Here is a 57,671-nt window from a genome sequence, read left to right as displayed (position 1 = left end):
CACCAGGGTCTGGAAATAGGGCCATTCGCGCAGCATTTCTTCCAGCAGTGCCTGCTGGTCCTGGGCAATCACCTGGTTAATGGCCGCACCGGTGCCCAGCCAGGCTGGTAGCATCAGGCGAATCTGGGTCCAGGCAAACACCCAGGGAATGGCGCGTAGCGATTCAATGCCGCCGCTGACTTTACGCTTGGCCGGACGTGAACCAAGCGGCAGCATTTGCAGCTCCAGTTCCGGGGTCACGGTACGTAGATATTTCACAAAATGCGGATTTTCCCGCACAGTCTGGCGATAGACCTGCACCGACAGGTCAGTCATGCTGTGCATTAACTGGCGCCATTCCTGTTTAGGAACCGGCGGTGGCAGCAAGGTCGCCTCCAGTGTCGCAGCGGTATAGATTTCCAGATTCTGTAAGGCAATTTCTTCCAGACCAAACTTGAAGCGGATCATTTCGCCCTGTTCGGTGACGCGAATCGCCCCGGAAATAGAACCCGGTGGTTGTGAGAACAGGGCCTGCTGGGTCGGTGCGCCGCCACGGCTGATAGAACCACCACGACCATGGAACAGGGTCAGCTGAACCCCGTGCTGCTGTGCCACAGCGGTCAGTTCTTCCTGGGCACGATACTGGGCCCAGTTAGCCGACATAAAGCCGGCATCTTTGGCCGAGTCGGAGTAGCCAATCATCACCTCATGTTTGCCCTGAATATGCTGCTTGTACCAGTGCATGCCAAACAGGGTGTGCATGGTATTGGCTGCGCCGTCCAGATCTTTCAGGGTTTCAAACAGCGGCACCACGCGTAGCGGCGTTTGAATACCGGCTTCTTTTTGCAGCAATAACACCGCCAGCACATCACTTGGATATTCGGCCATGGAAATAATATAGGCACCTAGCGATTCCGATGGCTGTTCGGCCAGAGTCCGCATGGTGGCAAACACTTCCTGCACATCCGAATGTTCAATCAGGCTCTGTTTCGGTTCCTGCAGGTATTTAGGCAACAGCGGACGTTTGCTTTGCAGTTCCTGTAGCAGGAAATTCTGCCGCGCCTGTTCGGTCCAGGTTTCAAAATTGCCCAGCCCAAGATACTCGGTAATTGCCGAAATGGCCTGACGATGACGACCAGATTCCTGACGGATATCCAGTTTGAGCAGTTCAATTCCGAAACAGTTGACCCGGCGAATGAAATCCAGCAGCTTGCCATTGGCAATTTCCGGCATGTTGCAGGCCATTAACGAGCGGTGACACAGCAATAACGGGGTCAGCAGTTCCTGTTTACTTTTAATCACCTGGCTGTCATCGGCGTCCAGTCCTTGCAGCTTTTGCGCCAGCCAGTCACGGGTGGCCGTTAAACGCTGGCGGGTTTCGCGTAAATATTCACGATATGGTTCAGGATGCGGGGTGCCAATTGCAGCCAGCAGCTCCGGACTGCATTGCTGGATCGACAGTTCCCAGCGCAAATCTTCAATATCGCGCAGGTACAAATCGGCAGCTTTCCAGCGCGAGAGCCACAGCACTTCCTGAGTCACCTGATGGGTCACATTCGGGTTGCCATCGCGGTCACCGCCCATCCAGGAGGCAAAGCGCAGCGGTGCAATTTCCAGCGGCAGCTGCTGGCCACACTGGGCCTGCACCATGCTGTCCAGTTCCCGGATAAATTTAGGCACTGCATTCCACAGTGTCTGTTCAATGGTGGTAAAGCCCCATTTGGCTTCATCAATCGGGGTCGGGCGATGCTGACGAATTTCATCAGTCTGCCAGGCCGAGCTGATCAGCTGTTTCAGCTCTTCCAGTACCGCCTGACGCTCACGCGGCGTCAGTTTCTGCTGGTCAAAAGCCGACAGGCAGGCATTGATGCCATCATATTTCTGAATGAGGGTGCGGCGGCTGACTTCGGTCGGATGCGCGGTTAAGACCAGTTCAATATTCAGCTCGCAGATCTGCTGGAACAAGGTCTCGGCAGAAATATCGTGCTGCTGGAATTTCTGAAACAGATGGTCGAGTGGATTCGGGGAGGGTGCGCTGTCATCAAATTCGCTCTGGCGGCGGCTACGAACCACATGATACTGCTCGGCAATATTGGCAAAATTTAAAAAGTGGGTAAAGGCACGGGTCAGCGGCAGAATTTCTTCATCTTCCAGACTGGACAGCAGTTGTTCGAGTTGTTTTTCTGCTTCAATCTGGCCATCACGGGCGCCTTTGGCCAGCGCACGAATCTGTTCGACCTGATTAAACAAATCTTGTCCGGCGTGCTGTTTCAGGGTATCGCCCAGTAAATTTCCCAGCAGACGCACATCTTCGCGTAATGGAGCAGCAATTTGTTGAATCATTTTTTTCCCTCTCCAGAGTTCCTGTTTTGACTATACCCGGAATTCGTGAAAATCCAAGCCAGCACAAGGCGAAAGTCGGATAATTTTTATCCGGAAGTGCTGCAAAAAAGCCGGTTTTGTTCAAGGCTTAGGCAGCCAGTCACTCGGAGATGGCTTGCAGGAACAGCTGGATACTGGACTGGATCAGCTGCTGCTGTTCCTCGGTGGCCGGAATTGGGCGGATGCCGAGCAGAATTTCATGATGGCGCTGACCGAGTAATAACGACAACATCAACTGGATTAACTGTTCTAGCGGCATCTGATGGATAAAACCTAAATCAATGGCCTGCTGGAAAAAGTGCTGCCAGACCTGGTTCAGCTTTTGATGCGAGGCCTGATAAAACTGCTGTAACAGCGGACTTTGCTGTGAGGCCAAATCGAGCAGCAGATATTCCAGCTTGATGGCTTCGGGTAAATAGACAATTTCCAGGGACAGCGCACACAGCTGCGCCAGCGCCTGCTGGAAATTGCTGTCGGCACTGAGCTGCGGCGGACGCGCCATAATCAGGGCTTCACAGGTATCTTCAATGGCACAGGTAAACAAGGTGGCCTTGTCCTGAAAATGATTATAGACCGTCAGTTTGGTCACGCCGGCATCGCGGGCAATTTCATTCATGCTCGAACCATGATAGCCCTGCTTTAAAAACAAGGATTTAGCCGATTCCAGAATGCGCTGGCGTTTTTCGAGATCTTTGGGACGTCCGACGTTCATTTGCTGAAAATATCCTAAATAAAATAAAAACAGTCATTGTGTTTTGCTGTTTCTTGCAATTAATGTACTCATCGGTATATTAATTAAAAATTGATCATTTTTAATATATTGCTATTTTGCCTGAAAAACATCTGACAAATAAGAGTCAACCGCATGAGCACGATTAACACGGTAGTTCTCAGCCTGATCCTGGTGTGTAGCACCCTGGTCGGTTGCAGCAAGGACAGCGCCAGCACTGAACAGAATATTCCCTATGTGATGGTGGCCCAGCCCACCTCCAGTCATCAGGCACAAAAAAGCTATGCTGGTGAGGTGCAGGCGCGTCAGCAGACCGCGTTGGCCTTTCGGGTCGGTGGTCAGGTGGTGGAACGCTATGTCGATGTTGGCGATCAGGTCAAGGTCGGGCAGGTGCTGGCACGTTTAGATGTTAAAGATGCCCAGTTACAGCTGAATGCAGCGCGCGCCCAGCTCGACAGTGCCCAGTCGGCCGCCAAAATTGCCCAAGATGAATTGCAACGTTTTCAGCAGCTGTTGCCAATGAATGCGGTTAGCCGCTCGCAATACGATGCCATCGACAATCAGTACAAATCTGCCGTGGCGGCGCTGAAACAGGCGCAGTCCAATTATGCGGTGGCGCAGAACCAGACCGTATATAACCGGCTGGTGGCCAATAAAAACGGGGTGATTACCGCACGCAATATTGAAGTGGGGCAGGTGGTGGCAGCCGGTCAGGCGGCGTATCAGCTGGCAATTTCCGGTGAACGTGAAGTGGTGATTGGCGTGCCCGAGCAGGCCATGAGCCAGATTAAAGTCGGTCAGCCGGCTACGGTCACCTTATGGTCACAGCCGGATCAGCGCTTTGAAGCCTATGTGCGGGAGATTTCACCGGCAGCTGACCAGTCACGTACTTTTAGTGTCAAGGTGGCGCTGCGTGCTGCCAATCCGGCCATTCAGCTGGGACAAAGTGCGCGGGTGTTTTTAAATGGCAATGCACAGCAGCAGCTGACCGTACCGCTGTCCAGCATCTCGGCCAATGGCCAGCAGGCCTATGTCCTGGTGGTGGGTGCCAATCATCAACTACGTAAAGTAGATGTGCAGCTGGGCGCTTATGGCCGTGACAGCGTACCGGTACTTAGCGGGCTGAAGCCAACGGACTATGTGGTGGTGGGTGGGGTGCATCTGCTGCGCGATCAGCAAAAAATCCATCCGATTGACCGGGAAAACCGTGCCGTCAAGCTTCAGGCAGGGGGTTAAGCATGAGCGCACCGCTAAACTTTAACCTGTCGGAATGGGCCTTAAAAAACAAGGGCCTGATTCTGTATTTCATGCTGCTGCTCGGCATTATTGGCATGTATTCCTATTCCAAATTGTCGCAGAGTGAAGACCCGCCGTTTACCTTTAAGGTGATGGTGGTGCAGACCTACTGGCCGGGCGCAACCGCCAAGGAAGTGTCCTTGCAGGTCACCGACCGGATTGAAAAAGAGCTGATGACCACCGGGCAGTACGAGCGGATTCTGGCCTATTCGCGTCCGGGGGAATCAATGGTGACCTTTATTGCCAAAGATTCGCTGCGTTCCGGGCAAATTCCGGATATCTGGTATACGGTGCGTAAGAAAATCAATGATATCCGGCATGAACTGCCCCAAGGTGTGCAGGGGCCGTTTTTTAACGATGAATTTGGCGATACCTTCGGCAATATTTATGTGCTGACCGGCGAAGATTTTGACTATGCCACCTTAAAAGAATATGCCGACCGCCTGCAGCTACAATTGCAGCGGGTCAAGGATGTCAGCAAGGTCGAACTGATTGGCCTGCAAGACCAGAAAATCTGGATTGAACTGTCCAATACCAAAGCGGCCCAGCTCGGTATTCCAGTTACCGCCATTCAGCAGGCATTGCAGCAGCAGAACAGCATGGCCAGTGCCGGCTTTTTTGAAACCGAAACCGACCGGATTCAGGTCCGGGTCAGTGGCCAGCTGAACAGTGTTGAAGCCTTGCAGCAGATGCCGCTACTGGTCAATGGCACCACCATTCAGCTGGGTGATGTTGCTGAGATTTACCGCGGTTTTAGCGATCCGGCCCAGCCACGAATGCGTTTTATGGGCGAAAACGGGATTGGCATTGCCGTATCCATGCGTAAAGGCGGCGATATTCTGGCGCTGGGGGAGAATCTGGCCAGCGAATTCCAGCGGCTACAACAGACCTTGCCACTGGGCATGCAGCTGCAAAAAGTCTCGGATCAGCCGGTGGCGGTCAAGCACAGTGTTAATGAATTTATGAAGGTACTGGCCGAGGCGGTGATTATCGTGCTGCTGGTCAGCTTTTTCTCGCTCGGGTTTCGTACCGGTCTGGTGGTGGCTTTTTCCATTCCACTGGTGCTGGCAATGACCTTTGCCGGCATGAACCTGTTTGATGTCGGCCTGCACAAGATTTCCCTCGGCGCCCTGATTCTGGCGCTGGGCCTGCTGGTGGATGATGCCATTATTGCAGTAGAGATGATGGCCATTAAAATGGAGCAGGGCTATAGCCGGCTTCAGGCGGCCGGTTTTACCTGGAAAACCACGGCTTTTCCAATGCTGACCGGTACCCTGATTACTGCGGCCGGCTTTTTACCGATTGCCACGGCCGCGTCTAGTACCGGCGAATATACCCGCTCCATCTTCCAAGTGGTGACCATTGCCTTGGCGGTGTCCTGGTTTGCCGCGGTGCTGTTTGTGCCGTATCTGGGTGATAAACTGCTGCCCGATTTTAATCAGCAGCCACAACAGGCCAGCTGGTATCAGCGCCTTTGGGCACGCTTACGCAAGCAGCCCGCTCCAGCGCCTGTGGTGCATCATGTCGGTGAGCAGCATGATCCATATCAGACCCGTTTTTATCAGGGCTTTCGCCGCTGGGTCGATACCTGTGTGACCTACCGCAAAACCGTGATTGCCGCTACGGTAGGCATTTTTGTGCTGTCGATTTTGATGTTCAAGCTGGTACCGCAGCAGTTTTTCCCACCCTCAAACCGGGCCGAAATTCTGGTTGATCTTAAACTCGAAGAAGGCGCTTCGTTAACAGCCACCGAAGCCGCAGTACAAAAGGTCGAGCAGTTCCTGGCCAAGCAGGAGGGGATTGATAACTATGTGGCCTATGTCGGCACTGGCTCGCCGCGTTTTTATTTACCGCTGGATCAGCAGTTACCGCAAACCAGTTTTGCCCAGTTTGTGGTGCTGGCCTCATCGCTAGAAGACCGGGATGAAATTCGCCGTTCGCTGGATGAGCAGATTCGTAAATTATTACCGGAAGCGCGTACCCGGGTGTCGCTGCTGGAAAATGGTCCGCCGGTTGGCTATCCACTCCAGTTCAGGGTTTCCGGTGAAGATCTGGCTCAGGTACGGCAATGGGCGCAGCAGGTCGCAGCTCAGGTGGATGACAATCCAAACACCACCAATGTCCATCTGGACTGGGGTGAGCCAAGCAAGGTGATTCATCTACAGATTGATCAGGACCGGGCACGGCAAATGGGCGTCAGCAGTGTTGATCTAGCTAATTTCCTCAACAGTTCCATTCTTGGCAGCGCGATTGACCAGTACCGGGAAAAACGTGAACTGATTGAAATCCGCCTGCGCGGTGATGCAGCCGAGCGGGTCGATGTTGGTTCACTCAGCAGTCTGGCAGTACCAACTACGCAGGGTAGCAGTGTGCCATTGGCCCAGATTGCCCAGATTGAATACCGTTTTGAAGAAGGCCTGATCTGGCACCGTAACCGTTTACCGACCATTACCGTACGGGCTGACATCAGCAGCGGTTTACAGCCAGCCACGGTGGTGGGGGAGCTAAGCGAACCCTTACAGCAGATTCGCAGCCAGTTGCCAAACGGCTACCTGCTGGAAGTCGGCGGGACGGTGGAAGAATCGGCGCGTGGACAAAGCTCGGTCAATGCCGGTATGCCGCTGTTTTTGGCGGTGGTGTTTACCCTGTTGATGCTGCAGCTAAAAAGCATGTCACGGGCCTGTATCGTGTTTTTAACTGCGCCGCTTGGCATTATTGGGGTGGTGCTGTTCCTGCTACTGTTCAATAAGCCTTTTGGCTTTGTGGCCATGCTCGGCACTATTGCGCTGTCGGGGATGATCATGCGTAACTCGCTGATTCTGATTGACCAGATCGAGCAGGATATTCAGGCCGGTGAAGCGCCATGGGATGCGATTATCAATGCCACGGTGCGCCGCTGCCGTCCAATTGTGCTGACTGCACTGGCCGCCGTGCTGGCCATGATTCCGCTGTCGCGCAGTATTTTCTTTGGCCCGATGGCGGTGGCCATCATGGGCGGATTGATTATTGCGACGCTGCTCACTTTATTCTTTTTGCCGGCCCTGTATGCGCAGTGGTTTAAAGTGAAAAAAAATCAGAATATGGCCTGATTTTGTGTCAATATAAGGTGCGAAAGCTTGAAAATTTCAATATAGTAGCACCTTCATTTTTACAATTTTCAATAGGTAAATTTACTGCATATTATAAAACCAAACATGCAGTAAATGGGGTTGAAGCACACATGCAGCAAGATAGCTTAGCCAAGTTACGTCGTTCGATTGCTCTTTCTTACGTCTTCATGTTTTTCGCCCTGTTTACCTTGATTAGCGCCATTTTTGCCTACTGGCTGGCCCGTAAAGTGGTGATGGTCGATCAGACCGAAGTCTGGTTACAGGCCCAGGCACTCTGGGTCATGCGCAATGTCATGATCTACTCCATTTTGGCGGTATTTGCTGCCCTGTGGTTTATTCCGCTATTTTTCTATGCCTGGAATGATGCCACCTGGGTCACTGCGACCACCATTGCCGGTGTGGTGTTTAGCGCCATTGCCTTCTTATATTTACTCAATGCCTGGATCAAAGGCTTAAGTAAATTCATGAAAAACAAGGCGGTGTTTTAAGCAGCCTAAATTTTTTTCGCTGCCTGCCCTTGTAAATCTGGGATAAACCCCAATTTCAGACCTCAGTTGAGTCTTAAATAAAATTCCGTGAGGAGCATCGCCAGACATGGCTAAACGTGATTATTATGAGGTTTTGGGTGTTGCTAAAACCGCTAGTGATGATGAAATTAAAAAAGCCTACCGTAAGTTGGCGATGAAATATCATCCGGACCGTAACCCAGATAACCCGGAAGCTGAAGAAAAATTTAAAGAAGCTTCAGAAGCCTATGAAGTACTGTCGGACAGCGAAAAACGCAGCATGTACGACCGTATGGGCCATCAGGCCTTTGAAGGCGGCATGGGCGGTGGTGGCTTCGGCGGTGGCTTTAGTGCCGAAGATATCTTTAGCCAGTTCGGCGATATTTTTGGGGGTGCCTTTGGGGGCGGTGGCCGTCAGCAACGTGCGCGCCGTGGTTCGGACCTGCGCTATGTGATGGAACTGACCCTGGAAGAAGCGGTTAAAGGGGTGAAAAAAACCATCAGTTTTACCGCACCTGCACCGTGTGATGCCTGTGATGGTAAAGGTTCACAAAATCCGAATGATGTCGAAACCTGTAAAACCTGTCATGGTGCCGGTCAGGTACGTATGCAGCAAGGTTTCTTCTCGGTGCAGCAGACCTGTAGCACCTGTCGTGGCCAGGGCAAAATCATCAAGAACCCATGTAACAAATGTCATGGTTCAGGGGTATCTGACCGTCAGCAAACTCTGGAAGTTACCATTCCAGCCGGTGTCGACAATGGCGACCGCGTACGTTTAACCGGTAAAGGTGAAGCGATCCGTGATGGCCAGGCCGGCGACCTGTACGTAGAAGTGGTGGTGCGCGAGCATGAAATCTTCCAGCGTGATGGTGCCGATCTGTATATGGATGTGCCGGTTTCAATTGCCGATGCTGCCCTCGGTAAAGAAATTGAAATTCCGACGCTGGATGGCCGGGTGAGCCTGAAAATTCCGGAAGGTACCCAAACCGGTAAACTGTTCCGCCTGCGCGGTAAAGGCGTGAAACCGGTACGTACCAGCATGGTCGGCGATCTGCTGTGCCGTATTGTGGTGGAAACCCCGGTGAACCTGACTTCGCGTCAGCGTGAACTGCTGAAAGAATTGCAAGCGACGCTGGATGGCGATAACAACAATTCGTCACCAAAGAAAAAATCATTCTTTGACCGTCTGTTTGACTAAGCCAGTTGAAACAGCGCGCTCAAACACAAAGGGAGATGAACATCATCTCCCTTTTTTATGGCGAGTAAAAAATTAAACCCCTTCCACAGGGTCAATTTCTGCCACCAGCGCATCGTCCTGAGATACAGCCATCTCGGTGCTCTGTTCGCTTTGTTCTTCTTCAATTGCATCAATTAACGCCACTTGTGCTGCTTCTTCTGCCGATACTGCTGGCTGTAAAGTGGTGGTAATGCGGACCTGAGACAGGCTTTCTAAGGTATCACCCGGTTGTAATGGCGGTTCTGCCCAAGCCGAGCTCATCAGTAGCCCCATACACACTGCCATCCCCAGTTGTTTCGAATGCATGCTTGATCTCCTTATAATCTCTATTCTATTCATTCGTGACGGCTAGTCTGCTGCAGCAATTTTGCACTTTTGTGAAAAAACGCGAGAAATCAGAACTTTCTTTTCAATTTCTATTTTTAAATTACCGGGTGTGCGGGCTACGGTTGAGCCATCTTAGTTTTTTTCGGCTTTTTTAGACTGCCGGCTTAGTCTGGGCAGGGAGTTTTGATATAGTAAGGACAATTTCGAATCAACATCAGGAATATGTTATGTCAGCAACTCCACGCATTGGTGTATTAGGTGCCGGTGGCCGTATGGGACGCATCCTTATTCAAGCCGTTGAGCAGGCCGGTTATCAACTTGCAGCTGCGGTGGAACGTCCGGAAAGTAGCTTAATCGGTGCAGATGCAGGCGAGCTTGCGGGCATTGGTAGCCTGGGTGTAAAAGTGGTTGGCAGTCTGGAAGAGGTGGTAAAGCAGTGTGACGTGGTCATCGACTTTACTGCACCGGCAGCCACGGTGAACCATCTGAAAATTTGTCGTGAAGCTGGCGTGGCAATTGTGATTGGCACCACCGGCATGAATGATGAACAGAAAGCCTATCTGGATGAATCGGCAACACAAACTCCGGTGGTGTATGCAGCCAACTATTCTGTCGGCGTCAATGTCTCAATCAAACTGCTGGAACTGGCCTCGAAAGTGTTTGGCGATACGGTAGATATTGAAGTGATTGAAGCGCACCATCGTCATAAAGTCGATGCGCCATCAGGTACTGCACTCATGATGGGTGAAGCAATTGCAGAAACCTTGGGCCGTGACCTGAAAAAAGATGCGGTCTATCATCGTGAAGGGCATACCGGTCCGCGTGAGCGTCAAAGTATTGGTTTCCAGACCATTCGTGGCGGCGATATTGTCGGTGAACACACCGCCATGTTTATTGGTGAAGGCGAGCGCGTCGAAATTACCCACAAAGCCACCAACCGGATGAACTTTGCTGCCGGTGCCGTGCGTGCTGCTGCCTGGGTCGTCGGTCGTGATGCGCGTAAATATGACATGAAAGATGTCTTGGGTTTTAACGATATTCAAGTTTAAAACCGCTGTAAAATCCGTTATAACAACACTAAAACTAAAATAAGATGAACAATGGAATGAAAAAATGGATTGTATTAGCCGGTGCGCTCGCCATGGCGGCGAGTGTACCCGCCCAGAATTTGCAGAATGCCAAACTCAATATTCATAAAAATAATATTAAGGTCTGGACCTATCAGCATCCGCAAAACCCGGTATTTTTGTACAAGGCCGAAACCACTTTTCCGGTCTCGATTGAAAAAGCCGCCAGCCTGATTCTAGATGTGGAGCATGCCATTAGCTGGGTGCCGTATATGGGCAGCGTTAAGGTACTGTCGCGTGATGACCAGAAAGGTGAGTTCCTGCTGTATATGGTGCTGGATTTTCCTTTTCCGTTAAAAGACCGTGATCTGGTGGTCAAAGGCAGAATGTTTAAAGATGCTCAAGGCGTGATTCATATTCAGAACAAGGCGGTCAGCCAGGGTTATCCCTTAAACCCGAGCTATGTGCGTTTAACCCATTATGAAGGCGACTGGACCTTTCAAAAACTGGGGGCCAACCGGGTTAAGGTGTCTACCTATGGTTATGCCGATCCGGCCGGTTCGATTCCAACCAGTTTTGTGAATATGTTTGTGCAGCAGCAGCCTTATCAGATGCTGCAAAAAATGAAACTGGAGCTGAGTCTGCCGGGTCGTGAGCGGCCCTTACCAGCGATTTTAAGATAAAAACTACCCGTCTGGTTTTAGACGGGTCAGGCATCAGCAGACTCAGAAAGTGTATTGAAATAGTGCTGATCTGAGTCTTTAAAACGACATTTAACGGCCTTAGTAGCTAAACAGTCCTTTTTCCAGCGGGAATTCAATCCCGATTGAGGCGCCGCCATCTTTACCATGTAGGTCTGAGTCACCCAACCAGCCATTCAGTTTAAGTGGAATATCCGGACGTAGGTAATGTGTCCAGGTGATATCTAAAGCTGTTAGCTCATCTTGCTCAGGAAAAGCATAGTTTGTTTGACGGCTACCTGGTCGATTGGCTGCTTGATCAAATTTAGCAAACAGCACCCGGCCATGCAGACGGTTTAAAGGATCAAAACGGATATCGCCGCCCACTGAGATCATCTGGCCATCGCCGCCCATTGCATGCGCTAATGGGTAGCCATGCTGATAGAAACCGCCCTTATAATTGGTGTGATTATAGGAGATTCCTTGTGCCTTGCCATTGGTACGGGTGTCGGCCCATTCGCTATACAGCTGGTAGGGCATATTCTGGTAGCTAGATGAATAATCTACCCCGGCCAGATACATTTTTTTCGCGGGCAGGCCGCCGGCTTCATCTTCACCGACATACTGGGCATAGACACCCAGCGGCATTTGCACTAAAGGTTGTAAGCTTAAACGCGCATCAAAACCGGCAATCTGATTCGATGGATCGGGTTCACCCGTGCCACCATTGTCTTTGTTGCCAACAAACGCATCCCAGAGTGAGCTCAAGCTTTCCGGACGTCCTTCACCGCCCCACTGAATAGCACGTGAAGCACCCAGTTCCAGATAGGGAAGCGGTTGGGCAGTAACACGCAGGCCAATCAGTTTGGCATCCGGGACTGCATCATAATGGTCCAGCTGACCGGCAAAGGCTTGGTATTGCCATGGTCCAATCCAGGACAGCCATTTGCTGCTAAAAGCAGTCTGTTCTGCCCGCTGTGCAGTAATACCATAGACTGGGCGGCTGGCATCGCCACGAATCAGACTCCCCTCATGACCGGGTCCCCAATAGGTCGGAATCTGGCCGGCAATCAGCCACTGATTCCAGAGTTTCCCGGCAATATAAGAGCCTTCAACATTCACATCCTGATCATGATCAATCTGCGGGTCTTTTTCGGCATTCACCCGCAATCGGGCATCCCATTGGCTGCCGCCAGCATTCAGTTCCAGACCAGCCTGATATTGTGATTTTTCCTGATCGCCAAAGGCTTGAGGCAGATACTTATGATCAGTTTCTGCAAATAGCGCAGCTTTCAAGAGCTGATTATCGGCATTTAAATGGGTGAGGACAGCATCCACCACTTTTTGCTGGACAGAATTACTGATTTTCGCCTGAGACAGGGCGCGCTGAATTTCATCACCACTCATGGGCCAGGTGGAGGTACTGATCTGAATCACCCCTTGCTGGTTCAGCCAATTCAGGTCGGTACGCAGGTTCTGGTCATTCAGCACAATCCCTTGGGCAAAGGTCAGGGATGAGCTGAGGGCAAGGGTCGCAAGCAATATTTTTGATAGACGCATTTTTGATTCTCAGGAGTTTTTGCTCTCCACACCATAGGCGGACGAGTTTATTTTTTCAATGCAAACTGTTGAGTAGAGTTGTAATCTGGGAAGATTAAAAATCCCGCCGTAGCGAGATTTTTAAAGCAATCGGTCACTGCAAAATTAGTCATTATCCTTATTGGCTTTATAGGCATAGGAATAGTTATAGCCATAACCATAGCCTGCACTGGAGCGCTGAATATCATTCAGGATAATACCATTGACTTTCACACCCACCTGTTCAAAACGGTTGATGGTCAATTCAAGCTCTTTCATTTGTGTCTTGGCATAGCGTGCAATCACCAGATTCACCCCGGCATGCTGGGAAATAATAATCCCGTCTGTGACGGCCAGAATTGGTGGAGTATCAATCAGAATATGATCATACTGTTCTGACAGCTGATTCAGCATCGTCGCAAATTGTGTAGTACTCAGCAGTTCAGACGGGTTGGCCGGACTCTTGCCACGGGCAATTACATCTAGACCGGATACTTCCGTAGCTTTAATGACCTGGCTTAACTCAGTCTGACCATTTAAGTAGTCTGCCAGACCCGGTTGGGTTTGAATATTGAAGTATTTATGCATATAGCCACGACGCAAGTCAGCATCAATCAGTAATACACGCTTATTGCTTTGCGCCAGAATCGTCGCCAGGTTGGTTGAAATAAAGGATTTACCGACTTCCGGTGCAGGACCAGAAACCATAATAATATTGTTCTTGGCGCTGCTTAAGGCAAAATGAATGGCGGTACGCATACTGCGTAGGCTTTCAATGGCAATATCATCGCTATGCTTGACGGCCAAAATTGGAATATTCTTTTTCTTCTTCAGCAGTTTAATCTGGCTTTCCTGTACAGGCGAACGCGGCACAGTGGCATACACTGGTAAGTCCAGTTCATTTTCAATTTGGGTAGAATCTTTAACACCACTACGCAGCATATTACGTAATAAGGCCACTAGTGTGCCGAGGAAACCACCCAGGAAAATTGATAAAATGAGAATCTGTAATTTCTTTGGCTTAATTGGTTCAATCGGTTCCACCGCGGTATCGACAATACGGACATTGCCAATTTCACCGGCTTTGGCAATACGTAACTGCTGATAAGAATTAAGCAGGCCGGTATATAGCTGCTGTTTGACTTCCACTTCGCGGAACAGTTGCAGATACTGGCGTTGCAATTCTGGTAAGCGTCTTAAAGTTCCATCTAGCTCATTAATCTTTTTATTAATGGCCGATAATTGGGCATTCATTTGCTGCATGATTGGGTGTTCAGCCGTATATTTAGCTGAGGCTTCAGCCACTTTTTGTTCCAGCTCGGCTTTTTGAGTTTCCAGGGTCACGCTTTGGGTCAGATACAGCTCTGATTCCTTGGTGACATCGACCGTATTGTACTGCTGGCGGAAACGGTTAAATTCACGTTCAGCGACATCGAGTTGTTGTTTCAGTTCCGGTAGCTGATCTTCCAGGAATTTTAAGGTTTGTGCGGTTTCAGCCGAGCGACGTTCAATATTCTGTTGACTATAGGCCGCTAAAATGGCATTGAGCACCTGGGTAATATGCTGCTTGTCAGTACCCTGGTAGTTGAGGCCCAGCACACCGGTCAGTTTACCTTTTTCGGCCACCGAATAGTCAGCGAGCAAGCTACGAACGGCTGCAGGCAGGCTTTGTTTTTGAATTAAATAAGTGCTATCAAAGCTGTCCTGACTATAAATACCGACTTTCCATAGGCCATACTCAGACTGTAACTGGCTAATCTGGTTCAGTGGGGCAGAAAAGACCACCTGTTCAGTTTCTTCATCAGTTAAATTAAATTTACCCTGTGAGAAACTAAGGATTAGATTTTTATCACGATAGTAATCTGGAATCTCAAAGCTGCGTACATCAAAGCTTTTCTGGTTATCTTTAAACAGCACCGATTTGCCTGAATACTCACTGTCATACTCATGCTTATTCAGTAAACGATTCCAGAAACTGTCTTCTGTGCCGCTAATTCGGATATTTAAATTCAGGCGATCAATGACGGTACCGAGTACCAGACGCGATTTCAGAATCTCAATTTCGGCCTGAGCCGGTGATTTCTGCTCAATCATATCGGACAAATCGCCCAATAAGGCGGCAGATGCCCCTTTATTTTCTTCGACCTGAACCAGTGCATCGACCTGATAGGTGTCTGGTGTGGTTCTTAAATAAAGTAAGGCACAGACCAAACTTAAAATGACACAGAGAGCAATCAGTTTCCACTGGGCAATTAAGGAGAAAAATAATTCCTTCAGGTCAATGGTATCTTCTGTATTGGTATTTTGGCTCATAGTCTTTTGTTCGAAAGTTAAATATATTTTTTCCAGTCTGCAATGCAGGCCTGAATCAGCTGGCAGGTTTCATCAAATACTGCCTGATCATGCTGGTAAGGATCGGCCACATTTTTACTTTGCCAGTGGCCGAGTCTAAAGGTTTTACCTTTGGCAAAGGGCCAGGTCTGTTCCACATGTTTTTGCTGGTTCTGACTCATCACTAAAATCAGGTCGGCTTTCTTGACCAGCTCGGCATTCAGCTTTCGGGCCACATGCGGACTCATATCAATCCCTAAACGCTGCATGCACAGGCTGGCTTTGTCATCGGCTGCATGACCGACCAGCCCGGAAATACCGGCAGATTCAATTTGTAAATGCGGAAATTCCTGTTTTAAAAAGTATTCCGCCATCGGGCTACGGCAAATATTGCCAATACAGACCACCAGAATATTGTTAATTTTCATTATTTACCCAAATTATCTAGTTGATAAACGACACTAGAGAAAGGAATAAGCTGATTCACGACACGTTGCCAGCGCGCAAGGCCAGATGCATCGACATAGACAATATCATTACTGCGCATTTTAAACTGATTAGCCAGACCAAAGTCGGCAATACTGCTTAAGTCCAGATGATAGACTTCGGTTTGTGCACCACTTGGCTGACTGCGTAACACATAAATTTTACTACGGCTGGCCGACAGTGGATTTAAGCCCAGACTTTCACCGAGGACATCACTCAGACTCATGCCCTGATCTCGAAGCGGTAAAGACTGATTTTTACCCGACTCACCCATGACATAGATTTTCTGGTTTTCGCGGCTGTTCACATATAGGGTGTCATTGGGTTGAATCAGCAGGTTATGTAAAGAGAAACCGGCTTGTTCCAGCTCAATACTGTTTAAATGATAGGTTTGCCCCTGACGTACCAAGGTAATCGAGGCATTATTGCCTTGCTGGGCATTGACACCACCCGCCAGACCTAAAGCAGTATACACACTGGTCGGCTGATCACTTAAATAGAACTGGCCGCCTTTCATTACATTACCCTGTACCGAGTAACGCTGACCCTGATAAGACAGAACCCGTGCTACTACATCAGGCGTTTTTAAATAACGCGATAACTGGCTACGTAGCTCATGATTCACCTGACTTAAAGATTTGCCCGCAGCTTTATAGCGGCCAATAATCGGGAATTGAATATAGCCACTTTGGTCAATTTGATAACCATTGGCCTGTATAGCCTGTTCATTACTAATGGTATTGGTAGGTGGGGTAATTTCTGGGTAAGCCCATAAATAGATCGACAGGATGTCGCCTGGGCTGAGGCTATAGTTGCGATGTGACTGGGTAAACAGGTGAGCATAATCTTGCTGAATATTTTGTACGGCCGGTTGCAAACCGAGTACAGTATCTTGAGTAAGTCGGACCACATTCACCGAAGTCCCCAAGTCTGTTTGATAGACACCCTCTGCCGGTAAGTCATAGGTCTGTAAGCCGGAGGTGACTGCACACCCGCTTGCTGTCACCAAAAAAGACAGTAGAATTATAGATTTAAATTGTCTCACACGTATTCCCGTTCTCGATTTTTCTAAAATCATAAAAAATAAAAAATAGTTTACCGAAGTTATTTTAAGGGTATATAACAAATTGTAAGTAGATTGCGAAAGTATACGCAAGCATAGCCAGTAAAATGAGGCAAAAAGTATCTAAATTGTGAGACACCGCAAAATTATAGAAAGATGATTTGCAAAAAACAGACACAAAAGGAAGCATTTTAGATTTTTTGGCTAAAAATCATAACAGAACATTCATGATTTTCTGCTAACATTCCCGCCGAAAGATTTGCTCTTCATAAATATACGTAGATAAATAAGGCGTTAAAATGCTACAGCTCTCTGACCTGAAAATTGCCGTTATTGGTTTAGGCTATGTTGGTTTGCCACTTGCCGTGGAATTTGGAAAAAAAGTTCCAGTAATTGGTTTCGATATTCAGCAAAAACGGATTGAAGAATTACAAAGTGGTCAAGACCATACCCTAGAAGTATCACCAGAAGAACTACAACAGGCGACCCAGCTCTCTTATTCAGCTAATTTAGATGATTTAAAAAGCTGCAACTTTTTTATTGTGACGGTTCCGACCCCCGTTGATCATGTTAATAGACCTGATTTAACCCCTTTACAAAAGGCCAGCGAAACGATTGGTCAGGTATTAAACCCAGGCGATATTGTGGTGTATGAGTCTACTGTGTACCCAGGTGCGACTGAAGAGGTTTGTATTCCTGTTTTAGAAAAAATATCGGGTTTAAAATTTAACCAGGATTTTTTTGCAGGTTATAGCCCAGAGCGAATTAATCCGGGTGATAAAGTTAACACCCTGACTAAAATTAAAAAAATTACCTCAGGCTCTACCCCGGAGGTCGCTGAACTGGTAGATCAGGTATATAGCAGTATTATTACTGCAGGTACGCATAAAGCATCGAGTATTAAAGTCGCAGAAGCAGCAAAAGTCATTGAAAATACCCAACGTGACTTAAATATTGCCTTGGTGAATGAGCTATCGGTTATTTTTGATCGGCTTGGTATTGATACCTTGGATGTGCTAGAAGCCGCAGGCAGTAAGTGGAACTTTTTGCCATTCCGTCCAGGCTTGGTTGGTGGGCATTGTATTGGCGTCGATCCCTACTATTTAACCCATAAAGCTGAAGAAGTCGGTTACCATCCACAGGTGATTTTGGCTGGGCGTCGTATTAATGACAATATGGCACGTTATGTGGCGCGTAATACAATTAAACATATGCTTAAAAATGGTATTGATGTTCCGCGTGCAAAAATTGGTGTATTAGGGATTACCTTTAAAGAGAATTGTCCAGATATCCGTAATAGCAAGGTTGAAGACCTGATTAAAGAGTTTCAAACTTGGGGTGCACAGGTTGTAGTCTGTGATCCATGGGCAGATGCAGAAGAAGTACGACAAGAGTATGGGGTGGAGCTTTCAATTATTGATGCAGAGCATCCTGTAGACAGCTTAGTTGTTGCTGTCGGACATAATGAGTTCCGCCATCTTAGCCCGGAGCAGCTACGTAGCTATGTAAATAATCCTAAACCTGTGATTGCTGATGTCAAAAGTCTATTTAACCGTGATGAATTAACAGCTCAAGGTTTTACTGTATTCCGTCTTTAACATAAATGAATAAATTGTAGTGAACAACATGAAAAAATTTGCCCTTATTGGTGCTGCAGGATATATCGCACCACGTCACTTAAAAGCAATTAAAGAAACAGGTAATACTTTAGCCGTTGCTATGGATGTGAATGACTCTGTTGGAATTATGGATAGTCATTTCCCTGAAGCCGAGTTTTTTACCGAGTTTGAAGAATTTGAAGCCTATGTAGAGGATCAAAAGCTCAAAGGTGAAAAGCTGGATTATGTTGCGATTTGTTCACCAAACTATTTACATGCACCTCATATGAAATATGCCTTAAAAAATGGCATAGATGTGATTTGTGAAAAACCATTGGTACTTAATTCAGAAGATTTAAATCTGTTATCTGAATATGAAAAACAATATGGCGCAAAAGTAAACTCGATTTTGCAGTTACGTTTACATCCTTCAATTATTGCATTACGTGATAAAGTCCAAGCTGCGCCAGCAGATAAAATTTTTGATGTAGATTTAACTTATCTTACGTCACGGGGTAAGTGGTACTTAAAATCGTGGAAAGGGGTTGATAATAAATCGGGTGGTGTAGCAACCAATATTGGTGTGCACTTTTATGACATGCTGCATTTTATTTTTGGCAAAATTGTGAAAAATGAAGTGCATTATCGTGATGAAAAAACAGCATCGGGTTATTTGGAATATGAACGTGCCCGTGTACGCTGGTTCTTGTCGATTGATGCCAATAATTTACCTGAAAATGCTGTACAGGGCGAGAAACTGACGTATCGTAGTATTACCATTGAAAATGAAGAGCTTGAATTTTCAGGTGGTTTTACAGATTTACATACTCAAAGTTACCAACGTATTTTGGAAGGTAAAGGCTATGGGGTAGAAGAAAACCGTGCTGCGATTGAAACCGTTGAAGTTATTCGTGTTGCACCTGTAGTTGAGCAGCCAGAAAATCCACATCCATTATTGGCAAAGGTGAAATCTGTATGAGTTTTTATCAACATGAAAGTGCCATTGTAGATGCAGGTGCACAAATTGGTGAAGGTTCACGAGTCTGGCATTTTGTACATGTATGTGGTGGTGCAAAAATTGGCCGTGGCGTTTCATTGGGACAGAATGTTTTTGTGGGCAATAAGGTCACTATAGGCGACTACTGTAAAGTACAAAATAATGTATCGGTTTATGACAATGTCACCCTTGAAGAAGGTGTATTCTGTGGGCCGAGCATGGTATTTACCAATGTATATAACCCACGTTCACTCATTGAACGTAAAGATGAATACCGTAATACGCTTGTGAAAAAGGGTGCAACATTAGGTGCTAACTGCACCATTGTTTGTGGTGTCACGATTGGTGAGTATTCATTTGTAGGTGCGGGTGCTGTAGTAAATAAAGATGTACCTGCTTATGCTCTGATGGTAGGCGTACCTGCAAAACAAATTGGATGGATGAGTGAATTTGGTGAACAGTTGAATTTACCGTTAGAGGGTGAGGCACAAGTTGTATGTGAGCATACAGGGGCGATTTACCGATTGAATGGTAAGGTTGTAACAAAAGAGCAGGTTGCAGCATGATTGAATTTATTGATTTAAAAGCACAGCAGTCACGTATTAAAGCTGAAATTGATGAGGGTATTCAGCGAGTATTGGCTCATGGTCAGTATATCTTAGGGCCTGAAGTTGCAGAGCTAGAAGAAAAGTTAGCGGCTTATGTGGGTGCTAAATATTGTATTACTTGTGCCAATGGTACAGATGCTCTGCAAATTGCCCAAATGGCATTTGGTGTAGGGCCTGGTGATGAAGTGATTACTCCAGGTTTTACCTATATTGCAACAGCAGAAACTGTGGCAGTGTTGGGTGCGACACCTATTTATGTAGATGTGAACCTGAAAACCTACAACTTAGATGTAGAAAAATTAGAAGCAGCCATTACGCCACGTACTAAAGCGATTATTCCAGTAAGTCTGTATGGACAATGTGCAGATTTTGATGCAATTAATGCAATTGCTGCTAAATATAATATTCCCGTGATTGAAGATGCTGCACAAAGTTTTGGTGCGACCTATAAAGGGCGCAAAAGCTGTAATTTAAGTACCGTGGCATGCACTAGCTTTTTCCCAAGTAAGCCTTTAGGTTGTTATGGTGATGGTGGTGCTATTTTTACCAACGATGAAGAGCTGGCTAAAGTGATTCGTCAGATTGCACGTCATGGGCAAGACCGTCGTTATCATCATATTCGTGTTGGGGTAAACAGTCGTTTAGATACGTTGCAAGCGGCTATTTTATTGCCAAAACTAGCAATTTTGGACGATGAAATGCAGGCGCGTCAGCGTGTGGCGGATACTTATACTAAACTTTTCAATGAAACTGGTATTTTAACAACTCCGTTTATTGAAGTGCATAATCAGAGTGCTTGGGCGCAGTATACCATTCAGGTAGAAAACCGTAGTGAAGTACAAGCAAAGTTGAAAGAACAGGGTATTCCAACTGCTGTGCATTACCCAATTCCGTTAAATAAGCAGCCTGCTGTTGCAGATGTTAATGCAGTGTTGCCTGTAGGGGATGTTGTTGCAGAAAGAGTATTGAGTTTACCGATGCATCCTTACTTAACTATTGAAGCACAAGAAAAAATTGTTAACTCATTAAAGTAAAATGTATTTAAGGCTGTGGATATACTAATGAAAGAACCAAAGCATATTTTAATTATTCCGTCATGGTATCCACAATTTAGTGGAGATATTGGCGGAAGTTTTTTTAGAGAACAAGCAATTGCTCTTAGGAAAGTAGGGTATCAGGTTGGTGTGATTTATCCACAAATACGTAGTTTAAGAAATATTAAGAGGATTCTTAAAAAACCTTATGGTTTAACTGTTGAAAATGATGAAGGTGTTAATACAATTAGGTGGTATACAGTCAATTATATTCCAAAAAATAAAAACTATAATAAAAGTCATTGGATTAAAATTGCATTAAAACTCTTTGATACTTACGTAGAGCAGTTTGGTAAACCTGACATTATTCACGTGCATTCAATGTTATACGCAGGGTATGTTGCGCAAATCATTAAGACTAAATACGGTATCCCTTATGTGGTTACAGAACATTCAACGGCATTTGCTAGAAGCTTGATTCCTTTAGATGAAATTAGTTCTCTAAAACAAGTGGTGAGTAATGCTAAAGTTTGTATTGCTGTTAGTGAGGAGTTTTCATCGCTATTAAATAAATTATTTGAAACACAGAAATGGACTTATATTCCTAATATTGTTAGTGATGAATTTATTAGTTTTGAACAAACTTTAGATACAGAAGAATATTTTACATTTATTAATGTATGTTTTTTAGAAAAGAAGAAACGAGTTGATCTCTTGATCTCCTCATTTGCTAAGGCTTTCAAGGATAATAAAAAAGTACGTTTAAAGATTGGTGGTGATGGTAGCTTAATGTCTGAATTGAAGATATTAACTAAAGATTTAGGGGTAGAGTCACAAGTTGTTTTTTTAGGAAAATTAAGTCGTCAACGAGTAAAAGAAGAAATGGCATTATCCAATGCTTTTGTTTTATCTAGTGAGTATGAGACTTTTGGTGTTGTACTTGTAGAAGCTTTAGCATTAGGTAAACCAGTGATAGCAACTAAATGTGGTGGACCAGAATCTATAGTGACACCTGAAGTCGGATATCTAATCTCAAAAAACTCAGAAAGAGAAATGACCGAAGCGTTTTTAGAACTTCATCAAAATTGGAATAAATTCGATTCTTTAAAAATTAGACAATATTGTTTGGAAAATTTTAGTGAAAAAGCTGTAATTGAAAAATTAACTAAAATTTATACAGAGCCTAGCAGTTCAAATGAATAAAAAAACAATTTTAGGGTATGCTTTAGGACCAATAGGTTCTGGGTTATTAGGATTGTTGAGTCTACCTATAATAACGTGGTTCTATTCTGTAGAAGATGTAGGGCGTATTTCAATGCTCCAAGTTTTTACTAGTTTTTCAATTTTATTTTTTTGTTTAGGTTTGGATCAAGTATACGTTCGTGAATACCATGATACAAATAATAAGCCTTTATTATTGAAAACAGTAGTTTTTCCTAGCTTAGCCCTATGCCTTTTAATATTAGTTTCATTATTTATTATTGATCCATATTTTATTTCTTATTGGTTATATGATATTGAGAGCGTTTATTTAAGTTTAATTACAATAGCATGTTTCTTGATAGCATTACTTTCAAGGTTTTTATCTTTAATTTTACGTATGCAAGAAAGAGCTTTTGCTTTTTCTATGAGTCAGTTATTGCCAAAAGTATTATTGTTGTTTTTTATATTACTTACAGTTTGGTGGGGATATTCTAGAGATTCATATAATTTGCTGACGGCTAATGCATTAACTTTATACTTTGCCTTTATTATCTATGCTTGGAATACAAAAAAAGATTGGTTGCCAGCAATTAATATGAAAATTGATAGACAGCAGTTTAAGACATATTTGGTATTTTCATTTCCATTGTGGGTTGGTGGGCTTGCTTCATGGGGGTTAAATACTGTAGATAAACTATTTTTGCGTGGAATGACTACTTATAGTGAGTTGGGAATATATTCTGTTGCAATGAGTTTAGCTGGTGTAGCTACAATGATTGCTGGAATTTTTAATACCATTTGGGCGCCTATGGTATATAAATGGGTGAGCACGGGGAATATCGATTATCAAAAAATTGACCAAATTTCAGAGTATGTTCTTGCAGCAGTTTATTTTGTAATAGTTGCTTCAGGTATATTTGGTTGGGTAATTCCATACTTATTACCTCAAGAGTATGAGAAAGTACAACTTTTAATTACGGTATGTTTGATAGGCCCTTTATTTTATACTCTTTCCGAGACAACAGCAGTTGGTATAGCAATTACTAGAAAAACTAAGTTTTCTATGTATGCATCTATTATTACCATGTTAATTGGTATAATTGGAAATTATTTATTAGTTCCAAAACTAGGAGCTTCAGGTGCAGCTATTTCATTAGCTGTGTCATTTTGGGTGTTTTATTTATTGAGAACTACGTTCTCTAAAATGATTTGGCGTAGCTTTTCGACACAGAAAACTCATTTTCTAACATTATTTATTTTAATAGTTGGAATTATAAACTTATTTATTCCTATAGAAAGTTTGTATAGATATCTTATGTGGTTTTTTGCATTAATTATAGGTGTTTTGTCTTTTAAAAACATAAAATTAATGATTAATGATTAATGATTAATGATTTGGATAAATTTGGAATTAATATGATTTTATTGAGAAAAATCACTATATATAAATTTTTAATATTTGTTATATTTTTTTCAAGTTTTTTTAGTTATTTTTTGACCAATCCATTAAGTTTTAGTTTGGTGGCTTTGGGTATTTTATTGTTTTTTATTATTGAATTAATTAAACCTGAAAAATATTCTAAACAGCAATGGTTATTGGTTTTAAGTTTTGTTCCATTTTCTTTAATAGCTATGTTATATTATATATATAATCCTTTTGAAGGTAAGTATTTTTCGGGTTATTTTCTTACGTTTTTATTAATTCCTATTTTGGTATATATATGTTGCTCTAATAATTTTAATTCAAAAGAATTTAAGTTTTTTTTATCTAAAAATATTGCTGTATTTATTTTTTTGCAGCTATTAGTTTGTTTAGCACAAGTGTCAAAATTTACATATGGGGTAGGGCTTTCACCAAGCTTAGAGTATGAGAATAATTTTTCAATTACGGGTACTTTTTATAATCCTAATGATTTGGCCTTGACGATTTTATTGTTATCCTGTATTTTTATTAGTATAAATAATGAAATGTCAAAATTAAATATCAAACTGATTTGGTTAATGATTTTTATAATCATTTTATTGGCAGGTTCAAGATCTGCAATGCTGTTGATCTTAATTTTATATATTTCAAAAAATTATAATAGTATAAAAAATTATGGTTACTTATTAATTTTGATTTTAATATTTGTATTCTTTTCTACTTATTTTTTGAATAGCTTTAGTGATGTGGGTAATAGAGTTAGTACTCGAATTGAAAGCATTAGTGAGTTCTATAAAAATGGTTTGAATTCAGATGAATCTATCGGCGTTCGCTCAGAATCATATATTTATTTTTTTAAGAATATTTTTAATCTAGGGTTGGGCTCAGGCGAAATAAAGAATTATAATAGGTATGCTAATTCAGCAAATTTTGATAGCTTATTATTCAATAATCCACATTTTTTGATCGTTGAAATAGGATATTGGTTAGGATGGGTTGGAATTTTAACCTTTATTTGGGGGGTTGGGTTAATAATGATTATTAATAAGACTAATTTTATTTTATTTTTTATATTGCTTATATCAATGATGATCTCTTCAAGTGTTCTTGGTAATTTTCTATTTTTTACTTTATTTTTTTTGTGTATATTTGCACATAATAATTTGAGTAAGGAAATATTATGAAATTTATATTTTTGTTATTTTTGAATAAATTTTTTAAAAAATTGAGATTTTATTCCATTAGAAATTGTACGGTTGGTGATTATGTGAAAATTAATAGTGGCTCACAATTTTTTAATTCAAAAATTAGTGATTATAGTTATTGTGGATATGATTGTAATATTATTAATACAAATATAGGGAAATTTTGTTGTATTTCTGATAATGTTATAATTGGTGGGATTGATCATCCTATGCATTTTGTGTCCACAAGTAGTGTTTTTTTAAGCCATAAAGATAGTTCGAAAATCAAATTTGGAAATTTAAATTATTTGCCAAAAATATATACCTATATTGGACATGATGTATGGATTGGAAACAGGGTAACAGTAAAATCAGGAGTTAATATCGGAGTTGGAGCGGTAGTTGGGGCAGGTAGCGTTGTAACAAAAGATATTCCTCCTTATGCTATTGTAGTAGGCAATCCCGCTAAGATAATTAAGTATAGGTTTGATGAAGAAACTAGGAATAAATTGCTGGGCACTGAATGGTGGAATTTTAGCGAAGAAAAACTTAAAAAACTATCTGTTTTTTTTGATGACCCTGTTAAATTTTTAGAAGAGCTGGAAAAGTGAATATTGTACATTTGTGTTTATCATGTGTGTATCTTGATGGTCATAGTTATCAAGAAAACCTATTAGTCCAACAAAATGTTAATGATGGTAATCATGTAAATGTAATAGCATCAACTGAATCATTGGATAATAATGGTAATACTATTTATTTAGAGCCAAAAAATTATACCGGTACAGATGGAGCTTTTGTTTATAGAGTTCCATACAATCAAAAAATTCCTAAAATAATTCAAAGCAAGATTAGAAGTTATGAAGGGGTTTTTGCATTACTAGATGAAATTAAACCTGATTTAATATATTTTCATGGTCTTTCTGCTTTTGAGTTAAGAACGCTACTGCTATATAAGGAAAAAAATCCTAAAATTAAAATTATCTTAGATTGTCATAGTGATAAGTATAATTCTGCTTTGACATTTTACTCAAAGATATTTCATAAGTTTTTTTACAAACCGATTTTTAAAAGCATTCTAAAAGAAGTGGATAAAATTTTTTGTATTTCGATGGATACAATGGATTTTGCTATCGATTTTTATGAGGCACCTAAGAATAAAGTAGAGTTTTATCCCTTGGGAGGAGTTTGTTTAGATGATGAAAACTACAATTCAAAGAGATTTTCTAAACGTAAAGAGTTAAATATCAATGCTGATAAAATAATGCTACTTCAAACAGGAAAACTTAATAGAAGAAAACATTTGATAGAAGCATTAAGAGAGTTTAAGAAAAATAGCGATGATAGGTTTATTTATGTTGTGGCCGGAAGTTTAGATAAAGATATTGAAGAAGAAGCATTAAGCTTAATTAGCGAAGATAAACGTATTAAGTATTTAGGTTGGGTAGATGCAAATGAAATTCAAAAATTACTCTGTGCTAGTGATTTATATATACAACCAGGTTCACAATCAGCAACAATGCAACAAAGCTTATGTTTGAGAAATGCAGTAATTTTAAAGAATGTTAAAAGTCATAAGCCTTTTGTTAAGGGTAATGGTTGGTTAATTAACAGAGATTCTGAAATTTCTGAAATTCTAGATAATATCTCACTTGATCCTGATCTATTATTAGATATGTCTAAAAAATCTTTAGAGATAGCACATAATCTCTTATCATATGATATTTTAGCTCAAAAGATATATCGAATATTTTAATATAAATTATTTATTTTTCATTAATTAAAGGATTAAAATGTTTTTTAATAAAACCCTTCTTATTACAGGCGGCACAGGATCATTCGGTAATGCTGTTCTAAAACGCTTTTTAGAAACAGATATTAAAGAAATCCGTATCTTTAGCCGTGATGAAAAAAAGCAAGATGATATGCGTAAAAAATATCAATCATCTAAACTTAAATTCTATATTGGTGATGTCCGTGACTATAACAGTGTGCTGAATGCAACACGTGGTGTCGACTATATTTACCATGCCGCTGCACTGAAACAAGTTCCATCTTGCGAATTTCACCCTATGGAAGCGGTGAAAACCAATGTACTGGGTACAGAAAATGTATTGGAAGCAGCTATTCAAAACCGTGTAAAACGTGTGGTTTGCCTAAGTACAGACAAAGCTGTATATCCAATTAATGCCATGGGCATTTCTAAAGCCATGATGGAGAAAGTCATGGTGGCAAAATCTCGTAACTTAGAAGAACTGGAAACGGTAATTTGTGGGACACGTTACGGTAATGTCATGGCATCTCGTGGTTCGGTTATTCCGTTATTTGTAGACCAGATTCGCCAAGGTAAACCCCTCACCATTACAGACCCTAATATGACTCGTTTCATGATGACTTTGGAAGATGCAGTCGATTTGGTGTTGTATGCGTTTGAGCATGGTGAAAATGGCGATATTTTTGTACAAAAAGCACCGGCAGCAACCATTGAAGTCTTGGCACAGGCATTAAAAGAATTGCTGAGTGTAGAAGAACATCCAGTTTCAATCATGGGGACACGTCATGGCGAGAAAGCCTATGAGGCACTACTTAGCCGTGAAGAAATGGTGGTTGCCATAGATCAGGGTTATTACTTCCGAGTACCAGCAGATCAGCGTGACCTCAACTATGAAAAGTATGTAGAAGAAGGTGACTCAAAAATTACAGAATTTGAAGATTATAACTCACATAATACTGAACGCTTAGATGTTGAAGGTATGAAAAAGTTATTATTAAAACTCGAATTCGTACGTGCTTTAACTCAAGGTCAATATGTAGATCCAGAGGCTTAAACATGAAAATTTTAGTTACCGGTTCAAACGGCTTTATTGCAAAAAATCTGATTCAGTTTTTGTCTGAAAAGCCAGAGGTTGAAGTTTTAAAATTTAACCGTAATTCTACTCCAGCAGAGCTAGAACAATCGGTACTTGCTGCAGACTGGATTGTGCATTTAGCAGGTATTAACCGCCCCTTAAATGAGCAAGAATTTATTGAGGGGAATATCACCCTTACCCAGAAAATTGCAGATATTCTCAAACAGGCAAAAAAGCAGACTCCGGTTATTCTTTCTTCATCAATTCAGGCAGAGCGTGACAATGCCTACGGGCAGAGTAAACTCGGTGGTGAGCAGGTATTATTAGAGCTAAACCAGCAACAAGGTAATCCTGTATATATTTGCCGTTTAGCCAATGTATTTGGTAAATGGTCACGTCCTAACTATAACTCGGCTGTGGCGACCTTTTGTTACAACACTGCACATGACTTACCTATTCAGATTCATGATGAAAATGCCATGATCCGTTTGGTCTATGTAGATGATGTCGTGGAATCATTCTGGAATATTATTCAAGGTACGCAGCAGGTAGAGCAAGTTTTTGCCATCCAGCCGGAATACCAAATTAGCGTGGGTGATTTAGCAAAAACCTTGGCAGGTTTTAAACAGTCCCGTGAAAGTTTAATTACAGATCGAGTTGGCACAGGTTTAACTCGCGCTTTATATTCGACGTATTTAAGTTTCTTAAAACCTGAACAATTTGACTATAGCATACCTAAATATGGTGACCAGCGTGGTGTGTTTGTTGAAATGCTAAAAACACCCGATGCAGGGCAGTTCTCCTATTTTACTGCACATCCAGGTATTACCCGTGGTGGACATTATCACCACACCAAAACAGAAAAGTTTTTGGTGATTAAAGGGAAAGCATTATTTAAGTTTAAGCATGTGGTGACAGGTGAGTTCTATGAGCTCGAAACATGTGGTGATGAACCACGAATTGTAGAAACTGTACCTGGCTGGACGCATGACATTACCAATATTGGTGAAGATGAAATGGTGGTGATGTTATGGGCAAATGAAATATTTGACCGTGAAAAACCGGATACGTATGCAATGCCATTAACCCATTAAAGAGTAAAAAGTTGTGAAAAAATTAAAATTAATGACGGTGGTGGGCACACGCCCGGAAATTATTCGTTTATCGCGTGTGATGGCAGCATGTGATCAATATTTTGATCATGTTTTGGTTCATACTGGTCAAAACTATGATTATGAGCTTAATGAAATTTTCTTTACCGATTTGGGTATTCGTAAACCTGATCATTTCTTGAATGCTGCAGGTGCAACAGGTGCAGAAACCATTGGTAATGTCATTATTGCTGTAGATAAAGTACTCGAGCAAGTTCAACCAGAAGCCTTACTGGTATTGGGTGATACCAATAGCTGTATGGCCGTATTGCCAGCAAAACGTCGTAAAATTCCAACTTTCCATATGGAAGCAGGAAACCGCTGTTTTGATATGCGCGTACCTGAAGAAATTAACCGTCGTATTGTCGATCATACCGCTGATATTAATTTAACCTACAGTACGATTGCACGAGATTACTTGTTGGCAGAAGGCTTGCCCGCAGATCAGGTAATTAAAACAGGTAGTCCGATGTTTGAAGTGCTGCATCATTACAAAGCTAAAATTGAAGCTTCAGATGTATTGGCGCGTTTAGGTTTAAAAGAGCATCAATATTTTATTGTCAGCGCGCATCGTGAAGAAAACATTAACTCTAATCAAAACTTTTTAGACCTGGTTCAAATGCTGAATTCAGTTGCAGAGAAGTATCAGTATCCTGTAATTGTTTCAACACATCCACGTACCCGTAAGCGCATTGAAGAGCTGAAAATTGAGTTTCATCCACTGATTCAATTATTAAAACCTCTTGGGTTTAGTGATTATAATAAGCTGCAACTTTCTGCCAAAGCAACTTTATCGGACAGTGGCACCATTAATGAAGAATCTTCAATTCTAAATTTCCCTGCTTTGAACTTGCGTCAGGCACATGAGCGTCCAGAAGGGATGGAAGAGGCTGCCGTGATGATGGTGGGCCTAACGGCAGAGCGTATTTTGCAAGGCTTAGAAATTCTAGACCATCAACCTCGTGGTGAAGATCGACTGCTACGTCTGGTGGCAGACTATAGTATGCCAAATGTGAGTGAGAAGGTGGCTCGTATTATTCTAAGCTATACCGATTACGTGAACCGTGTGGTGTGGAAGAAATATTAAGGTTTTAAGATGAAAAACAAGATTTATTTAATTACTGAGTATTATCATGAAAATCAGAATACAACAGGCTATTTATTAGGAAAGCTGTATAATTTTTTGAATGAGCAAAGTGATATAGATCTTGTTTTAATCGCGAAAGAAGATGAGCATTGTCCTCAATATAGTAATGCTCATTTTATTAGCTCTCCAAAGTTAGATAAGAGAAGCTTATTAAAAAGATTCCTATATGAAGTTAGTATTTCACTTAAGTTTCTTTTGGAGATTTTAAGAAATGTTAAAAAGGGTAGTACTGTTTTTACAGGAACAACTCCTATTTTTTTATTAATAATCATTTTTTTTACAAAAAAAATAATTGGTTTTAAATGGGTGTTGTTAGTGCATGATGTTTTCCCAGAGAACCTTGTTGCTGCTAAAGTTTTAAAAAATAAAAGCTATTTTTATAAATTTCTAAAATATTTTTTTGATAAAGTATATACAAGTGCTGATCAAGTGATTGTGATCGGAAATGATATGAAAGAGTTGGTATATAGCAAGACCCAACTGAATAATATTCATGTTATACAGAACTGGATTGACTATAAAGATATCGAAGTACAAAAAAAATCTGAAAATAAAATACTAAAAGAACTTAATTGGCATAATACAGATTCGGTAGTATTTCAATTTTTTGGAAATATTGGCCGTGTACAAGGTGTAGATGTTATTTGTCAAGCAATTCAAAAAATGAAATATCTACCTCTAGCTAAATTTATTTTTATTGGGGATGGAGCATATGCCTCTATTCTGGAAGAAAAAATTAATCAGCTAAAACTGGATAATGTCTATTTTTGGGGGGCATTAGACCAAAAAGAGAAATCTATTGGTCTAAATGCGTGTGATGTTGCTTTAGTGACATTAACTGAGGGAATGTTGGGGTTAGGAGTGCCTAGCAAGTCGTATTTCACTATGGCTGCAGATAAGCCTATCTTAGCTATTATGGAGGAACAGGCAGAAGTCTCAACTATGGTAACTCAACATAATATTGGATGGACAACACCACCAGAAGATATAGAAGCACTTGCAAAGAAATTAGATGATATAACGCTTAATTTTACTCAGTATAAACTAAATTCACCGCGTAATATTTTGATTGAAAATTATGCTGAGCCTATAGCTATGCAAAAAATTCTAAAAGTTATTAATAAATTAGATCAGGCGGGTAGTAAGGAATGAATATTTTAATTACAGGCAGTAACGGCTTCTTAGGGCAGTATTTAACTCAGTTTTTGGCTGAAAAAGACTATTCTGTTTTAGCACATACTCGCCAAGCCCAAACATTTGCTCATCCTAATATTAAAAATATCAATTTTGACCTAAATGATAATCTAGATAATATTGATCTGGGCCAGGTTGAGATTATTATTCATTGTGCAGGTCGTGCGCATGTCATGCATGAAACTGCTGCATCGCCACTTGAAGCATACCGCCAAACCAATGTACAAGGCACCTTAAATCTTGCACAAAAAGCAGTAGAAAGTGGGGTAAAACGTTTCATTTACTTAAGTAGTATTAAGGTGAATGGTGAACAAACCACCACGCAAGCCTTTTGTCCTAATGACGATGTCCACACAGATGACCCGTATGGCTTATCCAAATATGAAGCAGAACAAGCCTTACTTGCGCTTTCTCAACGTACAGGTTTAGAAGTGGTTATTATTCGTCCCGTCCTCATTTATGGACCGAAAGTAAAAGCCAACTTTAAAAGTATGGTGAACTTGGCAAGTAAAAAACTCCCTTTACCGATTGGTTGCTTAGACAATAAACGCAGTATGGTGAGCGTCTATAACTTAGCTGACCTGATTCATACGTGTATGACTCACCCAAATGCCAACCGAGAAGTATTTATAGCGAGTGATCAAGATGATATTTCAGTTAAACAGCTATTTGAAAAATTAGCTAAATGTCAAAACAACAAATTATTAATGCTACCTGTACCTAAAAGCTTGATTAATTTTCTGGCAAGTTTGGTGGGGAAAAAAGCAGTTGCATCACGCCTATGTTCAGAGCTGGTGGTAGATACTACAAAAAATACTCAACTTTTAGGTTGGACTGCACCCTATAGTGTCGATACAAGCCTAGAAAAAATGTTTAATACATCACATAAAAATTGAGCCTAGTCACAGATATGTCTCTCCTCCCTATTTTTATTTTCTTTATTCTTGCGTTTACCACGACCTATTTTATGAGAGCTTACGCCCTCAAGAAAAATATAATAGACAACCCCAATGAACGTAGCTCTCATAGTGTCCCCACACCCCGCGGTGGTGGTGTAGCGGTGGTGTGTAGCTACTTGTTGGCTTTGATTGTGCTGATCTATAGTCAACAACTGTCAGTTCATATAGGTTTAACCCTGATGGCTGCAGGTTTTGTTATCGCTTTACTTGGTTTTTTAGATGACCACGGGCATATCAACTCCATGCTGCGCTTAGCCATACATTTTTTAGTGGCGATTGGCGTGGTGATGAGCTTGGGTGGTTTTGCTGAAGTGACCGTTTTTAATAGTTTAGAGCTGGGCTTTATTGCCAATATTATTGCTGTACTGTTTTTGGTATGGTTGCTGAATCTATATAACTTTATGGATGGCATTAACGGTATTGCCAGTGTTGAGGCCATCACTACCACAGTCAGTATGGCAATTTTATATACTGTGCTAAATACCTCAGTTAATTCAGACATCTTGTGGTTATTGGCAGCCTGTGTATTTGGTTTTCTATTATGGAACTTTCCAAAAGCCAAAATTTTTATGGGTGATGCCTGTAGTGGGTTTTTAGGGTTAACCTTAGGTATTTTGGCACTCATAGCCCTCAAAGAAAATTTAGCCCTGTTTTGTGCATGGATTATTTGTTTAGGGGTGTTTGTGGTGGATGCCACCTATACCCTTATTAAGCGCGTGCTGAGTGGTTATAAAATGTATGATGCCCATCGCAGTCATAGTTACCAAATCTTGTCGCGCAAATGGGGTAGTCATACGCCTGTGACATTGGCTGTAGCAGCCATTAACTTAGTGTGGTTATTGCCACTGGCCTATTATACCGTTACCCAGCCATTGGCTTATCCAGAGTTTATGGTATTGGTGGCCTATTTACCGCTTATATTAATTGCAATGAAATTAAAAGCAGGACATCCAGATGCCTAAAAAAAATCTGCTGATTCTGGGGGCAGGGGGCTTTGGTCAATCCATTGCTGAAGTGGCAGCGTTATCTGCACAATGGCAGCAGATTTACTTTGTGGATGACCGCTGGCCTGAGCAAAAACAAGTAGGCCAATATTCAATTATCTCAAATATTCAAAACTTGTCTCAGCTTCAGCAAGAAAATGTGGAGGCAATTGTTGCGGTTGGAAATAACCAAATACGACAAAAATGGCAACAATTACTGCTTGATTTATCAATACCACTCGCCACTATCATACATCCACAGGCTGTAATTTCACCTTCTGCTCAAATTGGTCAGGGGGTAAGTATTATGGCAGGGTGTATAATTGGCACGAATACGATTATTCAAGATGGTGTGCTTCTTAATATTGGGACCTTGCTAGATCATGATGTGGTGATCGAACACTTTAGTCATTTAAGTGTTGGTGTAAACATCGCAGGCGGACAGAGAATTCCGTCTGGCTCTTTTTTAGAGGTGGGGACCCGTATTGGACATAAATCTTAATAACAAATTCTTTTAAATTAAGATATGACTTATTGAAAACTATATGAAATCCATCGTTATTCCTCTCGTCGAATCCCCCCGTGCTGCCAAACTGGCTTTCCTGGTCATTTTGGATTTCTGTGTATTTCCAGTGCTGATCTGGCTGTGTTATGCCATTCGTCAGTTTGACCTTGGTGCAGAGGTGGTGCCGAATATTCCGTTTGGTTCACTGTGGGTCAGTGCAATTGCGGTTATCCTGCTGTTTGTGTTTGGGGTGTACCGCTTTATTGTACGTACTTACAATGAAGTGTTTATGGTCAAACTGGGCCTGGCAACTTTCCTGGCGGTGGCGGGACTCTATGCCTTGGCCTATTTAACAGATGCTTTTATTCCAACTTCTATTCCACTGATGTTCGGCTTTATGATGTTCGCCTGGGTGTGGTTTAGCCGAGGAATCATCCGTTTTATTGTCCGTTCTTATGTGCAGGCGGGCGTACCGAAAAAACGCATCGCAATTTATGGAGCAGGCAATGCTGGTCAGCAGGTCGCTGCGACTTTAACCCGTTCCAATGAACATTTACCGATTTTCTTTATTGATGATAATCCGTCTTTAAGTGGACAGAATATTGGCGGTATTGATGTCTATTTGCCGGAAACAGCACTTAAATGTTTTGCCAAATTGCGGATTGATGAAATCCTGATTGCGCTGCCTTCTGTGGGGCGTAGCCGCAAAAGTGAAATTGTCAAATTTCTGGAACCTGCCCATTTAAAAATTACTGAAATTCCGGGTCTGACCAAACTGGTGGATGGTGAAATCCGCGTCTCCGATATTCAGGAAGTTGATATTATTGACTTGCTGGGCCGTGATCCGGTGCCGCCGGTGGCAGAGCTGCTAGAAAAAAATATTAAAGACAAAGTGGTGATGGTCACGGGTGCTGGTGGTTCAATTGGTTCTGAATTATGCCGCCAGATTATTAAAAACCAGCCACAGAAACTGGTGATTTATGAGCTGACCGAATTTGCCCTGTACAGCATTGATAAAGAACTGCGTCTGGCGTCCAATGTCGAAATTATTCCGATTCTGGGTACGGTCCTGGATCAGGCCAAACTGGAACGGATTATTGAACAATATGCGGTGCAGACGGTCTATCATGCGGCGGCGTATAAGCATGTGCCGCTGGTAGAATGTAACCCGATTGCTGGCTTGAAAAATAATGCAATTGGTACCGCTTTTAGTTTAAATGCAGCCGTCAAAAATGGCGTTGAAACCTTTGTGCTGATTTCAACCGACAAAGCAGTGCGTCCGACCAATGTCATGGGCGCATCAAAACGTATGGCCGAGCTGTACTGTCAGGCCATGGCGGAAGCGCAGGACCAGACCCAGATCAGTATTGTACGTTTTGGGAACGTGCTTGGTTCATCGGGGTCTGTGGTGCCATTATTTAAACAGCAGATTGCCAAGGGCGGCCCGATTACCGTGACCCATCCGGACGTGACCCGTTTCTTTATGACCATTCCTGAAGCCTCACAGCTGGTGATTCAGGCTGGTGCCTTGGGTCATGGTGGCGATGTGTTCCTGCTGGATATGGGCGAGCCGGTACGGATTCAGGATCTGGCCCGTCAGATGATTGCCCTCAGCGGTCTGAAAGTCCGTGAAGCCGACAGTCAGGACGGCGATATTGAAATCCAGTACTCCGGTTTACGTCCCGGCGAAAAACTTTACGAAGAATTACTGATTGATGCCGATAATACCGAAGTGACGCAACATAGCCGGATTTTACGTTCTTATGAAAAAATGTATCCTCTGGATGAGTTATTGCAGGTCTTTGAACGCTTCAATGATTTAACTGCCGTGCAATCGGATATTGATTGGGCATTAAGCCAGCTGGAGCACTATGTTGATGGCTATCAGCGTGGTAAAGAAGTTAAAGTGAATTAAAATGTCGAGATCAGGTTAAAATATATGATTAAGAAGGCGATTTTACCTGTTGCAGGTTTGGGTACCCGTTTTTTACCAGCCAGTAAATCTATTCCCAAAGAAATGGTGACGGTGGTCGATCGTCCAGCGATTGAATATGTGGTGCGTGAAGCGGTTGCTGCCGGTATTGAACAGATTATTCTGGTTACACATTCTTCCAAAGCGTCAATTGAAAACTACTTCGACCGTAACTTTGAGCTGGAAACCACGTTAGAGCAGAAGCAAAAGTGGGATTTGCTAAAAGAAATTACCGAAATTCTACCACCACAAGTCAGTGTAGTTAGTGTGCGTCAGCCACAGCCGCTGGGCCTGGGTCATGCGGTGCTGTGTGCCAAAGATATTGTCGGTGATGAGGCTTTTGCCGTGTTACTGCCAGATGTGCTGGTGAAAGACCAAGCAGAAAAAAACGATCTGGCTTTAATGATTGAACGTTTTAATGCCACCCAAGCAGCGCAGATTATGGTCGAGGCTGTGCCGGAGCATCTGGTCGATCAATATGGCATTGTGGATGTTGCCGCTGCCCCTGCAGAAGGCCAGAGTGCGGCAATGCAGGGGATTGTCGAGAAACCGGCGGTCGGTACTGCACCGTCTAATCTTTCCGTGATCGGGCGTTATGTATTACCGGCCAAAATTATGCAGCTGTTGGCCGCCACACCGAAAGGGGCCGGGAATGAAATCCAGCTGACCGATGCCATTGCTGCATTACAGCAGCTGGAAACCGTCGAAGCCTACCGCATGAAAGGCCAGACCTTTGATTGCGGCAGCAAACTGGGCTATTTAAAGGCCGTCTTGCATTACGGAGTGGGCCACCCAAGTTTAGGTGTAGCATTTAAACAGTTGATTCAGGAACTTAAAGACTAATACAGGGCAGAGGTCAGCATGAAGGTTGCAGTTTTTGGTCGAACGCTTTATGCCGGGGTGATGGCGGCGCTATTGGCAGAATGTGGGCACAAGGTCTACTGGTGTGACATTTTCGAGCAAGATAGCCCGGAAGCGCCTGACTTTCAGGATGAGGCGGTCAATCGCCTGCTGCAGCAGCAACATGCCCAAGGCTTTCTGCATTACTGTAGCCTGAAAGAGCTGGGTCTAGAGATGGATGTCTATCTGTTTAGCCTGAACCCGGCTGAAGAGCCACTACTGATTGAACTGTTGCAGCAGCTCCAGCAGCGTCCGATCATTCATCCGAAACTGATGATCAATGCCTCGACCCTCGGTCTGCAGGGTACGGCACGTCTGAAACAGCTACTGCCTGAAGATGACTGGGTGTATTTGCCGGATATGAGCCAGGAAGGCAATGCACTGGCCAGTATCACCCAAGCGGAACAGCTGACCGTGGGCTGTATGAACCCGCAGGTGCAGAGTAAAGTGCAGGAATTTTTACGTCCTTTATTCCCGCGTAAGCAGCAATACCTGTTTATGCCGGTGCTGGATGCGGAATTTACCAAGCTGAGTATTTCCGGCATGCTGGCAACCCGGATCAGTTATATCAATGACTTGGCTGTGGTGGCAGAAAAACTGGGGATTGATATTGAGCATGTGCGTCAGGGCATGGCCGCCGATAGCCGGATTGGCGCGTCCTATATGTATCCGGGCGCCGGTTTTGGCGGAGAAAACTTCTCGCATGATGTCCTGACTTTGGCCAATACCGTTTCAACCACCGGGGTGAAAAGCCAGCTTTTGGCCCAGGTCTGGGAAATTAACGAGCAGCAAAAAGAACTGCTGTTTCGCAAACTGTGGAACTATTATCAGGGCAATTTAAAAGGCAAAACCATTGCCATCTGGGGCGCCGCGTTTAAGGAAAATACTTCACGCGTGCACCATTCACCGATTCACGCCATGCTCAAGGCACTCTGGGCACAAGGGCTCACGGTTAAATTACACGATCCGCAAGCCTTGCCAGAAATTCAGGCATTGTATGGCGAACGCGATGATCTGATCTTGTGTCAGGACCAGTATGAAGCCGTCAAAGACAGCCATGCGCTGTGCCTGTTAACCGCCTGGAAACATTACTGGAGTCCGGACTATAAAACCCTACTCAACAGTATGCAGCATCCGTTAATTTTAGATGGACGTAATATCTATGATCCGCAGTTTGTCAAAGCGCAAGGCTTTGCCTATATGGGAGTAGGACGCTAATGAGCAGTTCAGCAGCGGTACATACGCGTGATTCACTGTTATTACAGTTACAGACTTTAAAAAATCAGTTTGAACAGCGCCATTTAACCGATTTATTTGCACAGGATGCGCAGCGTTTCGAGCACTTCTCCGTACGTTTAAAATCGCTGGTTTTCGATTATAGCAAGCAGCGGATCGATGCCGAAGTACTGGCGCAGCTGATTCGCTTTGCTGAGGCACATGACTTATCGGGCTGGATCAACACCCTGTTTTCCACCGATACGATTAACTATACCGAACAGCGTGCAGCCATGCATTGGGCGCTGCGTTTGCCGGAACAGGGCAGTACTCATCCGGAACTGGCTGAGCAGGTGCAGGCCCAGCTACAGCGTATGTATCAGCTGGTAGAAAAAATTCATGCCGGACAATGCCGCGGTGCCACCGGTGAAGTAATTCAGGATGTGGTCAATATCGGCGTCGGTGGTTCAGACTTGGGCCCTTTGATGGCGACTCAGGCACTGTCCGATTTTAAACATCCAAGTGCCAAGCCACTGAGCGTGCATTTTGTTTCGACCATGGATGGCAGCCAGCTCTCGGATCTGCTGCATAAGCTGCGTCCGGAAACCACGTTATTTATTATTTCCTCCAAGTCTTTTGGCACCATTGATACCTTGTCCAATGCGCAAACCGTCCGTTTATGGCTGGAAAAAGCCTTGGGCAAACAGGCACGTGTATTACAGCATCATTTTGTTGGGGTCTCGACCAAGCCTGATAAAATGACCGCATGGGGTATCGCGCCAGAAAACCAGTTCCTGCTGTGGGATTGGGTCGGTGGCCGTTATTCACTCTGGTCTTGTATCGGTTTGCCAATTGCGCTAATTATTGGGGTAGAAGGCTTTAAAGCCTTTTTGGCCGGTGCCTATGCGGTGGATCAGCATTTCCAGACCGCACCCTTTGCACAGAATATTCCGGTGTTGATGGGTTTATTGGGCATCTGGAACAATAATTTTCTGGATATTCAGACCCATGCAGTTTTGCCCTATGATGGCCGCTTAAAATATTTTGCCTCTTATCTGCAGCAGCTGGAAATGGAATCGAATGGTAAATCGATTCAGCGCAGTGGTGACGCAGTCGAACTGGATACCTGTCCAATTGTCTGGGGTGAAGTAGGACCGAATGCCCAGCATGCGTTTTATCAGCTGCTGCATCAGGGTACACAGGCGGTTAGCTGTGATTTTATTGCGCCGGTGAAACGCTACAATGCCAACCAGTTTACCTATGCCGAAAGTGCAGAGGCGCTGGTCGAACAGCACCATCTGGCGCTGTCTAACTGTCTGGCGCAATCGCGCTTACTGGCTTTTGGCAATCAGGCACTGGATCAGGCCGAGCTGGCCAGTCTGCCACCGTATAAGCAATATGCCGGTAATCAGCCGAGTTCAACTTTCCTGATTCAGGAACTGAACCCGTATAGCTTGGGGATGTTGATTGCCTTGTATGAGCATAAGGTCTTTGTCCAGTCGGTGATCTGGAATATTAACCCCTTTGATCAGTGGGGCGTAGAAAAGGGCAAGGAAATTGCCAATCAGCTGTTGCCAATTTTAAATGGCCAGCAGCAGGATGTATCGGCACTGGACGCTTCGACACAGGGTTTATTACAAATTTTATTAGGAAAATCAGATGGCTAATATTCTGGTCACCGGTGGCGCCGGTTATATTGGTTCGCATACCTGTCTGGAACTGCTCAATGCCGGGCATCAGGTGGTGGTGCTGGATAATTTATCAAACAGTTCAGCAGAATCATTACAACGGGTACAAGCACTGACCCAGAAAAGTCTCCATTTTATTGAAGGGGATATTCGGGATGGTGCCGGTCTGGATCAGCTGTTCCAGCAGCACAAGATTGATGCGGTGATTCATTTTGCCGGTCTTAAAGCGGTGGGGGAAAGTCAGCAAATTCCACTGGCTTATTTTGAGCATAATATTGCGGGTTCTATCAGTCTGGCGCAGGCGATGCAACGCGCAGGGGTGTTTAAACTGGTCTTCAGTTCCTCTGCAACAGTTTATGGGGAATATAATCCATCGCCTTATCAGGAAGATATGCCATTAAGTATGCCAAATAATAATTATGGCTATACCAAACTGGTGATCGAACAAATGTTGGAAAAACTGGCGATGGCTGATGAGCGCTGGTCAATTGCCTTATTACGTTATTTTAACCCGGTCGGCGCGCATAAAAGTGGCCAGATTGGTGAAGACCCGCAAGGGATTCCAAATAACCTGATGCCTTATGTGACCCAGGTGGCCGTGGGTCGTCGTGAAAAACTCTCTATTTTTGGCAATGACTATCCAACTCAGGATGGTACATGTGAGCGAGATTTTATTCATGTCGTCGACCTGGCACAGGCTCATGTTTTAGCTGTTGAGAATCGCCTGACTGAGTCTGGCTGCCGGGCCTGGAACATTGGGACCGGACACCCAATTTCAGTGCTGAAGATTAAAGAAACTTTTGAGGCTGTTAATGCTGTGCAAATTCCCTTTGAATTCGCAGCACGACGTGATGGAGATCTGGCCAGTTTCTATGCTGATTGCCAGCGCGCACAAACTGAGCTTGGTTGGCAGGCTAAATTGTCACTAGAAGATATGCTGGCTGATAGCTGGAACTGGCAAAAACAGAATCCAAATGGCTATCGTTAGTCACATCTTCATCTCAGTACAATAAAAAATGGAGCGTTGAGCTCCATTTTTTATATTAAGCCTGAATCAAGCGGGTCAATTCATCGACATAGTCTTGCATTGGTTTGGGTTGCTGGTCACGGCGGCTTTCAATATTCAAACGCAGCAAAGGTTCGGTATTGGAAGCCCGCACATTAAAACGCCAGGCGCCAAAATCCAGACTTACGCCATCGGTCTGGTCAATGGCCGGGTTCTGATCGGCATAGTGCTCAAAAATCTTTTGAATGGTGGCCTGGGTATCGGCCACTTTAAAATTAATTTCACCTGAGCATGGGAACTTGGCAATCATCTCTTCTACCAGACTCGATAAGGATTGACCGGTTTCAGACAGCACCGCAATCGCCAGTAACCATGGAATCATGCCGCTATCACAATAGGCAAAGTCACGGAAATAGTGGTGGGCACTCATTTCCCCGCCATAAACCGCGTTGTGCTCACGCATCACATCTTTAATAAAGGCATGCCCTGATTTGGACTGGATTGCTTCACCCTGATACTGCTCCACCACATCAAAAGTGTTCCAGACCAGACGCGGATCATGCACAATTTTTTCACCGGACTGTTTCAACAAGAAAGCCTGTGCTAACAGACCCACGATGTAATAACCTTCAATAAACTGGCCTTTTTCATCAAACAGGAAGCAGCGGTCAAAGTCGCCATCCCAGGCAATGCCCAGATCTGCGCCATGCGCCAGTACTGCCTCGCGGGTGCTGTCGCGGTTTTCTACCAGAATCGGGTTCGGAATCCCATTCGGAAACGTGCCATCGGCTTCATGGTGAATTTTGACAAACTCCACCGGAACATTCAGGGCCTTGAATTTATCTTCAATCGCATCAATGACATGACCTGCAGCACCATTGCCGGCATTCACCACCAGCTTCATTGGGCGAATCTTGGCTGGATCAATATAGGTCATCAGATGATCTACAAATTCCGGCAAAATATTGTAGGACTGTGTGGTTCCTTGGGCTGCGACTTCGGTAAATGTAGCGGCTTCTGCTAAGGCCTGAATTTCTTTTAAGCCAGTATCGGCACTGATTGGACGGGCATTCTCGCGCACCAGTTTCATGCCGTTATAGTCCATCGGGTTGTGACTGGCAGTGATTTCAATCCCGCCTTGGACATCCAGATGGAAGGCGGCAAAATAGACTTCTTCGGTGCCAGTCATACCCAGATCAAGGACATTTACACCTGCATCATTCAGGCCTTTGATGGTGGCCTGTTTTAAGTCTTCACTGCTTAAACGGATATCGCAGCCAATCGCCACAGTTTTTGGCTGGTAAATCTGGCCATAGGCACGGCCTATTTTATAGGCAATCTCTTCGTTCAGCTCGCTGCCCAGTTTGCCGCGAATATCGTAAGCTTTAAAGCAAGTCAGTTGGGTCATTATTTGTTCTCCATGCAGAAGAAAAAAGGCCGGTGAACCAGCCTTTTTCTGTTTTGCTTATTCTACCGTCACCGATTTGGCCAGGTTACGTGGCTGATCCACATCGGTACCACGTAGTACCGCGACATGATAGGACAGCAGCTGTACTGGGATACTGTAGACAATTGGCGCCAGCACCGCACTGATTGATGGAATATGTACCACATGCTGACGCTCTTTGGTTTTAATGCCGCTGTGCTCATCGGCAAAGACAAACAGCTCACCACCACGGGCCTGTACTTCTTCCATATTGGATTTCAGTTTATCCAGCATGTCATCTTTTGGTGCCAGAATCACCACCGGCATTTCATTGTCGACCAGAGCTAGCGGACCATGTTTCAGCTCACCGGCGGCATAACCTTCGGCATGAATATAGGAAATTTCCTTCAGCTTCAGGGCACCTTCAAGCGCAATCGGGAACTGGGTGCCACGGCCGAGGAACAGGCAGTGGTTCTTTTCCACAAACAGCTCGGATAAGTGCAGAATCGCCGGGTTATGCTGCAGGGTATCCAGAATCACTTTTGGCGTGTGCCACAATTCCGCGATAATCTCGGTGACCGTTTTTTCAGCAATGCTCTGTTTGACCTGACCAATTTTCAGAATCAGCAGCATCAGCGCAGCCAGTTGCGTGGTAAAGGCTTTGGTTGATGCCACGCCAATTTCCGGTCCAGCCAAAGTTAACAGGCTGTGATGGGTTTCGCGTACCATTGATGAGGTGGCTACGTTACAAATTGCCATGGTGCAGATGTTTAGCGCTTTGGCTGCAGCACGTTTTTGGGTATCGCGCAGTGCAGCCAAGGTATCGGCGGTTTCACCCGATTGGGAAATACAGATATACAGGGTGTTGTTAACAATCACTGGCGTACGATAGCGGTATTCGCTGGCAATTTCGACCTGACATGGTACATCAATCAGCTGTTCAAACCAGTACTTGGCAATCATGCCGGCATGGTAACTGGTACCGCAGGCAATAATCTGCACCTGCTGGATGTTGGCGAAGTCCTGCTCGGCCTGGGCCAGAAAGTCTTCACGCAGCGCATTGCCATTTAAGGCCTGAGAAATGGTTTGCTGAATCGCTTCTGGCTGCTCATAAATCTCTTTGAGCATGTAGTGCTTGTATTCACCTTTAGAGGCATTGCTGACCGTTGCATCCAGCTCTTTCACCGGACGGTTCACCAGCTGACCATCAACAAAAACTTCGATGGTTTCACGGGTTAAACGGGCAATATCGCCTTCTTCCAGATAAATAAAGCGGTTGGTAATTGGCAACAACGCCAGCTGATCCGAGCTGATAAAGTTCTCGCCAATCCCAACACCAATCACCAAAGGTGAACCTTCACGAACCGTGATCAGTTCATCCGGATGGTCGGTATGGATAATACCGAGTGCATAGGCGCCTTTGAGCTGCGGCACCACCTGTTTCACTGCTTCCAGTAAACTTGGGGTGGATTTCAGGGCATCATTGACCAGATGCGCAACCACTTCGGTATCGGTTTGCGAGGTAAACACATAGCCAAGCGCTTCCAGATCATCTTTGAGTTCCTGGAAGTTTTCAATAATTCCGTTATGCACCACCGCCACATTGCCCGAAATATGCGGATGGGCATTGTTTTCAGTCGGCTTGCCATGGGTCGCCCAGCGCGTGTGTGCGATCCCTAAAGAACCGGTTAATTCGGCTTCAATAACTGCCTGTTCCAGATTGGCCACTTTCCCGACACGACGTTCACGTAATACATGACCGCCATTGATTAGCGCCAGACCGGCGGAATCATAGCCCCGGTATTCCAGACGCTTTAAGCCTTCAATCAGGATATTGCTAATATTACGTTCTGCAACGCCACCGACGATACCACACATAATCTTTTCCTCTTATTTTTTCAGTTTTTGGGGACGTTGATAATTATCTTTACTCAACTGTTTTGAGCGTTCAAAGGCCAGGCTATGGTCAGCCACATCACGGGTAATTACCGAGCCGGCACCCACCGTTGCGCCGTTGCCAATGGTTACTGGTGCCACCAGCGAGCTGTTTGAGCCAATGAAAGCCGCATCGCCAATGATGGTTTTGAATTTATTGGCGCCGTCATAGTTACAGGTAATGGTGCCTGCGCCAATATTGGAACCGGCACCGACTTCTGCATCGCCTAAATAGGTAAAGTGATTGGCTTTGGAGCCGACACCAATTTGGGTGTTTTTGACTTCAACAAAGTTGCCAATATGCACCTCATTGGCCAGCACTGCACCCGGACGCAAGCGGGCAAATGGACCAATCTGTACATCTTCACCGACAACAGCATTTTCAAAGACGCTGTACGGCTGGACTTTGGTGCCGGCCGCAATTTTGCTGTTTTTAATCACACAGCCTGCGCCAATTTCAACGCGATCGCCGAGCTCGACTTCACCTTCAATAATCACATTGATGTCGATACGTACGTCTTGACCTACTTTGAGTGAACCACGTAAGTCGAAGCGACTTGGATCAATCAGATGCACGCCTTTCTGCATTAACTGTTTGGCCTGGAAGCTTTGAAATTCACGTTCTAATGCGGCCAGTTGCACCCGGTCATTGACACCTTCGACTTCAAAGGCACGTTCCGGCTGCACCGAAGCCACCTGCATGCCATCGGCAATGGCCATGGCCACAATATCGGTCAGGTAGTATTCGCCCTGTGCATTGTCATTGGACAGCTTTGGTAACCATTGATGCAGTTTGGCATTGCTAACGCAGTAAATGCCGGTATTGATTTCCTGAATCTGGCGCTGTGTCTCAGAAGCATCTTTGTGTTCAACAATGGCCTGAATCTGGCCATTGTCACGTACAATACGGCCGTAACCGGTCGCATCTGGCAGGGTTAACGTGACCAGACCAATACCGGTAGCCTGACTGGCCTCGACCAGTTGCTCTAAGGTGGCCTGGCTAATGCACGGCACATCACCGGATAAAATAATTGAAACACCATCCTGACCCAGTACCGGCAGCGCCATTTGGACCGCATGTCCGGTCCCGAGCTGCTCGGCCTGTTCCACCCATTGAACCGTTTCATGGGCAAAGGCCTGATGCACCTGTTCGCCGCCATGGCCATAAATGGTAATAATATTATCTGCTTGTAATTGTTGTGCCGTTTCAATCACGTGACCCAGAAGCGGGCGTCCTGCAAGGGGTTGAAGCACTTTCGGAAGGCTGGAGCGCATACGCGTTCCTTTCCCTGCGGCAAGAATAATCACGGTGGTAGACATGTATAATCCTAGTTATTGCTAAACCAAAATAAAATAAAGATAAATTAAAATACAGATTGCTGCCCAGAGTCCGGCAATCAGATCATCCAGCATAATGCCAAAGCCGCCATCGACCTGACGGTCAATCACCCGGATGGGCCAGGGTTTCCAGACATCAAACAGCCGGAACAGGGCAAAGCCTGCAATGACCCACATCGTATTCATCTGGCCAAAATAGATCAGCGGTAAAAAGGTAATCGACTGTCCGGCAAATTCATCCCAGACAATACGGCCATCATCATGGACGCCCATGACCCGCGCGGTTTGCCCGCAGATATAAATCCCGACCAGTGACATCAGCAGAATCGCCACAACCGAATAGGCAAAACCAAGCCACAGCCACAGCGGAATAAATAGCAGCGCAAAAGCCGAGCCGAAGGTGCCGGGAGCTTTGGGTAACAGGCCTGATCCAAACCCGACCCCACAGAAGACAACCAGGCGGTCGGGCCAGCTCATCGCTTTAAAATGAATGGCAGGTTTAGGCAAAGTGTTGGTATCCCTGGAATTGGAGCGAATGATCTACGCCATTCTGCACAAAATGAAGTTCGGGTGCTGCATGAATTTGTCCAATCTTGGTAACGCGGACATTCAGCGGTTGTTGTAAAAGTTGTTCAAAATGCTGCGGGCTGATGCTAAAGCACAGTTCATAGTCATCGCCGCCAGCCAGCGCATATTGCCAGCGCTGTGTGTCAGGTAAATGACGCAGAGTATCGCTAAGCGGTAACAGATCCAGATCCAGCGTGGCACCAACCTTTGAGGCTTTAAGAATATGTCCCAAGTCTTGGGCCAGACCATCTGAAACATCAATCATGCTCGAGGCCAGGCCTTTGAGTTGCTGGCCCAGTTCGCAGCGCGGGGTTGGATAATCCAGACGCTGCTGCAGTGCATGTCCCGGATGTTTCAGACCAAAGGCGGCATCACCGACGGTGCCGCTGACACAGATATAATCACCAGGCTGGGCACCGGCGCGGGTAATCGCCTGACCGGTATCTATCCAGCCCAAGGCGGTCACGGATAAGGTTAAATGCGGACTTTGGGTGGTATCTCCACCAATTAAGCGCACCCCAAATTGATCGCAGCAATCATACAGACCTTGGCTAAAGGCTTTCAGCCAGTCGTGATCAATTTGGGGTAGGCTCAAGGCCAGTAGAATACTGTGCGGCGTGGCACCCATGGCAGCAATATCGGAGAGATTGACTGCAACAGATTTCCAGCCAATGGCATGTGGATCAGTATCTAATGGGAAGTGTCGTCCAGCAACCAGCGTGTCGGCGCAAATCACCAGCTGTTGCTGTGGGGGAGGAGTCAGCACGGCTGAGTCATCACCAACACCTAAGTCGACAGAACTGCCGTGCTGCCGATTGAAATAGGTGTCAATAATGGAAAACTCAGCCATCGCATCAATCTGTCAATTATTTAGATTGCTGTTTTTCTGCTGCACGTAATGAGCTGGCCAAACGGTCAAGAACACCGTTAATGTATTTATGGCTGTCTGCACCGCCAAAATGTTTTGCCAGCTCAATGGCTTCGTCTAAAACCACGCGATATGGAATTTCCAGATGTTCTTTCAATTCATAGGCGCCCAGACGAAGGGTTGCGAGTTCAACGCCGTCAAGGGCATCAATTTCGCGGTCAAGCACAGGGATTAAGAGCGCATCCAATGCTTCATGATTGGCAACCACTTGAGTCAACAATTCATGATAATAGCCGAGATCCACTTTGTGCATGGCATTTTCGACACGCGTGCGTGCTTCAATCTCGTGCACCGGATTGTGGCTCATCTGCCATTCATAAATTCCTTGTACAGCAAAACGACGTGCTTTACGTTTTGCTGCATAAGTTGCTTGAAGTGTTTGCGACATAGCGTTAAATAGCCTTTAACAAGTTAACCATTTCAATTGCAGTTAAAGCAGCTTCGCTACCTTTATTACCTGCTTTTGTACCCGAGCGTTCAATCGCTTGTTCGATACTATCCGTAGTCAATACACCGTTAATGACCGGTAAGCCAGTGTCCAGGCCAACCACGCCTAAACCTTTGGCACATTCGCCTGCAACAAAGTCGAAGTGAGGCGTACTGCCACGAATCACCGCGCCCAGTGCAATAATGGCATCGAAACGATCAGATGCTGCCAGTTTTTTCGCAACAACCGGAAGTTCCCACGCCCCTGGTGCATGAACAACAGTGATATTATCCTCTGATACACCATGACGTTTCAATGTGTCGATGGCACCTTCCAGCAAATGTTCCACCACAAAGCTATTAAAACGACCAACTAAAATCGCGTAACGGCCTTCGCTCGCGAGATGTAACATACCTTCAATACGGCGAACTGCCATAGCAAACCTCGATGATTTCTTAAGTTGTTTGTTGTGCGGTGACGTATTCCACCACTTCCAAGTTAAAGCCGGACAAGGCATTGAAACGTAATGGCGAGCTGAGCAGCTTCATTTTTTCAACACCTAAATCACGTAAAATCTGTGCACCTACCCCAATGGTCTGATACTGCTGAGACAGCGCCGCATTGGATTTACTTTTCTTCGGTGCATTTAAGCTGTCCAGTGCCGGACCTAAATCCTGCAGATGACGCTGGCCAATCCAGACCAATACGCCACGATCACTATTGGCAATTTCTTTTAAGGCACGGTCCAGATTCCAGGCCGGTTCACCATCCTGCTTGTTCAGTTTTAGCAGGTCACGGGTTGGGTTAAAACCATGCACGCGAACGGTGGTCACGCCATCTTTTGGCTCACCTTTGACCAGCGCCAGATGAATATCCGGGTTACCCAGTTCACGGTAACGATACAGGTCAAAGCTGCCATATTCGGTATCAATAGTCTGCTGATCCAGACGCTCAACGGTTTGTTCATTGGTCATGCGGTAATGGATCAGGTCGGCGATGGTGCCCATTTTCAGACCGTGTTTTTCGGCAAACACTTCCAGATCGGCACGGCGCGCCATGGTGCCATCTTCTTTAATAATTTCACAAATCACCGAAGCAGGTTCTAGACCAGCCAAACGGGACAGGTCACAGCCGGCTTCAGTATGACCGGCACGGTGCAGCACACCACCTGGTTGCGCCATCAGCGGGAAAATATGGCCCGGCTGGACAATATCGGCCGGTTTGGCATGGGCGGCAACCGCCGTGCGAATGGTATGCGCACGTTCAGCCGCGGAAATTCCGGTGGTGATGCCTTCTGCGGCTTCAATCGACAGGGTAAAGTTGGTGCCATGCTGGGCGCCGTTGGCATCGACCATTAAGGGTAGGTTTAATTGCTGGCAACGCTCACGGCTTAGGGTCAAGCAGACCAGACCGCGGGCATGGGTGATCATAAAGTTGATGTCTTCCGGGCGAACATGCGTGGCAGCCATGACTAAATCGCCTTCATTTTCACGATCTTCATCATCCATCAGGATAACCATTTTTCCTGCACGGATATCTGCTACTAGCTCTTCAACTGTATTGAGCGGCATCAACCTTCACCTTCTTTTTGTCTCAACGGACATTTTCATGACATTAATTGTGGCATAGTCTAACGCTTTTTCGTAGGTTTTGCCTATGCTTATCCGTTTCCCGGTCTGCTTCATTGTTATACACAGTGGCTGCTGGCTTGAAAAGGGCCGGCGTCTGGAAAAAGCTTGAATTGTGCAGAATATTTAAGCAATTGATCTGTATAAAAATATAAACAGCAGCCCGTAAAAACTGGGAGTTTTTTAAAAACGCTTTTATACATTTAGACTACGATTTAAATCAGCCAGATAAAACAGGAATGGCGAACAGGCTTGGGGTGAGGTTCAAAAATTTTAGAATAGGCAATAAAAAAAGCCCCAATCTTTCGATCAGGGCTTTTTGAATTTGGAGCGGGAAACGAGACTCGAACTCGCGACCCCAACCTTGGCAAGGTCACCGAGATTTATTACATTAAATGGCGTTAATAGTAAGTATATGATTTTATTTGTTTTGTTTTATTTTTTGTGTGGTAAAATTTCGATCAATTTATATCATTTAATGTCATTTTGGTCACTTTATTCTATACATTTTAGTTTTTAAAAGCTACCTATGTTTTGATGCTGATTTTCATGAGAAATAATAACATTATATTGTTTAATATAATGTTGTTAATAATTTATAAATAGACTACAACATGTAGTAGCGAAGATGCTCAACATGCACTTACTACGTAACATCATTAAATAAAAGTCTTCCACAAACCAGGTACGGTTCATGATCGAGGCATGCCAAAGAATGTGATTCATCATTCCGACAGAGGTGTGCAATATCTTTCCATTCGATATACCAATCGTTTAGAAGCAGCAAATTTACGAGCATCAGTCGGTACAACTGGTGATTCATACGATAATGCTCTGGCTGAAACGGTGAATGGCTTATACAAAACAGAGGTGATTGAATATCTAAAAGCAGATTGGCAAGGTTTAGCAGATGTACAACTTGCGACACTAAACTGGGTAGATTGGTTCAATAAAAAGCGTGTACACAGTGCACTGGGTTATGTATCGCCTTTTGAGTTTGAAGCAATGTACTATGATAAGATTAACCCGTTAGGTCAGGTGGCCTAACTTAAATAAAAAAGTCTCCGACAAACCCGGTACGGTTCAGTGAATTTCCACAGGGTGCCTTTACAGCTGGCAATCACTTTATGGCTGTCTTCATCTTTCTCTGCCAGTTCCAGATAGTAATGCCCGCCTTTGATGCTGAGATTACGGATCTCGGCTTTGACCCATACCGCTTCATCGAAAGTCAGCTGGATGACTTCCTGTACGGTGGTCAGGTATTCACTGAGACTGAGTTGGGTTTCTGACATGAAAGAAAATACGGAATGCGGTCATTTGATCCTACAAAATAACAGCTTTCATTTCAAAGCATAGAATTGTTTGGAAAATCTGGAGCATTGCCATGTATGTCCACAATGTGCTGAAAGCCTCTCATCAAGATTTGACTATTTTGCGCTGAGGATAAACGGGTCAGACTTCAATTTTTATCCAGTAAGCTTATCAAGTGCTCTCATTTCGCATGTTCTTTATAGTACTGGTTTTTCCGTTTGGAATTGTGCTTCCAACTTTTGGAAAATTTATAGACATAAGTCGGGAAATCATCCCAAACATAGGGCAAACCACTACCACGGGCAACACGTATTTTGAGCGGATAGTCTTTATATTCAATGCAATGCATGAAATAAAAACTTCTTTCTTGTTGCGTACTGAACTTTTTAAAATAAACACTTCTCAGATTAGGATATTTTTTCCAAAAATAATCATGAGGATGTGCTTTGATAGACTGTTGGTACTGATATTTCAGTTTTTTCATGATTCCTCCTAGGTAACATTACCTAGAAGGGATCCTGTGCAAAGTAATTCATCATAGTTAATCTCTTTGTCTTTCTATAATTGAGTATTGATTTGATAACGTGTGTTACGTCCACCACCTTCTAATTTGACTATACATGCTTTTTCAAGCAAGTCAGATAAGTGGCGGGTAGCTGTTGCCTTACTGACTTTAGCAACCTTTTGATATTGTGAGGCACTAATGCCATGTTCAAAGCCATTTTCCCCGCCATCCAATAAACGGTTTAAAACCTTTCGTTGCCCTTCATGCAGGTCTAAACTAGAATATTTATGCCAAAACTGACTTTTAAATAAAGTTCGATTGATCCGCTTTAAGGTTGTTTCAAGGCTGTCATTCAAGGTATCTAAAAACCAGACCAGCCAATCTGTGATACTGGAATCATTTTTTTGGGTTTGCTCCAAGATGTCATAGTAACTTTTGCGTTTGTTTAATATCGCAGGAGATATGGCATACAAACGAATGCTCTGTTCATCCATTTGAGCCAGGGCAAGATCTGTCAGTGTACGTGTAATACGACCATTACCATCATCAAAAGGATGTAGCGTCACAAACCATAAATGAGTAATGCCTGCGCGTAAAAGGGGGTCAAGCAAGGAATCGGTCAGACTATGGTTAAACCACTCGATAAAGGCATTTAAGCGACTTTCTAGCCCCTCTCTAGGAGGAGCTTCAAAATGTACCGTAGGATAATCCAATCGACCTGAAACGACCTGCATAGGTTCTGAGCCTCTGAGTTGACCAATGCGTAAACGTTGCATTGTCCAATCCGGGTCATTGAAAAGCCAACGATGCCATTGCATGAGGCGTTCAACTGTGAGCGGTTGCTTCACATTGTTAAGCGCATCGAGCATGATATTCGCTAGACCTTCTGATCTGTCTGAGCTTGGATAAGGTTGTTCAAGAGTAACGCCCAAACGTCGAGCTAGAGATGATCGCAATGAAAAAACATTTAGAGTTTCATTTTCAATCGCTGATGAAGCAACTAGATTGGCAAGTAGAGTATCTAAAGTAAATTGTTCTTTCGCTAAATCATGCTGACTTTGCCCAAGAAGAATTCCTATTTTTTGATGTATTTGTCTAGTTTTAGGCAGGATGATTTCATCTTGCCATGTGAAGTTTGTCCAGTTTTCTGTTTGCCAAATCCATTCCTGCATCTTCAATCTATAACTCGAATCGTTCCAAGATGAGTTAAATATAGCATATATTCGGCTCACAATATGAGCTGAATATAATGTTTAATTAGCTCATCTATTTGTCAGAATTTGCATCAGCCGACTTATTTTAACGTCGAATTGTTGGTGTCTTTGTGGTTATTTTAAATTTTCAGAAAATCTGAAACTTTTAAAGCCAAAATTTCGTGTTCGTCTTGTGATTCCACAATATCAACCATAAGATCATCAAGCTCAGTATCATCTTTAATTGAAACACCTTGAATATTTTCTGATCCTTACTTCAGGTATGATGATATTGCTATCACTACATTTAAAAATCATTATGAAACACTTAGGATTTGTAGGAAAAAGTACAGTACATATTGGATATACCCATGTTGAAATTATTAACAGCGCTCTTCGACTGTCCTTCAACGTGCCCTTAAAGAATAATCCAGAGGGAGTCTTTAGAAAAATCGTAGAAAACAACTATGATTTATTGATATCGACTTCAGCAGAAATCTCATTTGAATTAGATAGCGAAACGATTACAAAGGCTGAAAACTTAATTAAAGAGCAAGGTATTGAGTTAGAAGAATTTATTCAGAATACGCTGATTGAATTTATCAATCAGAACCAATTAGATACCACTAACTAATTACCATAGTTAGACAATAAAAAACCCCGACATATCGGGGTTTTTCGTGTTTGGCTGCTAGGTAGGCTGCTGTTCTACCTCACGTCCTGGTGCTTGAACTTATCATTATTGTTGTATGTTTCGGAACTTCCTGTTCCTGTATGACTTCATCATAAGCAAAAAACTACAGATCCCCTAGCCGCAAAATCCCTAAATGTTTGTGCGCCAGGGCGTACAAATCTGGCTAAAAGTTGTCCCGGCTTTATCCGCAGAAATTGGGGATAATTTTTGCCCTGGACACCTGATAGAATCAGGAAAAACCGCAAAAAAAGACTATTTTTTAAACAAATTGATTGGCGAAAGATGCCAGGATCGAATAGAAAAAAGCCGACTTGTTTCCAAATCGACTTTTTGGGTTTGCGCCCCCGATTTTTTATATCATAAATTATTGATAAATAATACTATTTTCCATAAATTTCGAATAATGCCCATTATGTTAAATGGCCGGGTATTTAGATGAATAATAATGCTTTCAATTGGGTAAAGCTTGCAGAATCCTGCTGAATTTGTAATCCTTGCGCCCAAGGGTGTCTAGCTAAGCTGAGGCAGGTGTTTGTTGTAGTCGGGCCGCTACAATATTGATAAAGAGCGCCTGTATGTTTAATTTCAAGATTTTTAATAAAGTCTCTACGGAAGTATTGACGATAAAAAATGACCTCGAGCTTAATTCCGAAATCCAATTAATTAATAAATATAAAACGGCTATTTCTGAAGATTATAAACAGGCTATTGTTTTGATCTTTAAAGAACGTGGCTATACACGTTTGGAAATAGGTCAATTACTTGGGGAGCTAAAAGCTTCATAAAATACCGATTAAACAAAGCTTGGATATAACATCCAGGCTTTATAAAAAAGTACCTAGCTGTTACCCTTGTCCTGATTTTTTTTTACTCTAAAAAGTTCCTTCATCTTATGACACTTACGCCACCTTAAGTTTATTTACCGTCTTAAATCTGTAAATAACTCATCACTGTCTAGTGATGTGGTGTAGTCGCTTGTGTGTTGTATATATCACATCACTAGCCTATCTGAAAAATTAAAAAACAGGCTATGTTTATGTTATCTAATGTCCGAGAACAGTGGTTCTCTAACATCCGTGGGGATGTACTTGCCGGATTAGTCGTCGGTCTTGCACTCATCCCTGAAGCCATCGCATTTTCAATTATTGCAGGTGTAGATCCTAAAGTCGGTCTATATGCATCCTTTTGTATTGCCGTCGTGATTTCTTTCGTAGGTGGTCGTCCTGCCATGATTTCAGCTGCCACCGGGGCTATGGCACTGCTTATGATCACATTGGTCAAAGAGCATGGGCTTGAATATCTGCTGGCAGCAACAATTTTGACAGGCGTGATTCAAATATTGGCAGGCTATTTAAAGCTTGCCAAGTTAATGCGGTTCGTATCTAAATCTGTGGTTATTGGATTCGTAAATGCGTTAGCGATCTTAATTTTTATGGCTCAGTTGCCTGAACTGATTAATGTGACCTGGCATGTATATGCTCTAGTTGCTTTAGGTTTGGCGATTATTTATCTCTTCCCTCTGGTTCCCAAATTAGGAAAATTACTCCCTTCTCCACTAGTCTGCATCATTGCAATCACATTATTGGCAATCGCTTTAGGAATTGATGTACGGACCGTGGGCGATATGGGGTCTTTACCTGACACACTTCCAATGTTCTTGATTCCAAATATTCCTTTGAATATTGAAACATTGATGATTATTTTGCCTTATTCAGTCGCACTGGCGGCTGTAGGTTTACTTGAATCGATGATGACAGCAACCATCGTGGATGAAATGACAGATACACCAAGTGATAAATTCCAAGAATGTAAAGGACAAGGTATCGCGAATATTGCTTCTGGCTTTATGGGGGGGATGGCCGGTTGTGCCATGATTGGTCAATCCATGATTAACGTGAAATCGGGTGGTCTTACACGCTTATCAACATTCTCTGCGGGTATTTTTCTTCTTATTCTGGTTGTATTTATCAGCGATTGGCTCAAAGTGATTCCAATGGCTGCATTGGTAGCGGTAATGATCATGGTCTCTATCAGTACCTTTGAATGGAGTTCTGTCACTCAGTTAAAAGATAATCCTAAGAGCAGTAATATCGTCATGATTGCGACTGTGATTGTAGTTGTTGCTACGCATAACCTGGCTTTGGGTGTGTTAACAGGCGTATTACTTTCAGCTTTGTTCCTAGCGAATAAACTTGAAAATGATATCCAAGTAATAGCATCTTTTGAAGGAACAGCCCGTTTATATGATTTGAGAGGTCAGATCTTCTTTAGTTCTTCTGAAAAATTCATGCAAGGGTTTGACTTTAAAGAGGATGTAAAGGATGTGATTATTGATTTGACCCATTCTCACATTTGGGATGTAACATCAGTCGCCATGCTTGATTCTGTTGTAAATAAATTCCAAAAGAATAATGTGAATGTCACTGTGCGTGGCTTAAATGAAGCCAGCTCTATCATGATTGATAAGTATGGAACACATGCCAGAATCTAAGTGCAGGAGATTTTACGTTTATGTAGAATCTCTAAAATTAACATAATACACCTTATACGTAATGCTTGTGTAACTCCAAAATAGAAATGTCCGGTTTCTCCAAAGTAAAAATGTCCGCTTTTAGAATACGTGATTTTGCGATTATCGAAGCGGACGGTTTGATATGTTGGTGTCTATGTCGGATAAAGAACTTAAACGATTGTCGGTCTTGCAGGAAATCTGTGATCAACGCATAACCCAGTCCCAGGCTGCTCAGCTACTGCATATTTCAGAACGTCAGATCAGACGTTTATTGCAAAAATACAAAGCTCAAGGTCCAACTGCATTAGCACATGCTGCACGTGGCCAAATCAGTAATTCCAGGCTTCCTGAAGAGCTCAGACTCAAGTGCCTCAATCTGGTCGCTGAACAATTCCATGGTTTCGGACCCACTTTAGCGCATGAAAAGCTCAGCACTGTTCATGGCTTTGATATTTCAGTTGAAACACTGCGTTCCTGGATGATTGCAGCAGATCTGTGGATTCCTCGCGCCAAGCGCCTGAAACGCCCGTATCAGCCTCGTTATAACCGGGACTGTTATGGTGAACTGATCCAGATTGATGGCTCACATCATGACTGGTTTGAAGGACGAGCCCCTAAATGCTGTCTGCTGGTATTTATCGATGATGCGACAGGAAAATTGCAGCATTTACGCTTCTGTGAGTCAGAATCAGCCTTTGACTATATGATCTCAACACGCTTATATGTCGAACAGCACGGTAAGCCTTTAGCGTTTTACAGCGACAAACATTCAGTCTTTAGAGTGAATCAAAGCAGCAAGAAAGACACCAAGATTACCCAGTTTGGACGTGTACTCAGCACCCTGAATATCGATATCATCTTCGCTAATTCACCGCAGGCCAAAGGCCGTGTGGAACGGGCCAACAGAACCCTTCAGGACCGTCTGATCAAGGAGATGCGCCTGAAAGGCATCTGTTCGATTGAGCAAGCTAATGTCTGGCTACCCTGCTTCATTGAGCAGTTCAATCAGAAGTTCGCCAAGATGGCTTTTAATCCTAAGAATCTACATCGGCCTATCATGGAAACAGCCGAAGAGTTAGATGATATTTTTACTTGGCGTGAACCTCGCAGAGTCACGAATAGCCTGACGATTACTTATGATAAGTGCGTCTATCTGCTGGAAAATAAAGAAGAAAACCAGAGTCTCATGGGTAAATATATTGAATTTCTAGAATACCCAGACGGTACGGTCGCCATTGAATATCAGGGAAGAAAAATCAATTACAGCATCTTCGATAAATTAAGTCAGCTGAACCAGCGAGAGATTGTTGAGAATAAACGTTTGAGTTCAGTCTTGGCCCATATCCAGCAACAGCATGAAGAACTAGAACAGCAAAACAAACGAAGTCGTTCTCAATCTATGCCACGTAGACGAGCACAGAAAACAGCAATTCAACAACGAAATCTGAATCCTGTGCTTGACTTGGAAATGTCTGTATAGGACATTTCTATTTGGTTATTAGGTAGGACATTTCTACTTGGGAATAACAGCTTGATATTTCTCTTTAAATATCATTATATTAAAGCAAGCCGTTCTGGAATATAGGGCACCAGAGCGGCTTTTTATTGATTATTCATGTTCCACGCTTAAAATTCGAACAGTGTTTCATGATTTTTATAAGTTAAACTAAATTTAGTTGCTAATCCCAATAAGCTATTCACTAACTTGTAAATATCGGTATACCGCCTGACGACTAATCCCAAAAGCTTTCCCTAATGCCATTTTCGATGGATACTTCCCCTCCTTCCATGCTTGTCGTAAAGCTTCAGCTTGGTCAGGCTTTAGTTTATGCACCCGACCTTTGTACTTCCCCTGAGCAGAGGCGAGTTTTATGGCACTGTTGCAAATAGAGATTTGAGTCGATGATGTTCCCTTTAAAAAGTACTTAGAGACCGAAAACCCTGTTGATTAGACACACTTCACCCTGAGGCTGACCATAATAAAATGACGATGCTTGTCCTTTACGTAGTGCACGCATGACTTCAATACCTTTAATTGTGGCATAAGCCGTCTTCATAGATTTGAATCCTAATGTGGCCCTGATGATCCGCTTTAGCTTGCCATGATCACATTCAATCACGTTATTTTTATACTTAATCTGCCTGTGCTCAAGGTCTGGTGGACATTTACCTTCCCGTTTTAACCGTGATAAAGCACGTCCATATGTGGGTACTTTATCCGTGTTGATCACTTGTGGAATTTGCCACTTCTTCACATTATTTAAAATTTTTCCAAGAAAACAATATGCTGATTTGGTATTACGTCTAGAAGAAAGATAAAAATCAATGGTATCGCCATGTTGATCGACTGCACGATACAGATAAGACCATCGTCCATTCACTTTTACATAGGTTTCATCAATATGCCACGAGCTCAGATCTGTAGGATTACGCCAATACCAGCGTAAACGTTTTTCTATTTCAGGAGCATAACGTTGAACCCAACGGTAAATAGTCGTGTGATCAACATTCACACCCCGTTCGGCCAGCATTTCCTGCAGTTCACGATAGCTAATGCCATATTTACAATACCAGCGCACAGCCCAAAGAATGATTTCGCCCTGAAAATGCCGACCATGGAAAGGATTCATATGCTGCACCTTTAGCTAAAACAGTCTTCAGCTTACCATTCGTGGTTATTTGCAACAGTGCCGCTGACGCACACCATCGCCCACCGGGTGGGTCGCTATCTGGAACGGCAAGGCCTGCTGGAACGGGATGTCGAAAACAGCTATCTGGCCTCGGATGCGGTGGATGACGACCCGATGACACCCCTGCTG

The 57,671-nt window shown here is 43.8% G+C and carries 49 protein-coding genes and 4 pseudogenes (1 of these 53 running past the window's edge); 32 read left to right on the top strand and 21 right to left on the bottom strand.

Annotation, left to right across the window (positions count from 1 at the left end; translation table 11 throughout):
* Positions 1 to 2,322, bottom strand: partial view of a phosphoenolpyruvate carboxylase gene (gene ppc / locus FTT64_RS10410; RefSeq protein WP_180182327.1) — the 5' portion only. Its footprint begins 363 nt before the window's first position; 2,322 of the gene's 2,685 nt are visible here — the first part of the coding sequence; the start codon lies at positions 2,320 to 2,322; its stop codon lies beyond the left edge, outside the window.
* 139 nt (positions 2,323 to 2,461) lie between these two features.
* Positions 2,462 to 3,073 carry a TetR/AcrR family transcriptional regulator gene (locus FTT64_RS10405; RefSeq protein WP_180182328.1) on the bottom strand — a complete coding sequence of 204 codons (612 nt, stop codon included), beginning with the start codon at positions 3,071 to 3,073 and terminating at the stop codon, positions 2,462 to 2,464.
* A gap of 153 nt (positions 3,074 to 3,226) precedes the next feature.
* Between FTT64_RS10405 and FTT64_RS10400 the strand changes: the two genes are divergently transcribed.
* The 4 genes from FTT64_RS10400 to dnaJ all read left to right on the top strand — a co-directional run bounded on the left by FTT64_RS10400 (position 3,227) and on the right by dnaJ (position 9,201).
* On the top strand, positions 3,227 to 4,327 hold the full coding sequence (locus FTT64_RS10400) for an efflux RND transporter periplasmic adaptor subunit (RefSeq protein ID WP_163143329.1): 1,101 nt from the start codon (positions 3,227 to 3,229) through the stop codon (positions 4,325 to 4,327).
* Between the two features lie 2 nt (positions 4,328 to 4,329).
* A complete protein-coding gene (locus tag FTT64_RS10395) occupies positions 4,330 to 7,476 on the top strand; it encodes an efflux RND transporter permease subunit (protein WP_180182329.1) in 3,147 nt (1,048 codons plus the stop codon).
* 131 nt (positions 7,477 to 7,607) lie between these two features.
* A complete protein-coding gene (locus FTT64_RS10390) occupies positions 7,608 to 7,985 on the top strand; it encodes a hypothetical protein (protein WP_005181203.1) in 378 nt (125 codons plus the stop codon).
* Between the two features lie 106 nt (positions 7,986 to 8,091).
* Positions 8,092 to 9,201: a molecular chaperone DnaJ gene (gene dnaJ / locus FTT64_RS10385; protein WP_104472330.1), complete on the top strand. Its 1,110-nt coding sequence runs from the start codon at positions 8,092 to 8,094 to the stop codon at positions 9,199 to 9,201.
* A 72-nt stretch (positions 9,202 to 9,273) separates the two neighbouring features.
* On the opposite strand, the gene FTT64_RS10380 is transcribed toward dnaJ, so the two are convergent.
* The gene (locus FTT64_RS10380; RefSeq protein WP_016658893.1) at positions 9,274 to 9,546 is read right to left on the bottom strand and encodes a hypothetical protein; all 273 of its coding nucleotides are present in this window, start codon (positions 9,544 to 9,546) and stop codon (positions 9,274 to 9,276) included.
* Positions 9,547 to 9,794: 248 nt separating this feature from the next.
* Between FTT64_RS10380 and dapB the strand changes: the two genes are divergently transcribed.
* Positions 9,795 to 10,616, top strand: coding sequence for a 4-hydroxy-tetrahydrodipicolinate reductase (gene dapB, locus FTT64_RS10375; RefSeq protein ID WP_016658892.1), 822 nt, complete (start codon positions 9,795 to 9,797; stop codon positions 10,614 to 10,616).
* A gap of 56 nt (positions 10,617 to 10,672) precedes the next feature.
* A complete protein-coding gene (locus FTT64_RS10370) occupies positions 10,673 to 11,317 on the top strand; it encodes an START domain-containing protein (RefSeq protein ID WP_180182330.1) in 645 nt (214 codons plus the stop codon).
* 99 nt (positions 11,318 to 11,416) lie between these two features.
* Here FTT64_RS10370 and FTT64_RS10365 read toward each other — a convergent pair whose 3' ends face one another.
* The 4 genes from FTT64_RS10365 to FTT64_RS10350 all read right to left on the bottom strand — a co-directional run bounded on the left by FTT64_RS10365 (position 11,417) and on the right by FTT64_RS10350 (position 16,754).
* Entirely contained in the window at positions 11,417 to 12,874 is a 1,458-nt protein-coding gene (locus FTT64_RS10365; protein ID WP_180182331.1) for a capsule assembly Wzi family protein, read from the bottom strand.
* A 144-nt stretch (positions 12,875 to 13,018) separates the two neighbouring features.
* Positions 13,019 to 15,205: a polysaccharide biosynthesis tyrosine autokinase gene (locus tag FTT64_RS10360; RefSeq protein WP_180182332.1), complete on the bottom strand. Its 2,187-nt coding sequence runs from the start codon at positions 15,203 to 15,205 to the stop codon at positions 13,019 to 13,021.
* Between the two features lie 17 nt (positions 15,206 to 15,222).
* Complete coding sequence (locus tag FTT64_RS10355) at positions 15,223 to 15,651, bottom strand: low molecular weight protein-tyrosine-phosphatase (protein ID WP_004814137.1); 429 nt, start codon at positions 15,649 to 15,651, stop codon at positions 15,223 to 15,225.
* Complete coding sequence (locus FTT64_RS10350) at positions 15,651 to 16,754, bottom strand: polysaccharide biosynthesis/export family protein (protein WP_180182333.1); 1,104 nt, start codon at positions 16,752 to 16,754, stop codon at positions 15,651 to 15,653. Before FTT64_RS10350 ends, FTT64_RS10355 begins: the two co-directional genes overlap by 1 nt.
* Positions 16,755 to 17,071: 317 nt before the next feature.
* Between FTT64_RS10350 and tviB the strand changes: the two genes are divergently transcribed.
* Genes tviB through galE form a run of 21 tightly spaced genes read left to right on the top strand, consistent with a single transcriptional unit; the run spans position 17,072 to position 40,370 of the window.
* A complete protein-coding gene (gene tviB / locus FTT64_RS10345) occupies positions 17,072 to 18,370 on the top strand; it encodes a Vi polysaccharide biosynthesis UDP-N-acetylglucosamine C-6 dehydrogenase TviB (protein WP_180182334.1) in 1,299 nt (432 codons plus the stop codon).
* A 28-nt stretch (positions 18,371 to 18,398) separates the two neighbouring features.
* The gene (locus tag FTT64_RS10340) at positions 18,399 to 19,349 is read left to right on the top strand and encodes a Gfo/Idh/MocA family protein (RefSeq protein ID WP_104489044.1); all 951 of its coding nucleotides are present in this window, start codon (positions 18,399 to 18,401) and stop codon (positions 19,347 to 19,349) included.
* Positions 19,346 to 19,933: a UDP-2-acetamido-3-amino-2,3-dideoxy-D-glucuronate N-acetyltransferase gene (wbpD, locus tag FTT64_RS10335; protein WP_180182335.1), complete on the top strand. Its 588-nt coding sequence runs from the start codon at positions 19,346 to 19,348 to the stop codon at positions 19,931 to 19,933. Before FTT64_RS10340 ends, wbpD begins: the two co-directional genes overlap by 4 nt.
* Positions 19,930 to 21,009, top strand: coding sequence for a DegT/DnrJ/EryC1/StrS aminotransferase family protein (locus FTT64_RS10330; RefSeq protein WP_180182336.1), 1,080 nt, complete (start codon positions 19,930 to 19,932; stop codon positions 21,007 to 21,009). Before wbpD ends, FTT64_RS10330 begins: the two co-directional genes overlap by 4 nt.
* Before the next feature lie 27 nt (positions 21,010 to 21,036).
* Positions 21,037 to 22,212 (top strand): glycosyltransferase, encoded by a 1,176-nt coding sequence (locus FTT64_RS10325; RefSeq protein WP_180182337.1) that lies wholly within the window; start codon positions 21,037 to 21,039, stop codon positions 22,210 to 22,212.
* On the top strand, positions 22,205 to 23,596 hold the full coding sequence (locus FTT64_RS10320) for an oligosaccharide flippase family protein (RefSeq protein ID WP_180182338.1): 1,392 nt from the start codon (positions 22,205 to 22,207) through the stop codon (positions 23,594 to 23,596). The genes FTT64_RS10325 and FTT64_RS10320 overlap by 8 nt, the downstream gene beginning before the upstream one ends.
* Positions 23,596 to 24,819, top strand: coding sequence for an O-antigen ligase family protein (locus FTT64_RS10315; protein ID WP_180182339.1), 1,224 nt, complete (start codon positions 23,596 to 23,598; stop codon positions 24,817 to 24,819). Before FTT64_RS10320 ends, FTT64_RS10315 begins: the two co-directional genes overlap by 1 nt.
* Positions 24,816 to 25,430, top strand: a complete 615-nt coding sequence (locus FTT64_RS14550) for a CatB-related O-acetyltransferase (RefSeq protein ID WP_180182340.1) — start codon at positions 24,816 to 24,818, stop codon at positions 25,428 to 25,430. The genes FTT64_RS10315 and FTT64_RS14550 overlap by 4 nt, the downstream gene beginning before the upstream one ends.
* Positions 25,427 to 26,575: a glycosyltransferase family 4 protein gene (locus FTT64_RS10305; RefSeq protein WP_180182341.1), complete on the top strand. Its 1,149-nt coding sequence runs from the start codon at positions 25,427 to 25,429 to the stop codon at positions 26,573 to 26,575. The genes FTT64_RS14550 and FTT64_RS10305 overlap by 4 nt, the downstream gene beginning before the upstream one ends.
* A gap of 37 nt (positions 26,576 to 26,612) precedes the next feature.
* A complete protein-coding gene (locus tag FTT64_RS10300) occupies positions 26,613 to 27,647 on the top strand; it encodes a polysaccharide biosynthesis protein (protein WP_180182342.1) in 1,035 nt (344 codons plus the stop codon).
* 2 nt (positions 27,648 to 27,649) lie between these two features.
* On the top strand, positions 27,650 to 28,762 hold the full coding sequence (locus tag FTT64_RS10295; protein ID WP_104989292.1) for an NAD-dependent epimerase/dehydratase family protein: 1,113 nt from the start codon (positions 27,650 to 27,652) through the stop codon (positions 28,760 to 28,762).
* A 13-nt stretch (positions 28,763 to 28,775) separates the two neighbouring features.
* On the top strand, positions 28,776 to 29,906 hold the full coding sequence (gene wecB / locus FTT64_RS10290; RefSeq protein WP_180182343.1) for a non-hydrolyzing UDP-N-acetylglucosamine 2-epimerase: 1,131 nt from the start codon (positions 28,776 to 28,778) through the stop codon (positions 29,904 to 29,906).
* Positions 29,907 to 29,915: 9 nt separating this feature from the next.
* On the top strand, positions 29,916 to 31,118 hold the full coding sequence (locus FTT64_RS10285; RefSeq protein ID WP_180182344.1) for a glycosyltransferase family 4 protein: 1,203 nt from the start codon (positions 29,916 to 29,918) through the stop codon (positions 31,116 to 31,118).
* Positions 31,115 to 32,056 carry an NAD-dependent epimerase/dehydratase family protein gene (locus FTT64_RS10280; RefSeq protein ID WP_180182345.1) on the top strand — a complete coding sequence of 314 codons (942 nt, stop codon included), beginning with the start codon at positions 31,115 to 31,117 and terminating at the stop codon, positions 32,054 to 32,056. The genes FTT64_RS10285 and FTT64_RS10280 overlap by 4 nt, the downstream gene beginning before the upstream one ends.
* Positions 32,057 to 32,070: 14 nt before the next feature.
* Entirely contained in the window at positions 32,071 to 33,081 is a 1,011-nt protein-coding gene (locus tag FTT64_RS10275) for a glycosyltransferase family 4 protein (RefSeq protein ID WP_180182346.1), read from the top strand.
* Positions 33,074 to 33,604 (top strand): acetyltransferase, encoded by a 531-nt coding sequence (locus FTT64_RS10270; protein ID WP_156188687.1) that lies wholly within the window; start codon positions 33,074 to 33,076, stop codon positions 33,602 to 33,604. The genes FTT64_RS10275 and FTT64_RS10270 overlap by 8 nt, the downstream gene beginning before the upstream one ends.
* Positions 33,605 to 33,647: 43 nt before the next feature.
* On the top strand, positions 33,648 to 35,522 hold the full coding sequence (locus FTT64_RS10265; RefSeq protein WP_180182347.1) for a nucleoside-diphosphate sugar epimerase/dehydratase: 1,875 nt from the start codon (positions 33,648 to 33,650) through the stop codon (positions 35,520 to 35,522).
* Positions 35,523 to 35,546: 24 nt separating this feature from the next.
* Entirely contained in the window at positions 35,547 to 36,422 is an 876-nt protein-coding gene (gene galU, locus FTT64_RS10260) for a UTP--glucose-1-phosphate uridylyltransferase GalU (protein WP_180182348.1), read from the top strand.
* Positions 36,423 to 36,440: 18 nt separating this feature from the next.
* Positions 36,441 to 37,697 carry a nucleotide sugar dehydrogenase gene (locus FTT64_RS10255; protein ID WP_104484443.1) on the top strand — a complete coding sequence of 419 codons (1,257 nt, stop codon included), beginning with the start codon at positions 36,441 to 36,443 and terminating at the stop codon, positions 37,695 to 37,697.
* Complete coding sequence (pgi, locus tag FTT64_RS10250; protein ID WP_180182349.1) at positions 37,697 to 39,361, top strand: glucose-6-phosphate isomerase; 1,665 nt, start codon at positions 37,697 to 37,699, stop codon at positions 39,359 to 39,361. Before FTT64_RS10255 ends, pgi begins: the two co-directional genes overlap by 1 nt.
* Positions 39,354 to 40,370: a UDP-glucose 4-epimerase GalE gene (gene galE / locus FTT64_RS10245; protein ID WP_180182350.1), complete on the top strand. Its 1,017-nt coding sequence runs from the start codon at positions 39,354 to 39,356 to the stop codon at positions 40,368 to 40,370. Before pgi ends, galE begins: the two co-directional genes overlap by 8 nt.
* 55 nt (positions 40,371 to 40,425) lie before the next feature.
* Here the strand turns inward: galE and FTT64_RS10240 are convergent, their stop codons facing one another.
* The 8 genes from FTT64_RS10240 to ribBA are packed head-to-tail and all read right to left on the bottom strand — an operon-like array spanning position 40,426 to position 48,580.
* Positions 40,426 to 41,796 (bottom strand): phosphomannomutase CpsG, encoded by a 1,371-nt coding sequence (locus FTT64_RS10240; RefSeq protein ID WP_180182351.1) that lies wholly within the window; start codon positions 41,794 to 41,796, stop codon positions 40,426 to 40,428.
* A 57-nt stretch (positions 41,797 to 41,853) separates the two neighbouring features.
* Positions 41,854 to 43,692: a glutamine--fructose-6-phosphate transaminase (isomerizing) gene (gene glmS / locus FTT64_RS10235; protein ID WP_104500500.1), complete on the bottom strand. Its 1,839-nt coding sequence runs from the start codon at positions 43,690 to 43,692 to the stop codon at positions 41,854 to 41,856.
* Between the two features lie 12 nt (positions 43,693 to 43,704).
* Positions 43,705 to 45,069: a bifunctional UDP-N-acetylglucosamine diphosphorylase/glucosamine-1-phosphate N-acetyltransferase GlmU gene (gene glmU, locus FTT64_RS10230; RefSeq protein WP_180182352.1), complete on the bottom strand. Its 1,365-nt coding sequence runs from the start codon at positions 45,067 to 45,069 to the stop codon at positions 43,705 to 43,707.
* A gap of 18 nt (positions 45,070 to 45,087) precedes the next feature.
* Entirely contained in the window at positions 45,088 to 45,564 is a 477-nt protein-coding gene (locus FTT64_RS10225) for a phosphatidylglycerophosphatase A (RefSeq protein ID WP_104472366.1), read from the bottom strand.
* Positions 45,565 to 45,586: 22 nt separating this feature from the next.
* The gene (gene thiL / locus FTT64_RS10220) at positions 45,587 to 46,504 is read right to left on the bottom strand and encodes a thiamine-phosphate kinase (RefSeq protein ID WP_104505833.1); all 918 of its coding nucleotides are present in this window, start codon (positions 46,502 to 46,504) and stop codon (positions 45,587 to 45,589) included.
* A 16-nt stretch (positions 46,505 to 46,520) separates the two neighbouring features.
* Positions 46,521 to 46,970 (bottom strand): transcription antitermination factor NusB, encoded by a 450-nt coding sequence (nusB, locus tag FTT64_RS10215; protein ID WP_005181335.1) that lies wholly within the window; start codon positions 46,968 to 46,970, stop codon positions 46,521 to 46,523.
* A 4-nt stretch (positions 46,971 to 46,974) separates the two neighbouring features.
* Positions 46,975 to 47,445, bottom strand: a complete 471-nt coding sequence (ribE, locus tag FTT64_RS10210) for a 6,7-dimethyl-8-ribityllumazine synthase (protein ID WP_005181338.1) — start codon at positions 47,443 to 47,445, stop codon at positions 46,975 to 46,977.
* Positions 47,446 to 47,464: 19 nt separating this feature from the next.
* Entirely contained in the window at positions 47,465 to 48,580 is a 1,116-nt protein-coding gene (ribBA, locus tag FTT64_RS10205; protein ID WP_104473595.1) for a bifunctional 3,4-dihydroxy-2-butanone-4-phosphate synthase/GTP cyclohydrolase II, read from the bottom strand.
* Positions 48,581 to 49,327: 747 nt separating this feature from the next.
* Here ribBA and FTT64_RS10200 point away from each other — a divergent pair.
* A pseudogene (locus tag FTT64_RS10200) lies at positions 49,328 to 49,684 on the top strand (integrase core domain-containing protein); the annotation flags it as partial.
* A 38-nt stretch (positions 49,685 to 49,722) separates the two neighbouring features.
* Here FTT64_RS10200 and FTT64_RS10195 read toward each other — a convergent pair.
* The 4 genes and pseudogenes from FTT64_RS10195 to FTT64_RS14545 all read right to left on the bottom strand — a co-directional run.
* A pseudogene (locus tag FTT64_RS10195) lies at positions 49,723 to 49,929 on the bottom strand (exodeoxyribonuclease VII large subunit); the annotation flags it as partial.
* Positions 49,930 to 50,129: 200 nt separating this feature from the next.
* A complete protein-coding gene (locus tag FTT64_RS10190; RefSeq protein ID WP_127801937.1) occupies positions 50,130 to 50,432 on the bottom strand; it encodes a hypothetical protein in 303 nt (100 codons plus the stop codon).
* A gap of 74 nt (positions 50,433 to 50,506) precedes the next feature.
* Positions 50,507 to 51,625 carry a Fic family protein gene (locus FTT64_RS10185; RefSeq protein ID WP_180055193.1) on the bottom strand — a complete coding sequence of 373 codons (1,119 nt, stop codon included), beginning with the start codon at positions 51,623 to 51,625 and terminating at the stop codon, positions 50,507 to 50,509.
* A 161-nt stretch (positions 51,626 to 51,786) separates the two neighbouring features.
* Positions 51,787 to 51,906, bottom strand: a pseudogene (locus FTT64_RS14545) (type II toxin-antitoxin system death-on-curing family toxin); the annotation flags it as partial.
* A 59-nt stretch (positions 51,907 to 51,965) separates the two neighbouring features.
* Between FTT64_RS14545 and FTT64_RS10180 the strand changes: the two are divergent.
* The 4 genes from FTT64_RS10180 to FTT64_RS10165 all read left to right on the top strand — a co-directional run bounded on the left by FTT64_RS10180 (position 51,966) and on the right by FTT64_RS10165 (position 56,332).
* Positions 51,966 to 52,280 (top strand): hypothetical protein, encoded by a 315-nt coding sequence (locus FTT64_RS10180; protein ID WP_095706048.1) that lies wholly within the window; start codon positions 51,966 to 51,968, stop codon positions 52,278 to 52,280.
* Between the two features lie 635 nt (positions 52,281 to 52,915).
* Entirely contained in the window at positions 52,916 to 53,125 is a 210-nt protein-coding gene (locus FTT64_RS10175) for a hypothetical protein (RefSeq protein ID WP_005098942.1), read from the top strand.
* Positions 53,126 to 53,376: 251 nt separating this feature from the next.
* Positions 53,377 to 54,831 (top strand): SulP family inorganic anion transporter, encoded by a 1,455-nt coding sequence (locus FTT64_RS10170; protein ID WP_180055195.1) that lies wholly within the window; start codon positions 53,377 to 53,379, stop codon positions 54,829 to 54,831.
* Positions 54,832 to 55,006: 175 nt separating this feature from the next.
* Complete coding sequence (locus FTT64_RS10165) at positions 55,007 to 56,332, top strand: ISNCY family transposase (protein WP_180182353.1); 1,326 nt, start codon at positions 55,007 to 55,009, stop codon at positions 56,330 to 56,332.
* Between the two features lie 213 nt (positions 56,333 to 56,545).
* Here FTT64_RS10165 and FTT64_RS10160 read toward each other — a convergent pair.
* Positions 56,546 to 56,725, bottom strand: a pseudogene (locus FTT64_RS10160) (recombinase family protein); the annotation flags it as partial.
* 52 nt (positions 56,726 to 56,777) lie between these two features.
* Positions 56,778 to 57,482, bottom strand: coding sequence for an IS6-like element IS1006 family transposase (locus tag FTT64_RS10155; protein ID WP_180185153.1), 705 nt, complete (start codon positions 57,480 to 57,482; stop codon positions 56,778 to 56,780).
* Positions 57,483 to 57,671 lie beyond the last annotated feature (189 nt).

The sequence above is a fragment of the Acinetobacter sp. Q186-3 genome (assembly GCF_013420655.1).
In the GTDB taxonomy this organism is placed as follows: domain Bacteria; phylum Pseudomonadota; class Gammaproteobacteria; order Pseudomonadales; family Moraxellaceae; genus Acinetobacter; species Acinetobacter indicus.
Note: the sequence above shows the minus strand (reverse complement) of the source record. Positions and strands in the feature narration are given on the sequence as shown.

Excerpts from the sequence above, each read along its gene's own strand:
- FTT64_RS10405 (WP_180182328.1), bottom strand. The coding sequence starts at position 3,073 with ATGAACGTCGGACGTCCCAAAGATCTCGAAAAACGCCAGCGCATTCTG.
- FTT64_RS10400 (WP_163143329.1), top strand. The coding sequence starts at position 3,227 with ATGAGCACGATTAACACGGTAGTTCTCAGCCTGATCCTGGTGTGTAGC.
- FTT64_RS10395 (WP_180182329.1), top strand. The coding sequence starts at position 4,330 with ATGAGCGCACCGCTAAACTTTAACCTGTCGGAATGGGCCTTAAAAAAC.
- FTT64_RS10390 (WP_005181203.1), top strand. The coding sequence starts at position 7,608 with ATGCAGCAAGATAGCTTAGCCAAGTTACGTCGTTCGATTGCTCTTTCT.
- dnaJ (WP_104472330.1), top strand. The coding sequence starts at position 8,092 with ATGGCTAAACGTGATTATTATGAGGTTTTGGGTGTTGCTAAAACCGCT.
- FTT64_RS10380 (WP_016658893.1), bottom strand. The coding sequence starts at position 9,546 with ATGCATTCGAAACAACTGGGGATGGCAGTGTGTATGGGGCTACTGATG.
- dapB (WP_016658892.1), top strand. The coding sequence starts at position 9,795 with ATGTCAGCAACTCCACGCATTGGTGTATTAGGTGCCGGTGGCCGTATG.
- FTT64_RS10370 (WP_180182330.1), top strand. The coding sequence starts at position 10,673 with ATGAAAAAATGGATTGTATTAGCCGGTGCGCTCGCCATGGCGGCGAGT.
- FTT64_RS10365 (WP_180182331.1), bottom strand. The coding sequence starts at position 12,874 with ATGCGTCTATCAAAAATATTGCTTGCGACCCTTGCCCTCAGCTCATCC.
- FTT64_RS10360 (WP_180182332.1), bottom strand. The coding sequence starts at position 15,205 with ATGAGCCAAAATACCAATACAGAAGATACCATTGACCTGAAGGAATTA.
- FTT64_RS10355 (WP_004814137.1), bottom strand. The coding sequence starts at position 15,651 with ATGAAAATTAACAATATTCTGGTGGTCTGTATTGGCAATATTTGCCGT.
- tviB (WP_180182334.1), top strand. The coding sequence starts at position 17,072 with ATGCTACAGCTCTCTGACCTGAAAATTGCCGTTATTGGTTTAGGCTAT.
- FTT64_RS10340 (WP_104489044.1), top strand. The coding sequence starts at position 18,399 with ATGAAAAAATTTGCCCTTATTGGTGCTGCAGGATATATCGCACCACGT.
- wbpD (WP_180182335.1), top strand. The coding sequence starts at position 19,346 with ATGAGTTTTTATCAACATGAAAGTGCCATTGTAGATGCAGGTGCACAA.
- FTT64_RS10330 (WP_180182336.1), top strand. The coding sequence starts at position 19,930 with ATGATTGAATTTATTGATTTAAAAGCACAGCAGTCACGTATTAAAGCT.
- FTT64_RS10325 (WP_180182337.1), top strand. The coding sequence starts at position 21,037 with ATGAAAGAACCAAAGCATATTTTAATTATTCCGTCATGGTATCCACAA.
- FTT64_RS10320 (WP_180182338.1), top strand. The coding sequence starts at position 22,205 with ATGAATAAAAAAACAATTTTAGGGTATGCTTTAGGACCAATAGGTTCT.
- FTT64_RS10315 (WP_180182339.1), top strand. The coding sequence starts at position 23,596 with ATGATTAATGATTTGGATAAATTTGGAATTAATATGATTTTATTGAGA.
- FTT64_RS14550 (WP_180182340.1), top strand. The coding sequence starts at position 24,816 with ATGAAATTTATATTTTTGTTATTTTTGAATAAATTTTTTAAAAAATTG.
- FTT64_RS10300 (WP_180182342.1), top strand. The coding sequence starts at position 26,613 with ATGTTTTTTAATAAAACCCTTCTTATTACAGGCGGCACAGGATCATTC.
- FTT64_RS10295 (WP_104989292.1), top strand. The coding sequence starts at position 27,650 with ATGAAAATTTTAGTTACCGGTTCAAACGGCTTTATTGCAAAAAATCTG.
- FTT64_RS10285 (WP_180182344.1), top strand. The coding sequence starts at position 29,916 with ATGAAAAACAAGATTTATTTAATTACTGAGTATTATCATGAAAATCAG.
- FTT64_RS10280 (WP_180182345.1), top strand. The coding sequence starts at position 31,115 with ATGAATATTTTAATTACAGGCAGTAACGGCTTCTTAGGGCAGTATTTA.
- FTT64_RS10275 (WP_180182346.1), top strand. The coding sequence starts at position 32,071 with ATGTCTCTCCTCCCTATTTTTATTTTCTTTATTCTTGCGTTTACCACG.
- FTT64_RS10270 (WP_156188687.1), top strand. The coding sequence starts at position 33,074 with ATGCCTAAAAAAAATCTGCTGATTCTGGGGGCAGGGGGCTTTGGTCAA.
- FTT64_RS10265 (WP_180182347.1), top strand. The coding sequence starts at position 33,648 with ATGAAATCCATCGTTATTCCTCTCGTCGAATCCCCCCGTGCTGCCAAA.
- galU (WP_180182348.1), top strand. The coding sequence starts at position 35,547 with ATGATTAAGAAGGCGATTTTACCTGTTGCAGGTTTGGGTACCCGTTTT.
- FTT64_RS10255 (WP_104484443.1), top strand. The coding sequence starts at position 36,441 with ATGAAGGTTGCAGTTTTTGGTCGAACGCTTTATGCCGGGGTGATGGCG.
- pgi (WP_180182349.1), top strand. The coding sequence starts at position 37,697 with ATGAGCAGTTCAGCAGCGGTACATACGCGTGATTCACTGTTATTACAG.
- galE (WP_180182350.1), top strand. The coding sequence starts at position 39,354 with ATGGCTAATATTCTGGTCACCGGTGGCGCCGGTTATATTGGTTCGCAT.
- FTT64_RS10240 (WP_180182351.1), bottom strand. The coding sequence starts at position 41,796 with ATGACCCAACTGACTTGCTTTAAAGCTTACGATATTCGCGGCAAACTG.
- glmS (WP_104500500.1), bottom strand. The coding sequence starts at position 43,692 with ATGTGTGGTATCGTCGGTGGCGTTGCAGAACGTAATATTAGCAATATC.
- glmU (WP_180182352.1), bottom strand. The coding sequence starts at position 45,069 with ATGTCTACCACCGTGATTATTCTTGCCGCAGGGAAAGGAACGCGTATG.
- FTT64_RS10225 (WP_104472366.1), bottom strand. The coding sequence starts at position 45,564 with ATGAGCTGGCCCGACCGCCTGGTTGTCTTCTGTGGGGTCGGGTTTGGA.
- thiL (WP_104505833.1), bottom strand. The coding sequence starts at position 46,504 with ATGGCTGAGTTTTCCATTATTGACACCTATTTCAATCGGCAGCACGGC.
- nusB (WP_005181335.1), bottom strand. The coding sequence starts at position 46,970 with ATGTCGCAAACACTTCAAGCAACTTATGCAGCAAAACGTAAAGCACGT.
- ribE (WP_005181338.1), bottom strand. The coding sequence starts at position 47,445 with ATGGCAGTTCGCCGTATTGAAGGTATGTTACATCTCGCGAGCGAAGGC.
- ribBA (WP_104473595.1), bottom strand. The coding sequence starts at position 48,580 with ATGCCGCTCAATACAGTTGAAGAGCTAGTAGCAGATATCCGTGCAGGA.
- FTT64_RS10190 (WP_127801937.1), bottom strand. The coding sequence starts at position 50,432 with ATGAAAAAACTGAAATATCAGTACCAACAGTCTATCAAAGCACATCCT.
- FTT64_RS10185 (WP_180055193.1), bottom strand. The coding sequence starts at position 51,625 with ATGCAGGAATGGATTTGGCAAACAGAAAACTGGACAAACTTCACATGG.
- FTT64_RS10180 (WP_095706048.1), top strand. The coding sequence starts at position 51,966 with ATGAAACACTTAGGATTTGTAGGAAAAAGTACAGTACATATTGGATAT.
- FTT64_RS10175 (WP_005098942.1), top strand. The coding sequence starts at position 52,916 with ATGTTTAATTTCAAGATTTTTAATAAAGTCTCTACGGAAGTATTGACG.
- FTT64_RS10170 (WP_180055195.1), top strand. The coding sequence starts at position 53,377 with ATGTTATCTAATGTCCGAGAACAGTGGTTCTCTAACATCCGTGGGGAT.
- FTT64_RS10165 (WP_180182353.1), top strand. The coding sequence starts at position 55,007 with ATGTCGGATAAAGAACTTAAACGATTGTCGGTCTTGCAGGAAATCTGT.
- FTT64_RS10155 (WP_180185153.1), bottom strand. The coding sequence starts at position 57,482 with ATGAATCCTTTCCATGGTCGGCATTTTCAGGGCGAAATCATTCTTTGG.